Genomic DNA, 57,304 nt, shown 5'->3' with positions numbered 1-57,304 from the left:
GCGGCAGGCGTTCGTCGTACTGTCCGTGGTCGCTCGCGCGGCGCCAACCGCCGAGAACGAACGAGCCCCCGACGCGCCAACGCCGGAGGCGCGCAACTCCCCTGTACGCCAGGAACGATCAATCGAGGTGGGGTAGGCCGGCCAGCCTGCATCCACCGGTCGAGGAGCTACACATGCAGCCTATGACAGACGCTGTCCGGGACGCATCCCCTGCGGCGTCCTGGCCGCCGGTCACCGTACCCGGTCAGCCGGACCGCACGACGCGGCAGCCGCTCGTGGAACTGACCGCCGAGCCGAAGCCGTCCGCCGCCCGGTCGGCTGTGGTGACCGGGCCTCTTCCGGTCACTGACCGGCTGACCGGAACAGCCGGTCGCCTGACCGCGGTTACTGACCGGGAGCCGGTCACCGCGGTCGGTCAGCCGACGGGTCCGGTGGATCCACCGCAGCGGAGTGCGCTGTCGGAGGGCGCTGACCTGCTGACCGAGCTGCGGTCAGCGGTTGCCCGGTACGTGGTCATGCCGAGCGCTGAGGCTCTCGACGCGGTCACCTTGTGGATAGCGGCCACCCACCTCCAGCCCGCGTGGCAGCACGCACCGCGTCTGGCGGTGGTCGGCCCGGCGAAGCGATGCGGGAAATCCCGGCTGCTGGACGTGCTGCACGACACCGTCCACGACCCGTTCAGCACGGTGAACTCGACCCCGGCGGCCATCTTCCGGTCGATCACCGAGCAGCCCCCGACCCTGCTGGTGGACGAGGCCGACACCATCTTCGGCAGCGTGAAGGTCGCCGAGAAGAACGAGGAGATGCGCGGGCTCCTCAACTCCGGCCACCAGCGCAACCGCCCCACCACCCGGGTCGTCGGACCGGAGCACAAGCCCACCAAGTTCCGCACCTTCGCCATGGCGGCGCTGGCCGGGATCGGCGACCTGCCGGACACGATCATGGACCGTGCGGTCGTGGTCCGGATGCGCAGGCGCGCGCCAGGGGAGAAGGTACTGCCTTTCCGCTCCCGCCGTGACACCCCGCAACTCCACGATCTGCGGGACCGGTTGGCGGGATGGCTGGTGCCGCTGACCGACACGGCGGCGGCGATGGAGCCGGTGATGCCCGTGGAGGACCGGGCGGCGGACACCTGGGAGCCGCTGGTGGCAGTTGCCGACCTCGCCGGAAGCGGGTGGCCGCAGCGCGCCCGGCAGGCGTGCCGCCTGCTGACGGCTCACGAAGAAGGCAACGATCAGGAAGCGGCGTTGGCGATCCGCATCCTGGCCGACATTCGCGCGGTGTTCGCCGCGTGCGGCGACCCGGCGCTGCTGTCGACCGAGCAGCTGCTTGCAGCGCTGCACGCCAACAGCGAAGCTCCTTGGCGCGAGCACGGGTCTCACGGTCTGACCGCTCGGGGCCTGCAACTGCTGCTGAAGGACTTTGGAATCGGCGCCGCCAACCGCCGCTTCCCCGACCGCAGCCAGCGCCGAGGCTTCGCCCGCCACCAGTTCGCCGACGCCTGGGCTCGCTACTGCCCCCGGCTGGAGGCGGCCTCGGGTGGCGAGGGCTGACCCGCATCCACCCGCCCCACCCGTCCCCGTGCAGGTCAGCACGGGGACGGGTTGTTTCCCCGCAACGGGTCGACCCGCATCAAGATTCCACCCGTACCTCCGCTGACCAGGGACGCAACGGGTGGGACAGGTCGCATACCGTCTCCGGCGAGAAGGGACCAGGGGCGCGGATCGGATTACGAGAAGCGCCGGGCACGGCAGCGCTAGGCGATCTACGGCGCAGCAAGTTGTGGGGTAATGAGTCCTTACCCACGGCGCAGCAAGTTTGGGGTAATGAGTCCTTACCCACGACGCAGCAAGTTGTCGCATCGGACGGTCCTACCGCCCGTCTTGCGCACGTGTCCTCGCCGGGGGACGAGGACACGAGTACCCGAGCGAGGGCGCCTGGGTCTCGGGGAAGGAGGCGCGGCGCGGCCGTAGAGCAGCCGTTCGGCGTGCGATGCCGATGCTCCCCACTCCGGTACCGGGCTTTCGCCGCGGCCGTCCTCGGCTACGGGTTCGCGCTGAGGGCGCGTGCCAGCGTCGTCGCCCGCTCCGCCATCGCCCTCTTACACGGGGTGTGGTCCTGTTGATCTCCCGCCACAGGGACGCCGTCGCCGTGCCGAACGCCGCGAGTGCTTCGGGCGCTGCACCGCGCCAAGACGGGAAGCGGCCGGCGTATTCGATCGCGGACTTGACCGGGTGTCCGGCGTCCACGAGACGCAACGCCAGCGCGCCCGGGTCGATCCAGGCGGCGCCGCGCGTCGGCCATGCCCAGTCGATGAGCCGTGCCCGACCTTCGGCGATCAGGACGTTGTCCGGGGCGAAGTCCGTGTGCAGCAGCGCCTCACCGTCGAAGTGTTGCAACGTGCCAGGTGGCGCGTACTCCGCCCAACGGTCCACGGCCCGCTTGATGTCGACGTCGGCCGGTGCCGTGATCCCTTGCAGCTCGGCGAGCGCTGCTTCCACGAGCGGCAGGTCCGGGGAGCCGGGGGTGTAGTCGGCGTGGCGGCCGTCGATCACCTCGTAGCCGAGGAGGCTCCAGCCGCCGAGTTCCAGATGCCAGTACAGGCGCGGGCAGGATGAGGGCAGGTGCGCGGCTACCGCCGCCTCACGGCGCTGCGCACCCACCTGGGGATGGTCGGCCGGGATGCCCTTCACGAAGACCGGACCGCTGTCCGTGTCGAGCACGGAGGCGATGCCGGAGTTCATGCCGCCGGGCGCGGTCATCGCCTGGTGCACAGTGCCGGTCTTGTCGGCGACGGCCTGGCGGACCTCGGCGGGAAGCTGCTCGAAGGGGATACGGGACATGGACACGACGCGCGGTTCCTTGGCTGCTGGGGAATGGGGGGCCGCCCCGGCCAGAGTACGACCGGGGCGGCACTGAGTGCGCCCGCTGGAATCAGTACGGCTGGTCGTCGCCCGCCGAGTAGGAGCACTCAGCGGCCTCGGCCAGGTCGGTGATGATCTTGATGTCGATGATCGCGAGTCAACTGGCCTCGCCCCGTCGTCGTGCTATCGAGGCAGGGCGAGCGTGGTTTGGCCGGAGAGGAGGAGGGCCAACGGACCAGCGGGCAGGAGGAAGCGGCCCAGGGTCACGGCCTCAAGGGCTTCGCCCATCGGCCACCAGGCGAGTTTGAAGTCCTGTTCGGTGGGGGTGAGTTCCTGGGGTCCGCAGGTGAGGTCGCGGGCTTCGTAGAGGTGGACGCGGGCGGTTGAGGCGAGTGTGAGGGCGTACGAGCCGAGCGATCGCCACGTTGTCGCGGTGATGCCCGCTTCTTCGCGCAGCTCGCGGCGTGCGCACTCCTCGTCGGTTTCGCCGGGTTCTTTGCGGCCGCCGGGGAGAAAGAGGTAGTCGCCTCCGTGGTCGGGGAAGCAGGCGCTGAGGAGGGCTACGAGGCCGTCGGCGTCTCGGGCCACGACGACGGATGCGTCGCGGGTGGGACCGCGGTCGAGTGGGGCGTCGGTCATACCCCGCGAGGTTAGCGGGCGTCAGCGGATCATCGCGGCGTACGGCACGTTCATGACGACGGGGTGGGCGATTCCTCGGCCGTGGTAGCCGTCTTCGCCGTAGGCGTCGCCGTGGTCGGCGCACAGGATGATCAGCCAGCGGTGTTGGGTGGTGAGGGTGGTGATCAGGCGGGCGAGGTGGGTGTCGGCGTAGGCGAGGGCGGCCTGTTGGGAGGCGCGGCTGTCGTGGCTGTCACCGAGGTAGTGGCCGTGGGGGACGTGGGTGGCCGAGACGTTGACGAACAAGTACAGCGGCTTTCCGTCGTACTGATCGGCGATCTCCACTGCGCGGTCGACCTGGTGGCGGGTGGAGTCGGGTTCGGGGGAGCAGAACTCGGGGCTCCAGTGGTCCTCGTCGAAGAGGTCGGGCAGGACCGAGCCGAGTGGGGTCTCGCGGGAGAAGTAGGTGACGCCGCCGACACAGATGCTGCGGTAGCCGTGCTGGGCGAGTCCGGCCGGCAGGTTGGGTGCGTCGAAGACGAAGGTCTGGGGCGGGACGGTCTTGAACGCGGGCGGTCGGCATTCCCACAGCCGGGGCGGTTGATCGGGCTGCGGGAGCTTGGGCAGGAAACCGGAGAAGAAGGCCATGTGAGCGGGGAGAGTGAAGGTGCCGGGGGTCTGGCGTCGTTCCCAGCCTCCGTCTGGGAGGAGCGTGGCGAGGTGCGGGGTCAGTCCGGTGTCGTAGGCGGTGCGGGCGGTGTCGTAGCGCAGGGAGTCGAGCGTGACGAACAGGATGCTGGTCCGGCTGCGGATGATCTCGGCTGCGTCGATCACTGCGCCGCCTCCGCTGCGGTCGGGGAGTGGTGCGCGATGGCGCCTCGGGCGCTGTCACTGACAGGGATCGGTACGCGGTCCTCGGTGATCATGCGGCGGATGAGGCCGAGTCCGGTGTCCTCCTGGATGAGCAGGCCGTCTGTGCCGTAGAGCCGGATGCGGATGATGTCCGCCCCGTCGGGAGCCGGGGTGGTTGCCAGGTAGGCGCTGGCGAGTGGCTGGTGGCGCTGGGTGTGGGCGAGGAAGGCGCCTTCGTTGATGCCGTTGATGGCGGTGACCTGGCAGGCGTGGTGGTGGGCGTTGACGGCGCCGTTGCACAGGCGGCGGAAGAACTCGGCCGTGACCGGCCCGCCGTCACCGCCGACGGCCAGGCGCGTCGCGGAGGTGAGGGCGACGAAGCAGGCGCCGAGCCACCAGGCCACGCCCTCATGGATCTCGCCGGGGAAGCGGCCGACGGCGCCGCCGTCGCGGATAACGGCTTCGGTGTCGATGGGGTTAAGCACCGTGCGCCTCCAGGTGGGCGGTGATCCGGTCGGCCAGGTCGTCCGGGGACTTGTCGGTGGTGTCGAGGGCGACGGCCGTGGGGTCGGCGGCCTGGACTGCCCGGAAGTCGGCCAGCAGGCGCGCCAGCCGACCGGGTACGGCGAAGAGGTCGAGGTCGTCCTGCTTGACGTCGTTCTTGACGGCGAGGCGTTCTCGCAGAGCCGCCTCGGAACAGCCCAGGTAGAAGGTGCGGGTGGGTGTCTCCAGGTAGGGCCGGAAGGGCTGGAGGAGCTGGGCGACTTCCTCGACGGCGATCTTGTGGACGGCGGCGTGGCAGGCGACCACGGAGGAGGCGTAGCGGTCGGCGACGACGGGACCGACCATGCGGGCCAGGCGTATCGAGTCGGCGGCGTGCAGCAGCCCGGACAGGTAGAAGGCGAACTGCGGAAGCGCGTGAAGCCTCCTGTTCACCAGGGTGGCCCAGTCGGTGTGGGGGGCGGGGAGGGTGTGCAGCGAGGTGGCGCCCAGCCGCCTGGTGAGGGCCTGGGCAAGCGTGGACTTCCCTATGCCGGAGACGCCTTCGAGCACGATGAACGGATGCGGTGGCCCGTCGAAGGAGACCGGACGGTACGGGGCGGGCAGACTCACAGGGTTCCCTCCGTGAAGGCCGCCACGCGGCCGGCGACTGCCTGGGCGAGCCGGGCCGGCTCGGCGATCAGGTCCCGCACGTCGAGCCGCAGGTCGTCGCGGAGCAGACAGGGCTGCACACCGCCGCCGTGGTCGATCCGCAGCGCCCAGAAACCCTCGACGCACTTCGCGCGCACAGGGCAGGTGCCGCACTGCCCGACGTGGTGACGGCCGAGGTCACGGTGAATGACGTCGATCTCCACACCGTCGACCCGGAAGACCCGGCGGCCCTGGCCGACGCCGGTGACCTCGATGCGCTCGTCATCTGTGAGGGTCCGCAGGTGCGCGATGATGGCGTCGGCCGGCACGGCGGAAGCGGCGCGGCTCTCGTTGAAGTCCGTGCCGACCAGTTCGATGAACTGCACCGGCAGCCGCCGCTCCAGCGCGTAGTCCAGGATCTGCCGGACCTCATGGGCGTTCTCCCTCTGGAGGAGGGTGTTCAGCTCGACCCGTTCGAAGATCTCCCGGGCGGTCTCGATGCCGTCCAGGACCGTGCCGATCCCGATACGTGTTCCGGCGATGGCCCGCAGGGACTCGTCGGAGAAGTAGTGCAGGGAGACTTTCACCTTGTCCAGGTGCGTCCGGGCCAGCCACAAGCGGTGTGTACGGAGCCGGGTCCCGTTCGTGATCAGCGTGTACGAGGCGTCCGGTCCGGGCTCGGGCAGACCTTCCAGGACCGGCCGGGCGATCGGCGAGGTCAGCGGCTCGCCGCCGGTGAAGTACACCCGCTTCAGGCCGGCGTCCATCAGAGCTTGCATGAGCGCGAGGTAGGCGTCGGCGTTGAGCTGTGCGGGGCGCGGCTGCTGGGAGCGGTCCTGTCGGGTCAGGGGCGGCGGGACATCGCCCTCGTTGTGGCAGAACCAGCAGGCGATGTTGCAGCGCGGGGTGAAGGAGACGCGGAGCTGGCCACGCAACGCGGCGAAGTTGTGCAGCGCGGTCCAGTCGACTTTGTCTGCTGCTAAAGGCGGTTGGGGTTGCATTCCTGCCTCCATGGCGAGAGCGGACGTGGGGGACTTGGTGCGGCGGCCCAATCTGGATGGGCTCACGTCGAGCGGGATGCGCGTATACGGCGGATCAGTGCGGCAGGGCGATGTCAGCGGACAGCAATGCGCTCTGCAGGACGAGCACCCCAGTACCCGTCCACAACCAGCGGTCGTACGGGGTCCAGTCGTCTGCCCTACACGCCGGGACTTCGCCGGGCAGCGGCAGCCTGCCGATGGCCGCACCGGCAGCCAGGAAAGCGCACCCTGCGACCGCTCCGGCCACGGCGCCCGCCATCTGCGCCAGGCCGGGAGAGGCGAAGGTCAAGGTCGCCCAGACCAGGGCGGTGGGAACCAGGGCGGCGAGCGTCCCTACGAGAAGACCGAGTTCGGGGCTCGCGCGGACCGTGCGAATCACACGGTGTTCCTCGTCTCGCACCGGACGCTGTTCGTACGGAGCGCACGTCAGACAGCGGGAATCAACGCCGCACAGCAGACACAGCACCAGAACATCGCCGCAGTCCTCGCACACATCGCCCACGTCCTGCGACACCCTCACCCGGCGACGCACCCAGGAGACTGCCGTTCCAGGCTTCATCGCAGCCCCGCAGAATCGACAGACCATGGGTCGATCAGGTCGAAGGTGTGCATGCCCTGGTGCTCGGTGAACTCACAGCACGCCTCGCCCGTCCGCGCGTCGGCGGCGTTGCAATCCCCGAGAATCATCACATCGGCAGGTCGATGCCCGCGTACCCAACTGGTCCACAGCGAGCCCGTATCGGCGCCGTCTAGCTCCCGCACGAAAGCGAAGTGATCGCCGGTGGTGTGGGCTTCGAGGGAGCACCGTAACTCGCGCTCCACGTCTCCGGATTCGGTATCCGCGCTGTCCTCGTATGACAAGGCCGCTGCGGCGAGTTCGGCCGGCAAGCCCACCCGCTCACCGCAGATCCGGCCTTGACGGTCGGCGAGAACGGCGGGCAGCGAAGTAGGCATCGTCATGCTGGTCTTTCCATGGATGAGGATTCGGTTCGGCCAGGCCTCGTGCACTCGTTGCCACGTGATGCGGTGACTGTCCGATGGGCCGTGCACATGCCGGATGATCGTGTTCATACGCCCGCCACCGCTCGCCGGGCGAAGGCCCTGATGCGAGCCGACTGTGCCGGCCGCTGAGGCGTCGGCTGTGAGTACGACCGTTCGCCTTCGGTGGGTTCTGGCGCCGACTCATCCGTGGCATCCCGGGTGATGAACATCGCCCAGACCGCCTTGCCGACAACGCCATTCGGGTATGCGTAGCCCCACTCCGCGCTCAGTTCGTCAATGAGACGCAGGCCGCGACCGCTTTCCGCGTTCTCGGACGGCTCCCGGAGGACAGGAGGTCGTCGATCCTGGTCGTAAACGAAAATGAGCAGGTGGTCGGGCATGCGCTGCAAGGTGAGCGTGCAACTGCTCGTGCGGGGAAGGCATTCCGAAGGCGCGGTCGTGGATGATGTGCCGGCATGCCGGATGGCGTTGGTGACCAGTTCGGAGACGACGAGCAGCGCGTCATCGGCGATGACGCTGGGAACCGTCCACTCTCGGAAGACATCTCGCGCGTGGAGACGGGCCCAGCGCACGGCAGATGGGCCCGAGGTCAGATCCAATCTGCTGTGCAACGGGTAAGGTCCGACGGCCATGGTCACATCTCCTGTACTTGAGATCCGTCGGCTACGTTCCGGAATCATCGGACGTGCTTTCAACGGTGAGTGACCAGAATGACGCGCTCCGTGAGGTGCTTGGAATGTCGTCCTGCTGCGGTGACCCTGAAGTTTCACCGCAGTTCGGGACTGACCGGACCCCTATGGACCTGGCGGTCGCGGCGACCGGTGCCATGCTGATCGCATGGCCGAACTCAACGGACGTCCCGTGACTCCGGACGAACTCCAGACCCTGGCTCTCACCAACTACGGCTCTTTCACCAGCCTGCGCGTGGACGAAGGCCGTGTGCGGGGTCTATCGCTGCATATGGAGAGGCTCGTTCGGGACAGCCGTGTGCTCTTCGGCGTCGATCTCGACCCGGAGTACATTCGGGGGCTCATCCGCCGGGTCGCGCCGACGTCCGGGTCGACCACGATCCGCGTCACCGTCTTTGATCCGGCGACCGACCTCGGCCACCCCGACCGGGCCGATGACCCGCAGGTCCTCGTCACTCAGCGGCCGGCCGGGGCTCTGCCCCTGCCTCCGTTGGCCGTCCGATCCACCGTGTACCGGCGGGACTTGCCCGAGGTGAAGAGCGTGGCCCTCTTCGGCTCGCTCCGCCACCGCAGAGCGGCGCAGCTCAAGGGTTACGACGACGCCCTCTTCGTGGACGGCCAGGGCGTCATCAGTGAGGGCGGCACCTGGAACATCGGCTTCTTCGACGGTGACCAGGTGATCTGGCCCGACGCCGAGGCGTTGCCCGGGGTCACCATGCTTCTGCTCCAAGACATCCATGAACACCGCGTCGGCAGGGTCACGCTCGCCGACCTGGACGCGATGCAAGCCGCTTTCGCCACCAACGCCGCCATCGGGGTCCGTGCCATCGCGCGCATCGACGGCACCCCATTCGCCGTGGAGCATCAAGTCCTCGATGTCCTGCGCAAGGAGTACACGGCTGTAGCGGGCGAGCCGATCTGAACTGGAAGCCCGCCACGCCACTCGTGGCCAGGGTTGAATGTGACAAGGGCCGGAGGGGACACGTGGCTACCGTAGAGCGCTGGACAGGCAGGGAAGCCAAGGCATTACGCACCGCCAAACGTATGAGCCTGGAAGCGTTTGCCGGTCATCTCGGCATCAGCGAACGCACCCTGTCCACCTGGGAGAGCCGCGGTGAGGACATCACCATCCGCGCGGTCAACCAAGCAGCCCTGGACACCTCCCTGCGTGCATCCGGCCCCGACGTCCACGACCGGTTCGTCCGGCTGACCGACGCCTTTGAGACGGTTCTCCGCGGTCCGGACCGCGCAGCCCCGTACGAGCCTCCTGCCCAACGGCACGCCCGCCACCCGCACGACGGCAAGCAGATGGCACTCGTTGACGCCGGCGTCTTTCTCGGCGGCCCGCACAACAAGCCCACCTGGGTTCCCGCCTTCTACATCGACATCTTCCCGGTCACGAACTCCGACTACGTCCGCTTCGTCGCCGCCACGGGTCACCAGCCCCCCGAGCACTGGCCGAAGAGCAAATGTCCTGACGCTCTCTTCGACCACCCCGTCACTTTCGTCACCTGGCACGACGCAGCGTCGTACGCCTCCTGGGCGGGCAAGGAACTCCCCACCGCCCAGCAGTGGGAGAAGGCGGCTCGCGGAGTCCGAGGAGACGTCTATCCCTGGGGCAACCAGCCCACCCCGGCCAAGTGCAACTCCCGCGAGAGCGGCATCGGCTCCACCAGCCCGGTCGGCCGCTACCACAGCGGTGTCAGCCCCTACGGCGTCTACGACCTGTGCGGCAACACCTGGGAATGGACCAGCACCCGCTCCACCCCAGGCCGCTACGAACTGAAGGCCGGCGCCTTCACCAGCCCCTTCGCCCGCGCTACACCCTCGTCGTTCAACGACGCGGCCTCGACAATGCTCGACGACGACACGGGCTTCCGCTGCTGTACACCAGAGACCTCAATGCCAGAACTCCCCAAGCTCAGCCGGGTCGTTGACACTGGTCAATGACGGTACTCCTGGAGATCACGTCGTCGTCCGATCGGTTGGCGGCCCGTTCAGACCCGAGGTTGAGTGGGCCGTTTGCGTGAGCGATGCGTGAGCGGACGTGCTGGCATCCCGCGTCTCCGGCCGGACCCGGTGGCAACCCGCTGCCTTCTGACCTGCGGGTTCCGGACGGCCGCCTACCGCTCACCACCCCCCGGCACGCCCTGGCCAGGACTTTTAATCCATTGGTTGTGGGTTCGAGTCCCACACGGCCTACGGGGTCGATCCCTCTCCGGGGTCACTGGCCTGCGGGTTCCGGTGCCCCGGTCGCTTTCGAGCGGCCGGGGCACAGCCGTGCGAGGGCTCTGCCTGAGCGGATACGCGAAGACCCGGCCGATACGCCCGCGCCGGCTGCGGCGTTAGGAAGCCAGCGCCCCCGTACGAACGGCGAACTCGCGTAGCCCCTGGACGCGCGTTGGTCCGTACAGCAGGTCCGACGTCAAGGCCCGTAGGGCCGGACGGCGCACCTCCTGTGGCGCCTCATGCTCTACGCGGCGCAGCGCCACGAATGTCTGCGGTGCGTCACCGACGGCGTGCCACATTCGGGCGGTGTCCGTCCAGGCCCGAGCGCGGCGTTCCGCTGTCGGCATATGGTGGATTTGCAGGCTGGCGGATACCGTGACGCCCTCGTCCGGAGTGCCGAGCGCGTTGAAGACGCCGATGCGGTAGATGTCCACCTGAGCCCGGCTGGTGTCGACGGTGAAGAGGCCTGGCACTTCAGGCAGACGCTCGGCGCAGACGTCGGCTTCGTCCAGGAGCCTCAGGGCCGTGGTGCGGTCCCCGCCGGTGGCGGCCGAGTACGCGGCGGTTAGGAGCAGTGTGGTTCGTACTGCGCCGGTGCGGTCCTGCTCGGCGTCCAACTCGGCCGCCTCCTCTGTGAGGAGTTGGACTGCGGAGGAGCAACGGCCCGAGCGCCGCATCGTGATCGCCAGGACTCGAGTCGCCTCCCCGATCGGTACTGGCATGCCGCTCGCCCGGGCGGCGGCAAGCGCCCGGTCGGCGGCGACCCATGCGGCGTCGGAGTGGAACTTCGATCCGAGTTCGGCAGCCAGGACGTAGCCCCGAGCCAAGATTGCGCTTGCCTGCTCCCTGGCCCGCCCGGCTGCGGCGTCCCGCGTCGCCTCCGCGGCGGCGAGTAACCCCGGCAGGGCGCGACTGAGGTCGGTGTAGTGAGCGGCGCGGAAGCTTTGCCGGGCGGCTGCCGCCTGCTCGGCGAGGCGGGTCAGTGGCTGAGGCTCGGCGGTCGGCAGGCGGAAAAGGGTTTCCTCCAGTACAGCAGCCGGGTCTTCCGGCGTTGAGGCCCGCGCCTGCTCTGTGCCCACGACGGTCGCCGCACTGGCTGCGAGTGCCCCGGTCAGCAGTTCTCTACGACGCACCGCATCCTCCTCTTCGGACGGCGAACTGATCGTCACCGTAGCGACCGCCGGCACGTTCGGCACAGCCCGACCGCTCAGCCGCTCGGGTGATATGCCGAGTACGGTCGCGATGCGCAGTACCGCGGCGTGCCCCGGCTGCAGCTTGTTCGACTCAATCCGCCCGCCCCCGTGAAGATCACCGCGTCGGCGCGCTGGGGCCCGCAGTTCGGCCCAAACGGCTGCCAGGGTGTTGACCATCTGCGGCCAGCCGATCGCCTCGCCGGAGTTCGCACTGATCGGATAGGTCCAGCCCGAGTCCGAGGCAGGCAGCACGGGCAGTACGACGAGAGCGGTGACCACAGCCGTGACGGCGGTCGCCGTCAGCAGGCGGAGCCACCGGGCGGGCGGCAGCTCAAGGAGAACGGCGATCAGCACGCCGGCGGCGAACCAGGGGTTGGTGATCGTGCGGCGCGCGCGGCTGCGGTTTCGGGTGCCCCCGCCGCTTGCACGCGGCGGGGGCACCGGCCGGCCTTCTGGGGTGGCGGGTTCGCGCTGACTACTACTCTCGCCAGGTGAGCTTCAACCTCATCGCGAGGAAGGTCCGGGACACGGGGCTGCCCCACGGTCTTCGCGTGTCGCAGCTGCGATCCTGCGTGCAGTTGTACCGTCCGATCGGCTTCCACGCGACGCTGAGCTTTCTCAAGGCCAAGGCGGGCCACTACAGCGTGGACGAGGATGCCTTGCTGCGCGCGCTCGAGGTGCTGGAAGCCAGTCGGGCCGCGTGGCATACAGAGCTGCGGGTGTTTGACGAGGTCCGGAGACGCGCGAAGCATCAGGGGGCCCGCCAGCCACGCCAGGCGGAGCGGAATCCGTATCGGGAGATGTGGTGGTCCGGAGCACCTCGGGAGGGGGCGCTGCACGCCCTGTCCTTCCTGCTGGAGAGGCGACGGATCCCGGTGGCCACCGGTGACGCAGTTGCCGCGGACCTGGAACGCTGCGTTGTCGCCTGTCTTGCATCAGGCGGGGCATTGGGGTCCGAGCAGCACCTCCTGCTGGCGGATTGCGTCCGTAGTCTCCGGGCGCGACAGATCCCTGCTGGCTGGGAGAACGACAGGGCAGGCTACTTCCGGACTCGCGATCTGCTTCGGGCAGCCCGGCACGTCGAGATCGCGGCGGCAGGATGCGTGAGCGATGCGTGAGCGCACGTGCTGCGTTGTCTGGCCTGCGCACGGCCGCCCACCGCTCACCATCGTCTGGCACCCGTCCTGACCGGGACCTTTAATTCGAGTCCCGCACCGGCCGCTGGCCGCTGCTGGGCCGTGAATTCGGGGGCACCGCCGTGTGCCGGGGGGCCGGGGGGCCAGGTGGGCGGAGGCGGCGGCGTCTTGTCACCGCCCCGGAGGGGACCAACCCCCAGTAGGCCCGGGCGGAGGGAGTCCGGACCGCCTGGCCGGAGGTGGGGGCGGGCCCCGGTGGCGGGCGGATGGGCCGTCCGGCGCCGGGGCCCGGTGCGAGCCGCGGGTTCAGCCGGCGTAGGTCGCGAACAGCTTGGAGAACTGGTACGGGGTCTGCGGGATGTTCGTGCAGTCGTTCAGGCTGCCGTTGCAGGCGTTGCCGTCGCGGGTGACGTCCCAGAAGCCCAGCTCGCCCAGGTGGTTCTGCTGGGCGAAGCTGAGGACCTGCTGCGCGTCGGCGATGGTGAACACCTCGCTGGTGGTGTCGTTCTGGCCGAGCATCGGGGTGAGGCCGAGCATCGCCCAGGTCTGGGCGGTGGTGAGGTTCGGCCACACCGTGGCGATCTGGGCGCGGGTCGAGGTCGCGGCCTGGATGGCGTAGGCGCCCATCTTCCCGGACGGGTTGGGGGCGGTGCTGTCGCCGTAGTCCATGGCCATCAGGTTGACCGTGTCCACGTTCAGGCCGTGCGACTTGGCGGAGTTGAGGATGTAAAGACCGTCCGCGGTCAGGCCGCTGGGCAGTACCGGGAGGGTGAGCGTGACCTTGAGGTCGCGGCCCTTGGCGCGCTGTGCGGCCTGGACGGCGGCGACGGCCGTCGAACGCCGGTCGATCGAGGCGTGGTCGGCCGCCGCGGCGCCCTCGATGTCGAAGTCGACGCGGTCCAGGGCGTAGGCGTCCACGACCTTCTGGTACTGCGCCTGGAGCGCGGTGGTGTTGGTGCAGGCGAGAGCGAGTTCGGTGCCCGCCTCACCGCCGAAGGACGGCCGGACGTCGCCACCCATCGCCCGCAGCGAGTCGAAGTCCGCCCGGTCCCAAGCCGTGCCCGGGTCGAAGGAGTTGAACCAGCTCGCGGCGCAGCCGGTCGACCCGGCGGTGATGAAGCCGAGCGAGAACTGCCGCAGGCCGGTGGTCATGGCGATCTGGGTGAGGTTCGGTGTCGGGTAGGCACCGAGGTCGATGAAGGGGGCTGCCACGCCGGGTGTGGTGCCCGTGCCCGCCGTCGCGGTGAGCGTCGCGGAGTGCGCCGACTGGTTGTTGGAGTCATCGAGCGCGGTCACCGAGAAGCTGTGGCTGCTGCCGGGGAGCAGGCCGGTCACGGTGGCGGTGGTGCCGGTGCCGGAGGTCGTGGCGATGACGCTGCTGCCCTCGTAGACCTGGTAACCGACCACGCCGACGTTGTCGGTCGAGGCGTTCCAGCCCAGCGTGACGCTGCCGGGGCCGGTGGCCCGGACGGCGAGGCCGGAGGGGGCCGAGGGCGCGACGGTGTCGGCGGGGACGCCGGCACAGGGGCCGTTGTTGATCAGACAGCCGGCCGGCTGGACGACCGAGCCGCTGTAGCTGAAGTCGAGGCCGACGACGGGCGCGGAGTCACCGGGCGCGAGGGGTGTCTCCCAGCTGGGGGAGGTGATGGTGTACTGCGTTCCGCTGTGGGTGACCGTGCCGTTCCACGAGCTGGTGACGGCCTCGCCGGCCGGCAGGGTGAAGGCGATGGTCCACGAACTCACCGTATGGATCGACTTGTTGGTGACGGTGTAGCCGCCCTCGAAGCCGGTGCCCCAGGTGGAGGTGATACCGAACGAGGCGATCAGACCGGTGTTGTCGGCCGCGTGAGAGGCCGGGGCGGCGATGGTGACCATGCCGCCGACCACCAGGGCGGCGGTCATTGCGGCGCGCAGTGACGCACGACTCATGCGGGTGCTCCTCTGTGGGGAGAGGCCGCGCACGGCGCTGGGCCGGTACGCGGATTGCGGAGTGCGGGATGCGGAATGTTGTGCTGTGTACGGCCGTCGCACGGTGCGGAGCTGCGGGTGGGGGGAGCGGCGCGACGCGATCAGTGCGGAGAAGTGCGGGGGAGTGCGGATACGTACGGAGAAGCGCGCGGGGTTCGGGGAACCGAGGGCCGGGCGCGTCGTGAACTCAATCGGAAACTTTCCTTACCGCTTGCCTGCGTAGGGAAGCGTGGCTGGCCGCGCCGGGCGGCGTCAAGAGATCCGGGAAAGAATCGTCTAGACCAATTCCGGGCCCCGGGGGCGCGGTCGATACGGCGGCCCCGGTCCGCCACCGGAGGGCTGGATGAGGACGAGCAGATGTTCGCCGAGAGCCGGCACCGGGCTGTCGCCGAGACGCTGAATCTCCGGCCGGCCCCCTGACCAGGGCCTTCCGTCATGCGGACGTGTCCGACCACCCCGGGGCCGTACTGGTCGACTTCCCGTCAGACAGCGCGGCGGCCAGCTCGATGCCGCGGTAGGCGGCCCGGGTCGCCCTGGATCCTCGGGCCGGAGGCATGGCGGGTGAGGCGCTGGGGCCCGGTTCTGTCGCCGGCGTCCCCGACCGTCGCCGGGGTAAGCGGGCGGTATGAAACGGTGGGCGAAGAACGTGGGTCTGATGGCGGTGGTGTACGCGGTGGCGGTGTTGTCCGCGCATTGGCCGCGACACAGCCATCACGGGGCGTCGTGGCCCGCGTCGTTCGTGATCGGCGCGGTGGTCCTTCCGGTGGTGCTGGCCTTCCAGTGGTGGCGAGAGCGGCCCCCGCGGGTGTGAATCGGGATCAGGGCAGACTCATCCGGAGCCGCGGCGGGATCGGGCAGGGGCAAGTGCCGCCGATGCGTGCGCCGCACGCCGCGTGCCGGTCAGCCGGTCAGTCAGCCGGTCAGTCAGTCTGTCGGTCAGTCGGTCACAGGAAGTCCGCGGGGTCGACGTCCGCGAAGTCCATGGTGCCGACGCGGATGGTCGGTCGTCTTCACAGCCGACCGGGTCACCATGGAGGATGATCGCCATGAACTGCTGGCGGCGAACACCGACCGGGGGGACGACTGCCGCGGTGTGACAACGCCGGTTCCGTCAGCCCTTGAGCAGGCAGAACGGATGGCCGGCCGGGTCCGCGAAGACCCGCCAGCCGCCGGGATCGATGTGGAGCAGCGTGGCGCCGAGGGCGAGGACCTCGGTCTGGGCACGGTCGAGGTCAGGGACGTCGAGGTCCAGGTGGAACTGCTGCGGGTGGGCGCTGTCCGGCCACTGCGGGGCGCGGTAGTCCCGTACACGCTGGAAGGCGAGGACGAGGCCGCTGGCGGTGTGCAGGGTCGAGAAGTCCTGGTCGACCGACCACCGCGGATCGGGCTGGTTGACGGCCCCGCCGAGGAGCGAGTGGTAGAAGTGCGCGAGTTCGATGACGTCCGGGCAGTCCAGGACCACGCATTGCAGCTTCCCGATCACCGAGAGTCCTTCCGCGGAGGGGGCGGCCGGTTCCGGCGAGCCGCTCGGCAACCTTAGCCACGGCTTCGCGGTCCCGGCGGTCCGCTCGCGGCCAGCTGCCCGGCAGCCGGAGTAGCGTGGTAAGGGAGGGGCGCGGGGGACAGAAGTGACTCGCGCCCGAGCACTTCGGAGGTGGAGGGACACCAGGTGGATGCGGAGCGAGTCGGCCGTCTGGTCTCGGAACTGCAGGGCCGCCGGGTCATGGCGCACGTGGAGCGGACCGGCGTGTACGAATGCGGGATCCGTGTGGTCCTCGACAAGGATGTGGAGGCCGTCTGGGATCTTGCCGGGGCCGGTCTCGACGCGGAGATCGTCAGCGACGGCGTCCTGATCGGCTTTGTGCCGCACGTCGAGGGGTCGGAGGACTTCACCGACGCGCAAATCGTGGAGTGCATCGCGACCACCCGCTACTCGCTGGAGGGGCTGCATCCGTCGACCGACGGTGGCGGCGGCGACGGATCCGACGGGGGCGTCGCCCGCGCCCAGCCGGTTTCGCCGCCCCCGGGCGCCCGGCACGGTCACTGGACGGACCGTTTTCGGCCCGCCAGGGGTCGGCACGAATAAAAGCGGTTGAAGGCGCAAGGACGGGACTGAGGCGAGAGGAGCGGTCGCGCCCGTCGGATCGGCGGCGCCGTGCGGTGCGGCGGACGGCCGCAGAGGGGGCCCGTGCAACATCCCCGCCACCCGGCACGATACGAATCATGGGTATCGGCTTCAAGACCTCATGGCTCGCCGTTCAGGGCGCTACGCCCCCAGAGGTCGCCGACGCCCTCGGTCTCCGGGAGCGGCGGACGATGGACTGGGCCGGTGGCACGAAGGCGGCGTACCGCCAGGGCGTGTTCGTGGCGAGGCCCGTGGCGGACTGGACCGTCGCGCACGGGCGGATCCACCTGCCCCCCGGGATCGAAGCCGGTGATCCGGGGTTCACCGCCTGGCTCGGTGCGCTGAGTACGGCACTCGGTGATCTGCAATTCTTCGCCACCGATCGCATCGGCGAATATCACGCCTGGGCCAAAGTCGAGTCCGGCGAACTGACCCGCGCCTACTGCTTCAACGGCACGCGCGGGGATGTCCCGCTCCACCTGGGCGAACTCACCGACATCGAGAGGGAACTCGGGGTCGGACTGCGCTGGCTCGAAGAAGGATGGCAGGAATGGCAGGAGCCCGAATGGGACGCCTGGCACGCCGTCATGCCCGATGAGGCGGACGTCATGCGCATCGCCGAGCGCTGGAGCTTCTGCCCGCTCGACGTCCGGGACGAATCCGTTGACTCCGCCGGGATTTACGGTCTCCCGCCGGGCGCCGACTGGCGAGAACCGCCGCCCGCTGCCTGAGCCGGCGGGGCTGGGCGGTGACCCGGTGAGAAACCGGGCCGGCGGTTGCCGGAAACGACCCCGAGGCGGCCTCGGACGCGCGGACCCGCGCCCGTGCGCGTACGGCCCGGGCTGGGCGGCCCAGCCCTGTCGTGTACCGCCGTCCAGCGCCCGGACGGCGCCCCGCCGCATACGCTCCGAGCTGGGCTTTCCTGCGGAACCGTCCTACGGTTTCCCCCAGTTGGGAAGGGGACCCCATGGATCGGAACATCCGCACAATCGACGACGTGCTGAAGCTTCTGGACGGGCTGTTCGCGCCCGAGGCGGACCGCTGGACGGTGGACGCGGGGAACTGGTGGGACGGGTTCTACGCGGATCGGGACAGGGCGGTGCCGTTCTTCGTGGCGAAGCCGGACGAGAGTCTGGTCTCGTACCTCGATCGCGGGCTCATCGCGCCGGGGCGGGCGCTCGACCTGGGGTGCGGGCCGGGGCGGAACGCGCTCGAACTGGCGTCACGGGGCTGGACGGTGGACGCTGTCGACCTCTCCCCGGCGGCCATCGCCTGGGCCGAGGAGCGGGCCCGCGAGGCCGGCGCCGACATCACGTTCCACCGCGGCGACGCGTTCGACAGCGCGGCAGTCGAGTTGAGCGGACCGTACGACCTGATCTACGACTCCGGCTGTTTCCACCACCTGCCACCGCACCGCCGGATCAGCTACCTCGCCCTTGTCGATCGGCTCCTCGCCGTCGGTGGCCATCTCGCGCTCAACTGCTTCGCGGCCGGGGAAATGGGCTCCGAACTCTCGGATGCCGACTACTACCGCCAGTCCGCGCTGCACGGCGGACTGGCCTACACCGCCGAGTCGTTGCGGTGGATCTTCGCCGCGCTCACGGAAGTCGAGCTGCGCCGGATGCACGACGAACCGCCCGAGTCCCCGTACTTCGGGGAGCCGTTCCTGTGGTCGGCCCTGTTCGCGCGCGACGTCCGAACCCCCTCGCGAGAGGAGCCCGAAAAGTAGGAGCAGCCCGAGGTGCCCGGGAAGCCCGCGCAGCACAGGGAACACAGGGCGCTGTAGCCGCCAACCGTCCAGCTCAGCGGCCCGGTTGACCCAGATGCCCCAGCACCGTTCGGACCGCCCGCCGCCCGCCGCCCGCCCCGCCCGCCCCGCCCGCCGCGCGCAGGGTCCGGTCCAGGAACAGACGCGACAGGCCGGTGGCCATGCGGGCCTCCTCATCGGGGAGGTCATGTTCGCGGGGCCCGCGGCAGCCGAACCAAGGCAGACGCGCCCCACCGTTCAACGCCACGGCCGGGGGCGGCGGGCCGCATCTCCGGCGGGCCGGGCCGGCCGGGCCGAGGGCGGCCGGGGGGCGGCCTGGGGGCGATATGGCCGGAGGCGGGCCCGCCTCCCGGGAGCAGGCCCGCCCTCCCGGAGCGGGCCCGACTCCCCGGAGCGGCGTCAGGCGGTACGAGCGGCCTTGGCTCGGGTGGGAGCGGTGACCGCTGCGGCAGGGACCTTGGCGGTCACCTGCGTACGGGTCCACATGGCGACGATGGCGGACGCGAGGCTGAGCACCGTGGCCTGCTGCTCGGGCGACCAGTGCAGTCCGAAGCCGACCGCCAGCGACAGGCCCGCCTGGACGAGGCCGATGACGGCCGCGCCTATGCCGTCGTGGACGCTGACCGCGACGATCACGCCGGTGAGCGCGGCGGCGACCGCGTTGATGACGGCCTGCTGGTCATTGGTCAGGTTCAGACCGAACGCCGTGCTGAGCTTGACGATGATCGCGACAAGGGCGACCCACAGGGCGGGCTCTCTGCCGAAGATCTTCATGTGATTCCGTTTCTGTCGAGGGGACTTCAGGCAGAGTGCCCCGAGGAGCGCTTCCTAGGCCAGGACTTGGCAGGCTGTGGCCGTACCGAGGCCGATCCGACAGGTTCGGCCCAGGATCGCCGACGCCCCAGTGCCCCGACGCCGTGCGCCGGGCCACTGGGGCGTGGCGGCGTGAAGACCCCAGCGCCCGCGAAGACGCCTAGACCGCGCCCGCCGACAGTTCGGTGATCCGCTGCGCGCCCGCCGCCGTGTCGGGGGCCGCGCTGGTCATGTCGAGCCGTACGGCGGCGGTGTGGACGCCGGAGAAGGTGATGACCGTCGGGGTCCCGGTCGTGGTCGCCCAGGTGATGACGGGCCGGCGGACCGGGATCCAGCGGTCGCCGTCCAGGTAGGACACCGTGATGGTGGCCGGCAGCGAGTGGGTGGCGTCGATGGTGAAGGTGACCGAGAGGGTGGTGATGGTCTGGGCGGTGGCCCAGGTGACCGAGACCCAGTCGGCGGGGCGCGCGCCGCTGAAGGCCGGCAGCAGGGCGGTGGCGCTCTTCTTGAAGGCGTTGGACCAGCCGGTGGCGGGGTTGCCGTCGAGCATGGCGGCCGGCACCGAGGTGGTGGCGCCGGAGTAACTGGCGTCGGCCAGCGGGTAGACGGGCGCGCCGGGGCCCGGGTCGGGCGCGAAGCGGGCCGGAGGCGTGCTGGCCACCGCGCCGGACGCGCGGGTGGTACGGACCGAGGTCGAGCCCGGGTGCAGGCCGGGTGCGGTGGCCGACACGGTGAGGTGGCCGGCGTCGGTGCCGGACCGGACGATGGCCAGTGCCTTGCCGTGGAAGGCGGTTCGGGTGGTGGCCTGGTAGCGCTCGGCGCTCTCCTGCTGGCCGTTGTCGAGTCCGGCGAGGGAGCCGCCGGCGGCCTTGAAGGTGATCAGGTGATCGGCGCCGGGGACCACGACGCCGCGTGCGTCGATCACCTCGGCGGTCACGTAGACGAGCGAAGTGCCGTCGGCCACCAGGGAATTGCGGTCCGGTGTCAGGCGGACGGTGTGCGGGTCGCCGGCCGTGCGCAGGATGTCGGTGGCGACGGTCCGCCCGTGCCGCCGCGCCACCGCCTTCAACTCACCTGCGGCGAAGGGGACGTTCCAGGTCAGGTGCAGCTTGCCCGCGCTGCCGTTCGGGCTGGTGTAACTGCCGGGGAACGGACCGTCGGTGACCGTCTTGTCGTCGAAGGTGGCCTCGGTGGTCTCCAGATAGGTACGCCCGTCGAGGGTCTTCTTGACGTCGAAGTTCCGCACGCCCAGCGAGCGGCCGTTGAGGAACAGCTCCACGGTCTCCACGTTGGAGTAGGCCCACACCTCCACGACGTCGCCCGGCTTGTGGTCGGTCCAGTCCATGGGCAGCAGGTGGACCATCGGCTCGCTCGTCCACTGGCTGCGGAAGAGGTGGTACATGTCCTTGGGGAAGCCGGCCGTGTCGACCGCGCCGAAGAAGGACGCCTTCACCGGGAACACGCCGTACGGGGTCGGCTCGCCGATGTAGTCGGTGCCGGACCACAGGAACTCCCCGGCGAAGAAGGCACGGTCGCGGTCCTTCTTCAGGCCGTACTCGCCGCTCATCGTCCAGGACGCGAGGTTGTTGTCGTAGCTGGAGGCCGCCCGCTTGCCCGGGGTGTAGTTCTCACCGGTGTTGAGGTGATCGGGCTCCTGGTAGGTGCCGCGGCTGGAGGTCTCGGACGAGGACTCGGACTCGAAGAGGAACAGGTGCGGGTAGCGGGCGTGCAGCGCGTCCACCGAGGCCGCGGTGTTGTAGTTCAGTCCCAGGCCGTCGAGTTTGGCCAGCATCAGGTCGGCGGCGGAGCCGACCGCGGGCAGGCCGCGGTACTTGTCGGAGCCGATGACGATGGGCCGGCTGGTGTCGAGCGCGCGGATCGCGGTGATCAGGCCGTCCGCCATGGCCAGCCCCGCCGTACTGGTCGAGTCGGGGATCTCGTTGCCGATCGACCACATCATCACCGCAGGCGAGTTGCGGGCCGCGCCGACCATCTCGGCGATGTCGGAGGCGCTGTTGGCGTCGAAGAAGCGGCCGTAGTCGTAGGTGTTCTTGCCGTTGTGCCAGCAGTCGAACGCCTCGACCATCATGACGATGCCGAGGTCCTCGCAGACCCGGATCATCTGCGGCGACGGCGGGTTGTGCGAGGTCCGGAAGGCGTTGACGCCCATGGACTTCATGATGGTCATCTGGCGCAGCACCGCGTCGGCGTTGATCGCCGAGCCGAGGGCGCCCTGGTCGTGGTGCAGGTCCACGCCCTGGATCTTGGCGTGCTCGCCGTTGACGAACAGCCCCTGGTCGGGGTCGAGGGTGATGTAGCGCATGCCGAAGTCGGTGCTGTACGTGTCCACCGTCCGGCCGTGCACCTGGACTTCGGTGTCCAGGCGGTAGCGGTTCTCCGGGGTGTCGAACGACCACAGGGCCGGCCGGTCGACCCGCATTTCGACGGTGACCTCCTGAGCGGTGGCGCCGGCCGGCAGGTCGAGTTGCGAACGGGCCTGCGCCACCTGGCGGTTGTCGTGATCGCGGACCGTGTTGAGCACGGTCACCGAGGTCGCGGCCGCCGACTCGTTGACCAGCCCGATCTGGGCGCGGACGGTCGCGTAACCGTGGTCGTCCCGCCCGCCGCCGCGGGCGTTGCCCGCGTTGCCGGCCTTGCCTCCGTCACCCGCCTGCACCGTGTCGGCGAGGCCGGGCGTGGTCACGTAGGTTCCCCAGCGCGCCACGTGCACCGGGTCGGTGATGACCAGGCGAGCGTTGCGGTAGATGCCGCTGCCCGAGTACCAGCGGCTGCTGGGCAGTTGGTTGCGGACCTCGACGGCGATGACGTTGGGCGTACGGCCGTCGGTGTGCAGCAGATCGGTCAGGTCGAAGGCGAACCCGGTGTAGCCGTAGGGGTGGTTACCGACCAGCGTGCCGTTGCAGTAGATGTACGAGTCCATGTAGACGCCGTCGAACTCGACCGAGACGCGGCGGCCGGCCACGGTCGGCGGCAGCGTGAAGGCCTTGCGATACCAGCCCAGGCCACCGGGCAGGTAGCCGGTCCCGCCGGAGGTGCCGTTGTCGGTGCCCGGGGTCTGCTCGATGCTCCAGTCGTGCGGGACCCGGACGGCCCGCCAGCGGGAGTCGTCGAAGTCGGGGTCGGCGGCGTTGGCGTAGGCGCCGGTCGGGTCGGTGATGCCCGCCGGGTTGACGAGCACGAAGCGCCACCCGTCGGCCAGGTCGACGGTTCTGGGGATGGGAGTTTTTGTTGGGGCGGACGAGGTAGGCGACGAGGACGACGGCGGCGCGGAGTGGGCGCTCGCGACTCCGGTGAGACCGGGGAGCGCGGGGGCGGCGGCAGCTCCGGCGGCTCCTGCGATCAAGATCGACCTGCGGTTGACCGGCATGTGGGATCCCTCCTCGTTGAGGCATGCACCAGCTGGCGCCCGGTGCAGGACGCCATAAGTGACCAGCAATGAACAGAATCAACCAATGGCACACGGATTCTTGCAGTGCCGCACCGGCGGGGGTCAAGGGTCGCGTCGTAGGTTTCGCACCCGCCAGCAGGGCGTTTCCAGCACCTAACCCACCGGGGACCCGCCGCCCGCCCCGACACGCCCGGCCACCCCTCGAACGCGCCCCCACGCGCCCCCACGCGCCCGGACGCGCCCCGGGCGCCCGGCAGCGGAGCATCCGCCCGCCCCGGCTCGTGGCATCCGCCGGCCCGGACCCGTGTCGTCCGGACGACCCGACGGTCGTCCGGACGATCCGACGACCGGACGAGTGCCATCCGGAAGACCGGCAAAACGGGGCGAATGGGGCAGTCGGATATGGGCACCCGTACCAGAGGAACCGGTCTCGCACCTTCCCGTACGAGAGGCAGCTCATCATGGACGCGCCCATCCTGGTCACCGGCGGCACGGGTCTGCTCGGCCGGCTGGTCGTGCCGCGGCTGCGGGTTGCGAACCGCCAGGTACGGGTCCTCAGCCGGCGCCCGCACCAGGACGAGGACGGCGTCCAGTACATCCTCGGAGACCTGGGCTCGGGCGGCTCCCGGGTCAGCCAGGCGGTGGAGGGCGTGTCCGTCATCCTGCACCTGGCCAGCGGGAACAAGGGCGACCAGGACACGACCCGCAATCTCGTCCGGGCCGCGGCGCGCCTGACCGTGGCCGACGACGAGGACGACCCGGCGCTGGGCGGATCAGGTCCGGGCGCGCCGGGTACGGGTGGCGGCGCGCCGCACCTCGTCTTCGTCTCGGTGGTCGGGGCCGACGCCGTGCCCCAGAGCTACATGCGCTCCAAGTACGAGGCGGAGCAGGTGATCGCCGACTCCGCCCTGCCGTGGACCATCCTGCGGGTCACCCAGTTCTACGACCTGCTGCTGGACAGTCTGCGGAAAGGCGCGCGGTCGCCGGTGCTGCCGGTGCCGGGCGGTGTCCCGGTCCAGCCGGTGGACGCCGACGAGACGGCCGCCCGGCTGGTGGAACTGGCCCTGGCCGAGCCGGCCGGCCGCGTGCCGGACCTGGCGGGACCGCACCTGATGGACTCGGGCACGCTCACCCGTACGTATCTGCGGGCGGCGGGGCGCCGCCGCCTGATGCTGCCGGTGCCGCTGCCCGGCGTGCTGCCGGGAGCGCGGGCGCTCAAGCGCGGGGCGCTGGCCCCGGAGCCGGGCAGCACGTTTACCGCGGGGACGCGGACCTGGGAGGAGTTCCTGGGCACGGCGGATCTGTGAGCCCCGGAAGACCGGAAGGCCGCAAAGACCAGAAGACCGTGAAGACCGGAAGGCCGTAAAGACCAGAAGACCGTGAAGACCAGAAGACCGGAAACGAGGTCTCCCATGAGCGTGCGAACCCGAGCCGTGCGGGTGTCCGAGCCCGGCGGCGAACTGACCCTCGCCGACATCGACACCCCCGACCCCGGACCTGGCCAGGTGCGGGTCACCGTCGAAGCCTGCGGGATCTGCCACTCTGATGTGCCGATCATCAACGGCTACCTCCCGGGGACTCCCTTCCCGATGACTCCCGGCCATGAGATCGCCGGCCGGGTGGACGCGGTCGGTCCCTGCGTGACCGAGTGGGCGGTCGGCCAGCGGGTCGCCGCCGGATACATCGCCGGTACCTGCGGGCACTGCGACGCCTGCCGGGCCGGGGACGGGATCAACTGCCCCGAGGCCCAGATCCCCGGGGTGTCCTACCCGGGCGGTTTCGCCGACCAGGTGGTCGTCCCGGCCAACGGACTGAGCCGGATCCCGGACGAACTCCGCGCCGCCGACGCGGCGGCCCTGGCCTGCGCCGGCCTCACCGCCTTCAACGCGATCCGCAACAGCTCCGCCCGCCCCGGTGAGCTCGTCGCCGTCATGGGCCTGGGCGGTGTCGGGCATCTGGGGGTCCAGATCGCCGACATGATGGGCTTCGTCAGCGTCGCGGTCGCCCGCGGGCCCGAGAAGGGCGAACTCGCCCGCGACCTGGGCGCGGACCACGTCATCGACAGTACGCGGGAGGACGTCCCGGAGGCGTTGCAGGGCCTCGGCGGGGCCAAGCTCATCCTGGCCGCGATCCCCGACGCGGCGGCCATCTCCGCCGCCGTCGACGGCCTCGGCCGCCGCGGTGAACTCGTGGTCATCGGGCTGCCGCAGGAGGAGTTGTCGATCGGCGCGCTGCAACTGATCGTCGGCACCAAGAAGGTCTACGGGGCGATCTCCGGCACCCCGCTCGACCGGGAGGAGTCGTTCCGGTTCGCGGTTCAGCAGGGACTGCGGCCGATGATCGAGGAGGCACCGCTGGAGGACGCGGCCGCGGCGTACGCGCGGATGCTGTCGGGCGAGGCGCGCTTCCGGATGGTGCTGACCACGGGGAACTGAGAGTCGTCGGCCGGGCGGCCGGCCCCGGATGGCGCTTGCCCGCCAGCCGTCGACCGTTGACCGCACGCCACCGACCGGCCGCCGCCCGGCCGGAAAACCGGGGGTGCTTTGTCTCAGTCCCCTGGCATAGTCGGCCACTATGGAGACCGATCCCTTCTGGACGCTCATCGCGAACTGCAGACGCCAGGGGCTCAGCGGTGACCAGCGGGACGCCTGGCTGCGTGACGCGCTCCGCCGGCTCCCGCCGCAGGAGCTCATACGCTTCCAGGCGTGCCTCGACCACCTCACCGGCGAGGCCTTCACCTGGAACCTGTGGGCCGCCGCCGACCGCATCTTCGGCGGCTGGTGCTCCGACGACGCGTTCTGCTACTTCCAGCGCTGGATGGTGAGCCTCGGCCGCCCGGTCTTCGAGGCCGCCCTCACCGACGCGGACGTCCTCGCGTACGCGCCCGAGGTGCTGCGCCTGTCCGGCCGTCCGCGCGCCGCCTGGTCCGACGACGACTGGCCGCAGTGGGAGTCGCTCGCCTATCTCGCCCGGGAGGCGTACGAACAACTGGCCGTCGGCCCCGGGGACTCCGGCGATTCCGGCGGTCCCGGCGACCCAGCCGCTCCCGGCACGCCAGCCGCCGCCGGCACGTCCCGCGCCCCCGCCACCCCCGTCGGCCGCGACGACCGGGGCAGCGCCTTCGACGCGGCCACCCGCGCCCTGCTCGACTCCGCCAGCCGCAACCGCCCGGGCCTGACCCCCGCGGGCCGTCGCTGGTCGGTCCTGGACGAAGCCGAGTCCGCGCGCCGCCTGCCGCGGCTCACCGAGATGTTCCCGCTGGGCGACCCGAGCCCCGCGGATCAGACGCCGTTGACCAGGCGGAGGTAGCGGACCCAGTCCCAGTTGGGTCCGGGGTCGGTGTGGTCGGTGCCGGGGACCTGGTAGTGGCCGATGATGTGATTGCGGTCCTTGGGGATGCCGTATTTGGTGCAGACCGCGGCGGTGAGAGCGGCGGAGGCCCGGTAGAGGGCGTTGGTGAAGTAGGCGGGCTGGTCCACCCAGCCCTCGTGCTCGATGCCGATGCTGCGGGTGTTGTAGTCCCAGTTCCCGGCGTGCCAGGCGATGTCGTGTTCCCGCACGCACTGGTCGACGGCGCCGTCGGCGGAACGGACGACGTAATGGGCGGCGGCCGCGTGGGCGGGATCCTGGAACAGGCTGATGGTGTCGGCGAAGGTCTCCTGGGTCACGTGGATCACCACGAGGTCGACCGGATAGGTCGTGGGACGGCTGGCGGCGGTGTAGTTGGCGCTGCTGGCCGGCGCCCAGGTGGCGGTGGGGTAGTCGACGGTCACGGCGTCGGCGGCGCCGGCACCGCTCCACAGCTCACTGCCGAGGACCGCGCCGGCGGTGGCTCCGAGGGCGAGGCCGCCACGCAGCAGCGAGCGGCGGGTGGGCGTCGGGTCGAGGTGCGCCGGCCGGGCGGACAGGCCCCGGTCGTCGGCGGGTCGGGGACGGCTCGGACGTACCATGGCGGGCTCCCGGAGGTGTCGTGGGGCGGACGACTGCTTGGACGGGTCCATGACAAGAACGGTGGGGCGTGCCCATCGTGGGGCCGGTGCGCCGGGACTGCCAAGCGGTTCGCGCACCTGCAGAGGTCCAGACCTCTGGTGCTGTCCGTGGAAACCCGGCTTGCCCGGCGCGCGGGAGCCCGGGGTGCTCGGCTGCCGGGGCCCGGTCCGGGCCGCCGCCACCCTTTCGGTCGTACGGCCACGGTCCGCGCCCTCCGGTGCATCGCCCCGCTGTATCGTTTCGTTGACGCCTGCTCACCGAACGTAGCCGACCGGTCCCGTTCGCATAACAACTGACACACGCTCACATCACCTCATGAACACATTGGCTGACCGCTTTGCCCCTGCTCGGGGAGCTATGACCGATTGCCGATCATCGCCAACTCTCCGATTCGGCTTGGAAAACCTGCCTGGCTCTATTAACGTTTGATAACGCAGCGCGGTCGTCACCACCGCCGTAAGAGGCGGCACCGTGCGCTTGCCGAATCCCGTCCGCGGGAACCGGGGACCCAACACCTGGGGTGAATCGGGCAGCCGTCAGGCCCGTAGGAGACCTTCCTGCTCCGAACCCGTCAGCTAACCCGGTAGGCGAGAGGGAAGGAAAGGAGTGCGCCCCCAGTGGCGTCGAACCAACCTGCCTACGCACCTGCCCGGCCGGAGTCCGAACCGGCCCGGGAGTGGGACGAGTTCCCCGCCGGCGAAACGGCCGCTCCGGACCCCCACCGCCTGCCGCAACCCCTCCCGCTGCCCCTCCCCGCCGCCGTTCCGGTGCCGCGCCAGCGGACCCTGGCCCGTGGCTCCGCGGTGCTCGGCATGGCGGCCATGGCCGCTGTCGGCGCCTCCGGGGTGGCTACGGCCGCCGCGGCGCCCGGCGTCGCCACCGGGCCCGCGCCCGTACCCGTGTCCGCGCCGGATCTGCCGCCGGGCGCGCCCGGCGGTACGTCACCGAGCGCACTGCCCGGGCTGACGGAGCTGCCGGCCGCCGTGCCCGTCGAGGCCGCACGGCCCGCGGTGGACGAGACCCGGGGCCGTACCGCCCCGGTGCCCGACCCCGGTGAGGCGCTGCGGGCCCGGATCGTCACCCAGGCCACCCAGGCCCGCGAAGCCGTCGCCCGCGCCGAACGCGAAGCCGCCGAACGGGCTGCCGCCACCCAGGCCGCCCGCGCCGCCGCCGCGCAGAAGGTCCGCGAGCAGGCCGCCGCCACGAAGGCCGCCGCCGAGGCGCAGGCCAAGACCGAGGCCGAGGCCGCCGCCCGCGCCGAGGCCGACCGGGTCGCCCAGCTGGCCGCCTCCTACATCAAGCCGATCGCCTCCTACACCCTCACCGCCGGCTACGGCGAGGCCGACCTGTGGGGCAACTCCCCACGCCGGCCAGGACTTCGACGCCCCCACCGGCACCCCTGTCCATGCCGTCCACGGCGGCACGGTCACCTCGGCCGGCTGGGCGGGCGCCTACGGCTACCGGGTCGTGGTCGCGCTCGATGACGGCACCGAGCTGTGGTACTGCCACCTCTCCACCATGGTCGTCAACTCCGGCCCGGTCACCACGGGCGACACGATCGGCCGCGTCGGCGCCACCGGCAACGTCCCGGCACCCCACCTCCACCTGGAGGTCCGCCCCGGCGGCGGCGACGCCGTGGACCCGGTGGGATGGCTGGCCGCGCGCCATGTCGAGGTCTGAGATGACCGCCGACTCCGACCGCCGCCGCCCCGACCGGTCCTGACACCGCACCACCTCCGCGGTAACCCCGCCCCCATACGCCGGCGGCCCTGGCAACTCCCCCCCCAGCCAGGGCCGCCGGTCTTTTTGTGCCCGGGGGCGGGGGTCGGGCGGGCAGGGTCAGGGCCGGACGCGGCGGATTCACGCCGATGGCGGCGGCGAGGTCAAGCGGATGTACGTCGTCCCGGACGCGCGGCGTCGAGGGGTTGTCCCGGCTGATCCTGGCTGCCCAGGAGGACGGGACGATGCCCGGCTGAGGGCCGCCGCCGGACGGTCCTGGAGACGCAGCGGGCGATCACGCCGGCGGTTACGAACCGTGCGCCGGCTTCGGCCACTGCCGCTGTGACCGCTGTGACGCCGTGGCCGCCGTGGCCGCTTGGATCGCCCGGACCGCTCCACCGCCTCGGCCGCTTTGGCGCCCTCAGCCGCTGCTCCGCCGAGCCGTTGGGCCCCGCCGAGGATCCTCGGGCGATGGCGCCGGCGCCGAGACCACCGCCGCGCGGATCGGCTGACCCGGCGAGGGTGCTTTTCGCGGGGTGCGGCTGGCCCCGCGCTCTCAGCGGTCCGCTCCGGCGCGCAGTCCGTCGATGACGATGGCGAGCATGTGTCCGGTCCGTTCCTGCCAGTCGGGCCCGTTGTCCGCCTTCCACAGGAATGACACGAGCAGGAGGACCTCGTCGGCGTCGGCGTCGGTCCGCAGCTGCCCGGCGGTCTTGCAGGCGGCGAGCAGCTGGTCCAGGGCGGTGATGACCGGCCCGTAGTACTGGCTGCCCAGGTCCGCGCGGGTGGCGGCCTCGATGGCCAGGGACGCGCCGTGCTTGATGCGCCCGTAAGCGGCGAGCCGGCCGAACCACCGGCGCAGTGCCTCCAGGGGCTCGTGTTCCGCCAGCAGGCGCGGGGCGGCGTCGATGAGAGCCTCGACGTCCTGCCGGTAGACGGCGAGCAGCAAGGCCTCGCGGTTCGGGAAGTGCCGGTACATCGTCCCCTGGCCGACACCGGCCGCCTTCGCGATGGACTGCAGCGTCGTGTCGGGGTCGCTCGTGAAGGTCGTGCGCGCGATCTCGATGATGCGGGCGCGGTTGTCCTGGGCGTCCGAGCGTGTCGCACGTTGGCGCGGCTGCGTCATCCGGGGCCTCCGATCGGGGCCGTGAGCAGCCCGTTTGCTTATCCGGACGCGTGTCCGTTACCGTTCTTTCATACCGGACACACGTCCGCTTGTGTGATTCTAGAAGAACGGCGGTACGGCATGTCGAGCAGCGGAGGCGTAGAGGGCAACGAGAGCGTCGAGGGCGTTCAGGGCGGTCAGGGCGTTCAAAGGGTTCAGGATGGCGCGGGCTGGGAGGGCGGCGCGGGCGCGGGCGTCGAAGGCAAGGTCGTCGCGATCACGGGCGCGAGCAGCGGCATCGGCGCCGCCACCGCTCGTCTGCTGGCACGGAGCGGGGCGAAGCTGGTGCTCGGCGCCCGCCGCGAAGAACGGCTCGCCGCCCTGGCCGGTGAACTCCGGGACGCCGGCGTCGCCATCGCGTTCACCGCTGTCGACGTCCGCCGCCGCGAGGGCCCGGCCGCCCTGGTGGCTCTCGCCCAGGAGCGGTTCGGCCGGCTCGATGTCCTCGTCGGCAACGCCGGCATCGGCCCGGTCTCGCCGCTCGACGACCTGCGGGTGGACGACTGGGACGCGATGATCGACGTCAACGTGAAGGGTCTTCTGTACGGCGTCGCCGCGGCTCTGCCCGTCTTCCGGCAGCAGGGGTACGGCCAGTTCGTGCACACCGTCTCGACCGCCGCGTACAAGACGGTCCCCGGGCAGGCGGTCTATTCGGCGTCCAAAGCCGCCGCCCGCACCCTCACCGAGGGTCTGCGGCAGGAAGCCGGTGCGTCGATCCGGGTCTCCATGGTCTCGCCGGGCTTCGTGACCACCGACTTCATCGCCTCGGTGCCGGACCCCGAGCTGCGCGCGCGCATGAACGCGTCCAAGGACGAGATCGCCATTCCGGCGGAGGCGGTGGCCCGGGCGATCCGGTTCGCCATCGAGCAGCCCGCCGATGTCGACGTCAACGAGATCGTCGTCCGGCCGACCGCACAGGGCTGAGCGCGGGCTGCTACGTCGGGCCCGTGGCGTGGTCGGGTGTCGTGATCCGGTGGAGTGGTCCGGCGGGGTGGTCCGTTGGAGCGGTCCGCTGCCGTGGTCCGGCGCTTCTGGTCCGGGGCGATGCCTGCGAGCCCACCCGGGGCTGTCGACGGCGCCCGTCGCCGTACCTCCGTCGCGCTACTCCCCGCCGCGCCCCGCGACCGCCCAGGACACCACGGCCACCCCGCCCGCCACGGCGAACACCGCCGGCCACGCTCCGACCTTCTTCGCCAGCGGGTGCGATCCCGCGAACGCGGCCAGATAAGCCCCGGTCAGCCCGGCCGCGGCCCCGACACCGGCCCGCTGCTTCCACTGCCGGGCGGCCACCGCACCGGCCGCCGCCAGAGCGACACCCCCGAGCTCACGCCGTTTCGTCCAGCGGGCGATCCCGTACCCTCCGATCAGCCCACCGGCGGCCACCGCACTCGCCGAAACCCCGGCCATCCCGTCCTCCTCCACGTCTGGTGAATCCTCCCGAGGCTAACCCGGGGAGCCGGGGGGCGAGCTGGGCGGGGAGGTTCGGTGCGCCGGGGGCGGTGCGCGGACGGTCCCTCGCCGGCAGGACGCACGGATGAACGGACGGACCGACGGATGAACGGACGGATGGACGGACCGGTCGGTGGACCGGTCGGTGGACCGAAGGCGTACGCGATACCGCCCGTGGTGCCGCCCGGCCGGATGCGTGGGAGCCGGCAACCGGTCCTTGCGCTCCCGCGCGGCATGCGGCTGCGCCCTTGGCAGGACAACGACGCTCCTGTTCTGGCCGCGTCCGGTCTCGACGCCGACATCCAGCACTGGAACCGTCCCGGCCGGCTGACGCTCGACGGCGCCCGGGAGAAGATCGCGCACTGGCAGCGGCGCTGGGCGAGTGAAGCGGCCGCGATCTGGGCCGTCGCGCCTGCGGAGACCGACGGGGGCGGCTTGGCGGCGGTGGGGCTGATCGGCCTGGCCGATCTCGACCTGCGGGGCGGCAGCGGCGAGATCCTCTACTGGCTGCTGCCGGCCGGCCGTGGCGGTGGCGTCATGACCGAAGCCGTTCGTACGGTGAGCCGTTGGGCCTTCGAGGAACTCGGTCTCCACCGCCTGCGCATCACCCACTCGGTGGCGAACACGGCATCGTGCGCCGTCGCCACCAGGGCGGGCTTCCTCCTGGAGGGGACGATGCGCAGCGCGCTCCTGCACGCCGACGGCTGGCACGACGAGCACCTCCACGCCCGTATCCAGGATGACCGTTCGACCGCGTAACCCGACGAATCCGCCCGGAAAGCCGCCGCTGTTCCCGCCGAATCGCGGACTTTGCGGTGCTGTCGGCCGATATCGGCGCCGCGTTCGGAGAAAGTGGTCAGCAGCGGCCGGCAGGCGGCCTTGTACCCAGAGCCCCCGAGAAATCGAGCTGGAGTCGGCATGAGTGACGGGAACGACGGATCGCCCCCCGGCCCACCGCCCGAGGGCGAACCCCGGAAAACGCCGTCTTCTTCGGGATATCGGCCGTCCAAGGGATTCCAGCAGGAGCTGAAGGACGCGGTACGGCCCCGCGCCGCATTGATGCTTCTGGGTGTCCTGATTCTGGAATTGGGGTTCGTCGTCTCCTACGTCGGGGCTTTCCACGCACCCAAACCCGACCGCATCCCGCTGGCCGTGGTCGCCCCCGCGCAAGCGCGGGCGGCGCTGATCGGCAAGCTGAACGCCCTGCCCGGCAGGCCGCTGTCCGCCCGCCCGGCGGACAGCGCGAGCCAGGCCCGCGCCCGCGTGCTCGACCACTCGGTGGACGCGGCGCTGCTGGTCAGTCCCGGCCGGGGGAGGAATCGGCTGCTGGTGGCGTCCGCCGGCGGACCATCAGGGGTCCAGGCGCTCCAAGCGGTCTTCCGCACGGTGGAACGCGCCCACGGCTTCACCATCACCGACCTGAGGCCGCCGAATTCCGAGGACGGGCGCGGGCTGGGCAGCTTCTATCTCGTGGTGGGCGTCATCATCGGCGGGTATCTGGCGTCTGCCGCGCTCTCCGCGTCGTACGGCGCGCGGCCGGCCAATCCGCACCGCATGTACATCCGCCTGGGGACGCTGGCCGGGTTGTCGATCCTCTCCGGACTCGGCGGCGCGATCATCGTCGACTCGGTATTCGCGGCCCTGCCCGGGCATTTCGCGACCCTCTGGGCGATCGCGGTCCTGATCACCTTCGCCGCGGCGGCGGCCGGTACGGCTTTCCAGGTGCTTCTCGGCCCGGCCGGAATTGCCCTTTCGGTACTGATCTTCGTCGTTCTCGGCAATCCCAGCGCTGGCGGCGTCATTCCCTCGGCGCTCCTGCCCCCGTTCTGGCGCGCCATCGGGCCGGCCTTCCCGAACGGCGCCGGAGTAACGCTCGTGCGCAATTACGCCTACTTCGGCGGCCACCACACGAGCACGGCCTGGTGGGTCCTGTCCGGCTGGGCCGCGGGCGGCGTGCTGCTCAGCGCCGCGGTCTCCTACCGCCGCCAGTCCAAATTCGCCCCGGGCGCCCCCAAGAACCCAACCGCCGACCCACCCCCAACCACCACCTGACCCCGGGTCCCCCGCCGCCGGCCCGGCCCGGGTGCCTTCCGCCGAATGACTCCGCGGACGGGCCAATCAGAAGAATCCCGGCACCAGGCCGTCCGGAGTACCGACGAGGGCTGCCCGGTCGAGCAGGATGTTGTTGTTCTCGCAACTCGTCTCGGGCAGCAGGAGACAGGCGTGGCACGCGGCCAAGTTGAGGCTGTCGGCCCCGCTCGCCTCGGACTCCATGCACAGAGGGTCGTTCGAGCACCAACTTGCTCGGCGCAGGGCTGCGCGGAGAGTGCCGTCGAGGCGGGTCGGTTCGCCTTGGGCGACGATACCGCCGAGGCTGCCTGCGGAGTCGCTGGTGGCTGTGTAGATGAGCACGCCCGCCATTTCGTCGTCCGCATAGAGGCGTTCGCGCAGCGCTGCGGCAGGGTAACCGCCGTCCAGGCTCCACTCGTTGATCAGCACGTGGGCGAGAGCGTGGAGCAGCAGATAGCGGGGGGTGGCCGGAGAGTCGGGCACCGGATTGCCCGAGGTACCGACTCGCTCGCGGAGGAGTTTCTCGTGGTTGTCGCGGATACGGCGAGCACGAGCAACCGGTCCCGGATGTTGCTCCCACGCCCGGAGCCGATCGCCGTCGAAGCGTAGGAACACACCCTCGCCGCTTACTTCGATCGCCGGAAGCCAGTCCAGCTTCTGCAGGCTGATCGGGGCCTGGCGCACCGATGTATCGGCCGGGCTCGGCTCCTCCACGCGTGTGAAGGTTTCCAGCGCCCGCACCTCGCGGAGTCGTTTGATCAGCATCACCTGCTCGACTCCGTGCGCCACGGTGAGCGGCTGCACGGATGCGTCGGGGAATTCGCAGACGAAGTCCTGGTCGTGTCCGTCCTCGTGCTCCGTGTGCGGGGCGCACAGGCTGCTGTACTCGTCCCGATAGAGCCGGGTGCGGGAACTCTCCGATGCTGGCGGGGGGACCGGTCCCTGCTCCGGATTCTCCTGTTCCCGCAGCTGCTGGACCATGCTGATGACTTGGTCAGGGCTGTAGGCGGGATGGTGCCGGAGCGTCCCGTCCACATCGAGGAAGACGCGGATCTCGTCGGGGGTGCGGTCCTTCAACTTGTCGTAGAGCGGTACGACCAGCTTCGCGAGGCCTCCGCTCCACGGAGGGATCGACAGTGCCGAGTGCATCACGGGAAACCAGACCGAGGAGGAGCCTCGTTGCAGAGTTCGTGGCGCTTCCTGGCAGTGCTCGACCGGCGCGTCCTTCAGCCAAGGGCGGCGGCCCGCGCACCCGATGCCGAGGTCTTTGAGTGCCTGGCGCCTGAACGAGCCCTCCATGGAGACCTCCTCCGCCCCACAGCTGCAGCTGATCAGCACGGCGCGCAGCGATGCGGTGGAGCCGTCCGCCCTGAACCGCAACTCGCCTCCGCATGCGCCGCTCCCGGTTGGCCGCGTCCCGCGATGCACCCACTTCCAGTAAGGGAAGTCCTCGAGGTGGCCGTGTGCGCAGGCCATGACGAACCGGGACGGTACGAGGTCCTCCTCGCAGATCGAGCACTCGGCTTTTCCGGCCGGCGAGTTGAACTTGCGGAACGGCTGCAGCGACCTGCATCGGGGGCAGGAATACATCGTCGGAAAGCGCGTCGCCCGCACCCCGTCGGTGGCTCGGTCCGGGTCCGGTGCCGGGGGGAGACGAAAGCCCTTCACCCGCAGTTGACGGGCCAGGCGCGGTTCCAGCACGAAGGGTGCCTCGCTGATGTCCCACGAGTCGATGCCGCGCACGAGGAATGATTCGTTCTCCACGGCGATCATCGCACCTACCCCGTAGGTGGTGATGAGCTGCGCGCGTCGGATCTCTCCGAGGCGTCGGGCCTTGTGGGACAAGACGGAATTGCGGGTGCGACCACGGGTGCGTGGTGGTTGGGGCGGCATGGGTCAGCGCTCCTCGAAGAAGGTGGACGAGGCATCGACGTCGCGCAGGCTCCAGAGGGTGGGCAGCCCGGGCGGCGCATTCTCCGCCTCCTCGGCGAAGCCGCTCAGCAGGGCAGCGGCCCGGGTACCGCGAGCGGCTTCGTAGACCAACTTGGGATGGGTCTCTGCCTCGACCCGCCACCATTCGACGAAATCGTCGAAGTCGCGTGTGGTCGGTCCCAGTTCGGAACTCTCGACTCGTGCGACCCGGTCGAGAAGGGCGCTGCGGACGGTTTTGTTCAGGTCGGGGAGAAAGTCCTCGATACGTGCGGCCGCCTGATTCGATCGTGCGGCAGGCAGCATCAATCGGGTCAGTGCGACGATCACCGCGTGCAGCCCTCGGTCGCGGGCCCGGGCCGAGAAGGGGGTCACGCTGGTGGACTCCACTTCCCGGTACAGGGCGGAGTGGAAATGATGGAAGTCCTCGTAATGGGACCGGTCGCGGGAGCGGGTGGAGTTGAGCATCACCGCGACCAGCCCCGGATGCCGGCGACCGACGCGACTGGTCGCCTGAATGTATTCGGCGGTGGTCTGCGGTTGGCCCATGACCGCCATCAGTCCCAGCCGGTCCACGTCCACGCCGACGGAGATCATATTGGTGGCGAGCAGCACGTCCAGGACGTCGGACATGGGTAGTTGACGCTCGAGTTCCTTCAACCGCCGGGAGATGTCGCTGGCGTTCGCCCGACTGCTGAGCTCGGTGAGCCCGTCGATACGACGCCCCTTGACCCCGTCGCGGACGGCCAGGTAGTCGAGACGGTCCTGGACGTCGTCGAGGACCTGCAACTCCGCAGCCGACAGCAGCCGAAGACTGTTGAAGTACCCCACCAAAGTCCAATACGCGTCTTTGATTTCCGGGGGCGCGTCGTATGTCGAGGCCCGGTGGAGCAATGCCGCGTACACCCGAATCAACAAGGTGGACTGACTGGTACTCGAAGTCAGCAGGCCCAGGTACCGGCGCGTGGCCTTTCGTTCCTTCGGAGTCTCCACGGCGAACCAGGAGTCGCGCGAGTCCAGTCCCGCAGGCGGGAACTGTTCCACTTTTCGTGCGAACAGCCGCGAGCCCTGCTCGTCCGCTCGCCGAATGGTCGCTGTCGAGGCGATGATCTTCGGGCGTCGCGCGAGGGCGTCGACTGCTGTCTCGTACAGGCCGGTCAGTGTGCCGAGAGGGCCGGAGATCAGGTGGAGTTCGTCCTGGACGACGAGTTCGGGTGGCCTGGTGCCGTCCACCCGGTCCCGGTTGAACAGGGCGGCGGACTCGGGTCGCCACGGCATGGACGCGAATTTGTCCACCGTGGCTATCACCAAGGTGGGGTGGGCTCGATAGACAGCCTCGTCGACAAGATGCACCGGCAGGCCGGCATTGAAGTCGCAACCGGCGCCGGGGCACGAGATGGTCATCCGTACGTCGGCCGTGTCGACGGCGTAGTCGTTCGGCGACAGCGGCTCCCCGCACCAGGGGCAGGCGCGCAGTTGGACCGGGTTCTCCGTCTGGATGGGCTTCAGCGGATTGGAACGAAGTTCACGCAGCTTTTCGGCCGCGACGGCGAGTTTGTTGGGTGTGGCCGAGCGTCCCACCCACATGCCGATGGATATCTCCTCGTGCCCCAGGGCCGACGGATCGCCTGCCCGCAGGATCTCCATGGCGCAGATCAGTACCGCGGCACGCTCGAACTGTTGGAGTGTCAGGAGTCTCAAGGTGTAGCGCATGAGCACCGTGACGCCCCCGCCGGTGCCGCCGCCGCGCAGCCGCCGGAGGAATGTGGTGAACGCGATCAGCCCGAGGTATGCCTCCGTCTTGCCGCCACCGGTGGGGAACCAGAGCAGATCGGCTACGTTTCTGTCCTCGTGCTCGGCATCGACGATGCCGGCCAGACACAAGAGCATGAAAGAGACCTGGAACGGGCGCCACTTGCCCTCCGCGGTTTCGGGAAGGCCCGATTTGCCTTTCCGGATCCACGAGGTACGGGCGCGCTGATCCGCCATGGCGAGATTTGCCAGTCGGAAGGCCCGTAGGATCTCGGGGCGTTTTTCGTCGGCGAGCAGATCCACACCTGTGTGCATACGTCGCAATGCCCTGAGGCAACGCTCGATCTGTTCTGCCGCCACCGCCTCGTGTTCGGTGCCCGCGAGCAGGCGGCTCTGCGCCGTGCGGTCCCTGATCCAGGTCTCGTAGCCGGTCAGTAGGGCACGCAGAGCCCCGACGATGTCAGCGGTCGGCGCCGTACCCAGGCCGTGCATGGTGAGCGCGCTGTCGTCGATCTCCGGGTTGGAATCGGTCAGCAGCACCTCGTGGGACGGAACGAAATCGGTGCGCACTGCGGAGACGGCCGCGCGGCGCGTATCGGTGGCGTCGACAGAAGGTGGTGTCCACTTCCAGTGCGCGGCGCAGCCGTGGCCGGTGGCAAAGCTCGGGGCGTGGCGGTGCAGCATTCGGCTCAGCGCCTGCTCGGGATCGACCGCGCCCGACGCCGCAGGCCGTTCCACGAACGCCGCCGTTTCGCCGTCCTCCGCCGTTACCGTCAGGACCGGCTGGTAGAAGCAGTGCGCGTCGCGCAGATCGTAAGGTCCCACTTCGAGACTGTTGACCACGGTCGCGGTGACCGTCACAGTGCCGTCCGGTCCCGACGCGGGGCGTACCAGCACGCGCAGTTCGAGTCCCGGGTGGCGCGGGAAGAGCGGGAACGGCTCGAGCACACGCGCCGTGGTGATGTCCACGACGAGCGGGTCCGTTCGCAAGGCGATGCGACGCCAGTACTCCTGCTGGGACTTGGTGCTGCGGGCTTCCGTCCGCTTGGCAGAGACGGGATTTCCGTCGGGATCCTCCGGTGTGTAGACGGCGGCCTCGATCGAGAAACGGATGCGCGGGGCGATCTCCGGAGCGACCGCGAAGGTCAGACCGATCGACGACGGCATACGGACATTGGCCAGGGAGACGCCCAGGTCGGCCGCGGGTTCCTCGCTGTTGATCCGGACAGCCGTGGGCGTCTCGTCCACCCCGTCCCGCTCGGCCTCCAACTCTGCTGGTCCGTCGGGTGTGTCCGTCGGCCGCGGACGGGGAAACAGCACGCCGACCGCGTACATGGTGATCGGGGCGTCGTCCTTGAGTACCTCGTCGACTTCGCCGGCGGGACCGAGGAGGTCCTTGCGCACGGCATCGAGGAGCGAGTCCCGGACGTCGTAGTGTGCCTTGTGCTCCGACACGCTCACTGCTGCTCCTCCCGCGGCGGACGGGTGGCCTCGGATTGACCCTCGTACCACCGGAAGCGCCCCAGGCCGCAGACGCGGGGAGCCAGCCAAACCCCCTGTGACCCGAGGCCCGCACGTTCGGTTGTCGCCGTACCGCCCGCCACGCTCTCGACACAGTCGATCCGCAGGCCGGTGATCAGGGGCGGCCAGGTTGTCACCTCCGTGCGGATGTTCCGGCGCAGCATCCTGGACAGATCCGTGCGGAAGCGCTCGGACACGACGCCCACCTGACGACCCGCCACGACCACTGCGTACGGCGGCGACTGGTCGGCGGCAATGGGTATGCCGTGCAGAAGCACCAACTCCACCGGATCGCCGGGCAGGACGCCCTTGCGCAAATGGATCAACAGCTCTGCGGCGTTCTCCTGGATGTCCTCCGCGCCCGGCGGCTGCTCGTGCGACACGTCATCGCCGAGCAACTCGACGCCGTTCCGGGCCCAACTGCTTCTGCCGCCGAGATACCAGCGATCCAGGCGACTGTCCTTGCGGATCTGCCACGTGACGGGAGCGTCGAGAACATAGAGGTCGTCGCGCGCCCGTGTCATGGCGACGTAGAGCAGACGTGCCTCGGCCGCCGGGTCGTAGTCGTACTTCTTCTTCTCCACCTGGCGCGGCTCCTTGAGCGGTCGGGGTTCGACGACCAGCACCCGGTCGAACTCGAGTCCCTTGGCCCTGTGCACGGTCGAGACGACAAGTGGCAACGGCGGCGTCGCAGTGAGCTCGTCCGGAAGCCGCCGTTCGGCGAGAGCTCGGTGCAGCGCCGATACGTCCACCGTGCCCCGCGCGCCCCTGGCGACCTTGCGCACCGAACGCCACAAGGATTCCTCCGTGCTTCCGGGAGGCAGGTCAATGCCGACCAACAGCTCCGCGAAGTGCTCCTCGTTGAGTGTCGAGGCAGCGGTTGCGGACAGGAGTTCCTCGATCCAGGCCGGCGTCGAGCGATCGCGTGCGGAGCGCTGCAACGTATGCGGCACCTGTGCATCGGCGAGTTGCCCGGAAATGGTCAGTGCCTGGCCGTTGTCCCGGCACAGAACAGCGGTGCTGCCGGGGTAGTCGCACAGGGCGCCCCGGACGAATTCCGAATCGAGGCGCCCGAAGTTCGGCGTTGCCCGCAGGAGCGCGCGCAGATCGGCGTGGATCCGTTCCGCTTTTGCCGCGGCATCCGCCGGATCGCGGGGGAGGCGTTGCAAGTCGGCGCCGAACGGCAGGGCGACCCGGACTGCCTCGGTCCGCGCACGGAAGTTGTCCCCCAGGTGCAGCTCGATCAGGTCTTCTCCGAAACTGGCGCGGATCCAGTCCAGGAAACGACCCGTTTCCTGCGCGCGCTTCTCGGCGTCGGCAACCTGGAATCCATACACGGCCTGCGCCGAGTCGCCGACGACGGTGAAGCCGGAGTTGTCCTGGAATCGGTCGAGCAGCGCCTCGACCATCTCTCGACGTACCCCGACGAGATCCTGCACCTCGTCTATGACGACGTGACCGGGGGCGCCCTGCTCGCCGATCTCGACCGCGCCCTGATCGATCGCGTCGGTGGCAGCCACGATGCGTTGGTCGAACGAGCGTGTGCCCCACTCCGTGTCCGGGTACGCGCGGGCCAACAGCGCCGCCGCCCAGGCATCGAATGTCTGGGCTCTGACGCGTCGGGCCGCAGACGCGCGTCGAGCTGTCCGTTCCGTCAGTTCCCGCACCGCGGCTCGGGAGAAACTGAGCACCAGGATCTCGCCCGCCTCCAGTTCTCCGCTCTCCACGAGTGCGTCCAGCCGCCTCACCAGCGTGTGCGTCTTGCCGGCCCCGGCGCCGGCGGTGACCAATACGCGGGCGTCCCAGGGCTGATTCACTACGGCCTGCTGTTCGACGGTGAGCGGATGATCCTCCAGGACCGGCGACAACGTCACTTCTGTTCCCCCCACAGGTACTCGAACTCGGTGAACGCCAATTTTTCACCGTAGTTGGTGATGTTGTCCCGCACATTGAGAATCAGGCAGGTCTCCTCGCCGCCGTTCTTGGGACCGCGAAGGCCACGCCCGATCATCTGCTGGTAGATGTTCGGGCTGTAGGTCGGGCGCGCCACCACGACGGCTCGGGTCGCCGGAGCATCAAAACCCTGTGAGAGCACGTTGTAGTTGGTGATCACCTGGATTTTTTCTTCCGGAAGGCGTCTATACGATGACGCCGTTCCGCGATGGGGGTGTTCGCATCGATCGCCGCCGCACTGATACCGCGGTCGCCCAGTTTCGCGGCAAGGAATTTGGCGTGTGCGACAGAGGTGGCGAAGACCAGGACCGGCCACTCCGAGGGCATCGCGGCGATCTCGTCGACAATGCGCTGGTTGCGGTCGTGGTCGTCGGCCAGGCGTTGTTCCGCTCCCTTGGGCAGGGTGGTGAACATCTCCGACCTCTTGAGTTCGTCGGCGTTCAAGGAGATGGTGCCGCCCGCTAGTTCCCGGTGCTTGACCTGGGCCAGGACACCGAGTTGCTGAAGCTGCTTGATGGCGTCGGCGAGGTCGCCGTCGAACACACCGGTGTCCAACCGCTTGCCGAACCGTTGCACCAAGCGGCGCGTCAGGTCTTCGTTGTTGCGGTACGGCGTCGCCGTCAGGCCGATCAGGTGGCGACTCGTGCGTTGATGAGTGAGATCGAGAAGGTCGAGCAGCCGCGTGTAACGAGACGAGATCGCCGTATGAGCCTCGTCGACCACCACAAGCGCCGTACTGTCCCTCAGCCAGGAGTAGTCCTCGGTGTCCAGGCACTCGTCCAGCTTCGCGTCGGTGGCAACGACCAGGTGCGCGCGCCCGTCCACAGGCGTCGCCGAGTTCCCGGACCACAGTCGACTGATGACGAGCGGAAGTTCGGGACCGACCTTCGACCAGACGAACTTCCAGCTCTGAACGGCCTGTTCGCACAGCTCTTCGGTCTGGGCGATCCACAGGACAGGGCCCGGCGTCTGACGGCGATCGCGAATCCAGCGGATGACGCCCTCCGCCGTCACCCGAGTCTTCCCACCGCCCGTCGGCAGACTCAGCATGCCTCGCTGCGGCGCCGGGCTGTCGAGCAGCGCGAAGATCGCCTGGGCCAACTGCTCCTGGTAGGCGTGCAAGGACGGGAATTCCGACGGGCCGTCCACCTCCAACCTGGCATCGGGTGCGGGGACGCGCGACCCGGCGAAGGAGTCGGGGAATCCCAGATCGGTGACGAACCGCAGCGCTTTCTCGTTGCCGTTGAAGGAACTGGGGGCGAGACCGGGGAATTCCAGGGCGAGATCACGACTGTGTTCGCGGAGTATTCCGTCGTCGTGGGCGTTGAAGGCCATCTCGGCGATCCGGTGCGCGTCCGGCTCGCCCTGCCCCATTTCTTCCCGCTCGTTCAGCTCGCTCTCCATGAGTCCGGGCGGGAGGCCGCGACGGAGCGCCTCGGCGCCGATGAGGAAGGCGATCTTGTCGATGACGCTCTCGCTCTCCCGCACCGCGCGCAGCCGGGACTGAACCTGCTGACTCTGCTCCTGGCGTTCCTGCAGTTCGAGCGCCTGACGACAGCCGGCAGGCCCGAAGTTCCACTTGAACTCCAGGTCAGCGGCTCCGAGCACCTGCGGACGGTCCAGAGTGTCCAGGACGTACAGCGTGTTTCCCTTGCGGGCGAACTTCAATGGCTCTGTCGTCGTGCCCATGGGGGTTCGGACGACCTTTTCCAGTTCCGAGCAGCGCTGGATCCGCATATTGTTCGCGGCGTTGCCGACGCGAGCACGGACGGTGGTGAACTCGTCGAGCAGGGGGACAGGGGGTCCGCTTTTTACCGGACGGATTTCCTTGCTGATCACGTCGCCGATCCGGAGCATGCCCCACTCCTCCACCATGGCCTTCGCCGTGACGGCGTCCGCCCTGTCGGCGACAAGGAGTGCGGGGAGTTGTTCCCGGTTCAACTCTTTGTAGTCGGTCTCGTTCGTCGCGACCGCTATCTCGGCATCGGGTCGGGAGCTCCACAACGCCCCCACCCGGCAACGGGTGCCCACGCCGTCGGGGAACTCGAACCCGACCCGTAGCAGCAGTGCGTAGGCCCGACCGACGAAGGCGTCGTCCTCACTGGTGAGGATCCGGTCGAGCAACTTGCTCCAACGCCCGGCGGGGACCTCGTCGGGCGTCGTCGGAAGTTTCAGTCGACGTGCTGCGTCCGGCCCGATGTCGGCAACCGGCAGCACGGCGGCGTACTCCTTCAGCTGAGGGCCGACGGCTTCCTGCACCCTCGTGATGCCGAGGGACGTCCGTATCAGGCCGTACCTGCGGACCATCCAGCGCAGCGGGGAGACGATTGCCTGCCGAGTGCCGGCCTGTGCCCCGTACTGAAAGTTCCAGTTCTGCACGATGCCGTCCTCCGGGAGCGCCGAAACAAATGCCGCGCGCCCCTCCTCGGACAGTGCCTTGAGCAGGTGCAACGGTCCGGCGGTGGGGGCCCCCTCCAATACCAGGCGCCCGATGTTCGGTCGCGGTGCGTTGGCCGGCAGGCCCCGCAGATACGTGTCGTGCACCGCCTCCCGGTACTCCTCGAACCACGACTCGGCACCCGGGCGATGCCCCGACGTCGGACGCGCGTGGAGACCGAGATCGCGGAATATCGGTTGGTCGCTGCTGTGGAAGTCGAGGTCGACGGCGATCGATGCGTCGCGACTGCCGTCGCCGGGAACGACCGGACCGGGAAGGAGACAATCGCGCATTGGGCGGAAGCGCCCGCTGAGAGTGCGGACTCGGATTGCCTCGAGAGGGCTTTGAACCTTTTGCCGGATCCGTTCCACCTGGGCGTTGCCGCCGGCGCTGCGCAGCAGAACCCAGAAGTTCGTCCACGCCTGGCTGTCGTAGTGGTCGAAGCCCTGGTCGAGCACACCCTCGAAGCGGCCCTGCGCGTCGGCCACCCGGATGCCGATGGTGTGCAGATGACGTGCCATCTCGGAGCGCTCGGAAATACGTTGATCGACGTACACCATGTCGTCCCGGAGGGTGTCCGCCGATGTCCGGTGGAAGATCTCACCGGCGACCGGTGCCACCATCCCGTGGTCTTCGGTGAGGACGATTTTGGCCCTGCGTGCCTCGGCCGTCATCGGGGAGTCGTCCCGACGACGATCGGCCACGTCCTTCAACACCATTGAGGAGAGGATCTCGATGGCGTGGCAGGATGCCTCGGGCGTGCCGTCGGAGACCAGGGCTTCCAACCAGGTGCGAACGCTCTCCGGCTTCTTGCCGGCGGCGTCGAGGATGTGGTTCATCTTGCCTCTGCGCAGCGCGCTGTCGGCGCCGTCGACCGATGAGTGGACCCAGTTGTCCGGTCGGCCCGGATACTCGGACCAGAGGCGCAGCCAATCCTTCTCGAGGTTGGCCGGGGTGACGAGGAGATCGTCCGGGATCCGAAGGGTGCCGTTCTGGTCCGGCAGCGAGGGGCGCTGCGCGGCCATGGCCCAGACCTGACGCAGCAGATAGTCGTCCGCCCAGTTGAGCATCTCTTTCGAGCGGCCGGGGAGCAGGGGCAGGTAGGCAGCGGGATCGTCGGCGGGTACGAGCTGAGGCAGGGTGTCGACGATCAGTCGAGCCGCGGCGCGCAGCAGGTCCAGATTGAACGCGTTGCCGTCGAGGAGATGTTGCCGGTCCTCGTTGGTCTTCCACGGCGCATTGAGGATGCCGCTCAGCGACACTTCGTACTTGGTGGGGAAGAAGGCCCAGAACTCCCCCCTGCCGACCGGCACCGTGTGAAGGCCGTCGTTGCGCACCGTGTACTCCGGGACTGCCCAGGAGATCTCAAGAACGGGTCGTGCGTGGAGTTCGCCGGCACTCTCGCGACCTTCGACGGTGGGAGTGTGCTGGACGGAGTAGACCTTCCATTCCTCGACGGTCGGCTTCGCCCCGCGTGTCACCTCTCGGAGGGTGCGATGCACACCTTTGCTGTCGATGGCGATGTCACGGCGGACCGGCGGCATCGTCCGGTGGTCGAGCAGCAGCACTTGACCGACGTGTTTCGAGAAGAGTTGGAAGCGGGACGGGAAGGCGTCGGTCCTCCTCCCGTCACGGTGCCTGTGACCGCTGATGTCATGCCCGAGACGCTCGGCCGCACCCGGCAGAAGCGGCAGCCGTACGACCGTGACGGCCCAGCGCAGGAGGCTGTCGAGAACCGAGTCGTCGGCTCGCTCCTGCTCCACGTCGAGGGGTCGGGCCATCCGAAGGACCGGAGTGTCCATGTCGAGGTCGCCGTCCACGCCGAGGGCTCGCACGATCTCGGCGTACGCCCAGTGGCGGTCGAAGCCGAAGCTGCCGCTGCGGCTGAAGAACTGCGGGGCGTCGCTCACGGAGAGCACGGACTTCACGCCGACACCGAAGCGGCCGATCTGACCACCTCTTTTGCGCGAGACGCTCATGCGCAGAATCGTCTCGGCGCCCTCGGAGGTGACGGGGGAGCCCTGATTCGCACAGTAGAGGAAGTCGTCGGTCAGGACGACGTGCAGTTTCCCTCCCGGCGCCGCCGCGATTTCGTCCGCCGCATTCTGCACGAGCTCGAACAACTGGCGGTCGCCGTAGCCACCCTGGGTAATGCGGCGCTCACCGTTCGCATGCTCCTGGACCAGCCCGGGATCCACTCGATACGTCTCCAGAACGATGGCCGACTGCCGCAGCACGGTGGCGATGACGGAGGAAGCGGCGGCGTCGGCGAACTGCTGGTCGCTCATGAAGAACCTTTTTCTGGGCGAAAATCCACGACTGGCGACGGGAGAACGAGAAGAGGGGGCCGTCGCCGGCCCATGCGCTCAGGGGCGGCGACGGCACGACCAAATGGCAGGCAAAGGGGTTCCCGGTCCGGCGTGTGCCCGAACGTCACTCCACCCGGATGACGATGATGACGATGGACCGCGTCCGCTTCGTCCGCGCCTTGGCGACACCCGGAGTGTGCGGCGGACGCACGGTCGCCGCACGGCGGCGGGGCTGGCTCGGTCCCACCGTCCGGCCGGTGGGACCGGGGGCGGCGGGACGTGGCGGCGACAGCGGCTCGGACGGCCGAGCCGCAGCGGCCTTCTTCTCGGCCACCTTATTGCGCCAGTAGCGCAACTCCGTGGGCGTCCAGCCCACGGCGTCCAGGAAGGCGGCGCGCAACTCGGCTCCCTCCAGGCGGTCGTGCTGCGCGACGACCTCGGCCGCGCTCTCTTCCGTCTCGATCCGCTTCAAGTCGGCTTCCCCTGTCTGCTCTGCGGTGAATGGTCCGAACCGCTCTGTTGGAGCGGCGACCCTCGCCGAACCCCCATCTCCGAGCGTGATGTGTGCTTTGCGCACGGCTGGCGCGGGGGTGCAGACATGGTGGTGCCTTTGCCCGGAAAATGCCGCCTGAACAGGAAGAACGCCGATGGGCGCTGCCCCGCTTGGAGGAAGACGCTATCTCCAACTCATATGATTTTCAAGGCCGTTGGGACAGCCTGGGCGGGGGCAAGGTGGCACCAAGTGGACAGCTCAAGTGTTTCGACCGGGTTTGCTGGCGCTCTTCCTCGTGGGGCATGTCAATCAACGTTTGACAGCGCACCATGTGTCAAGCAACCCTGGCGGCACGAGCGTTGGGGAGGGGCCAATGGTGTTCGAGGCAGGCGGAGCTCAGATGGAAGACGGCGAGGAGTTCGGGCCGTGGTTGGCACGACAGTTGCGGCGGCAGGGCGTGAGCCAGGCCGACTTCGCCGTGCGTCTCGGTCTGACGCGAGCTGCCGTGTCGGCCTGGATCACCGGTCGGGCCAACCCGAGGGCGGAACTTTTTCCCAAAATAGCCGAGGAACTCGGCGTGGACGTCGGGACCCTTCATCACCGGGGCACCGATACGCTTCCCGTCCTCCCGATCCACTGGTATCACCGCCTTGCCCACACCGACGGCGGGCGGGAATACGGCAATGCCGCGGCCTTTGCCTTCGACGCAAACCTCGCGGTGCTCGCGCGTGAGGCCACTCAGAACAGCCTGGACGAAAGGTTGGGCGGCAGCCCTGTCCGCGTTCGATTCATGCTGCACGAACTGTCCGGGGAGCATCTCAGGTCGTTTCTCCGGGCATTGAGGTGGGCCGAGCTCGAGCCGCACTACGAGGCAGCGGCGCGAGATCAGCACAAGGCCGGCCGGGTGCTGGCCGAAGGTCTCCGGGCACTACGCGACGATCAGCCCCTGTTGTTGCTTCGAGTCGACGACTACAACGCCTCGGGCCTCACCGGCCCGGAGTACGAGGACGGACGCTTCGCCGCTGTGGTCCGTCGCCAGCTCGACAGTCACAAGACCAGCGACCGCGCCGGCGGTTCCTACGGACTCGGGAAGGCCACGCTCTGGGCAGCGAGTCGCCTCGGTTTGGTATTGATGAACAGCACTCTGTCCGAAAGCCACGAGGGTCGTACCGCTCGCCGTGTCATAGGCCGACTCGATCTTCCCTGGAGAACCGTCGACGGGATTGAATATGCCGGGCCCGCCTGGCTCGGCGAACCCGAGACGGAGAGGGAACACGAAGGTGTTTCACGTTCGTGGTGGGCCGACGACGAGACGGTCAGGGGATTGTGTCTCGAGCGTGAGAACGATGAGCCCGGTACCTCGTTCCTCGTTGTCGGAGCGCATGACGCAGCCGACAGCAACGCCACGTTGAGGGAGATGCACGAAACTCTCCTGGCTGCGCTCGCCGACAACTTCTGGGCGGCAATGACCGGGAGCCGATCCACCCGGGCGCTCCTCGAAGCCTCCGTGTGCACCCTGCAGAACGGCGAGTTGCTGATACCCGACCAGCGCGTCGACCCGTACGACCGCCACCCGGCGCTCGTCAGGGCGTTGCGGGCACACCTCGACGGGCAAACCGTCGATGAGCTCACAGCCATCGACCAGGTCGCCGCCGTCGAGGTGACCCTTGATGTCCCCCCGCTCCGGTCCGCCGGAAGTCGAGCCAAGACCGCCGCCCATCGCGCCGTGCTGCTCGTCACTCCAGCCGCGGACGACGATGCCGAGCACAGCCGCATCGTGTGCATGCGCGGCACCAGGATGACTGTCATGGCCCGACGACCGCGCAATCTGGGCCTGGGCACCGACCCGTTCCAAGCTGTCCTGCTCGCCGGCTTCGCCACGGGCAACGACGACCGGACAGTTCACTCCGCCGAAGAGTTTCTTCGGGCGGCCGAACCGCCTGAGCACGATCGTTGGGGTGCCACGGAAGAACTCACCACGAGTTACCCCAACGCCCCGCGGCGGCTGGCGGACTTCAACTCCGCCATGGACGCGGCCCTGCGTGGCATTGTCGGGCGCCGGGTTGTCCAGGACGACACGACCGGCCCGGAGGTACTCCGCAATCTCCTCCGCCTCGAACTGCCCGCAAGCGGGGGAGGACGACGGACGGAAGGGCACCCGGCTGTGGAGCGGACCAAAGGGCGGATCGATTCCTCGGGGGCTTGGATCCTGGAGGTCACGTTGAGAGTCCCGCAAAGGGAACAGCCGTGGGAGGTGATCCCGGTGGCAAAATTCGACGTCCGCTCCGGAGGACGCCCGACCCTTCGATGGGCGGAACTGTCGGCCGGGGAGAACTGTCGTGTCGACGACGGCGTGATCATTGTTTCGCCGGAGGTCGCCTCCGCAAGGTTCAGTGGCGTCACGGCGGTGGCCAGCCACCCGGTCGCCGGTGCCATGGCGGGTGTGATCGTCGACATTCAGCAGGCCCGGGAGGTCTCCGCGTGAGTACGGTCTACCCCTACCCGACGCTTGTGGGACAGATCGATCTCCGTGTTCTGCGAGCCAGCATCGACGGCAGGGCACTCCAACTTCCCTTGATCTCCCAGCAGGAGCGTGTTGTCGCCCTCCACGAGGTCGAGCGGGACGACTGGAACGAGGGCATTCTGGAGATCGAGGTAACCCTTCCACTGGCGGAACTCGCCGACGGGCCCTGGGCGTCGGTGGCCTGCGTCGCAGTGCTGACCGAAGGCGCCACGAACGTCCGTGTCGTCACGCGGCTGGAACGCGGCCGAGACGAAAAGGTCTGGCGAGGCGAGGTGCGGGTCCAACGCTGCATGCATCTCGCGCGAGCCACCCTCGACGTGAGCGTTGTCGGGAGTCACAGTGGCGTCGACGGACGCACCATCGGTGTCGGCGAGAAGCCCTGGTTCATCGAGTTCCTTTCCCCCACTCCGGTGCGGCAGCGCGAGATCGAGATAATCGAAGAGGATTTCCGAGACGGCGGCCAGGAGTGGCTTCGCCCGTTCAAGGAGGCTCCCTGGCTTGTCGAGACGGCCGGAGACACGCCCACGGTGCTCCTCAATACGTCCTTCGAGGGACTCGCCGACCTGCTCAAGCGGCCTCGCGGGCCGTTGGAGAAGGCGGCGGCCGGCATGGTGGCGGCGCAGATCGCCGCCGATGCGTGGACGGCGATGTTCCACTCGGCGCTCGGGGAGCTCGAGTTCGACGAGGACGGCACTCCACGACTGCCGGGCGGCTGGCGGGAGTCCGTCCTGCGGGCCATGCTCCCGGACGTCTTCCCCGGACGCCCGCTCACCGACGCCCTGCTGGAGGCCCGCAACCGTCGGAGCGAGGGTCGGACGTGGGCAGAACTCCAGCCCCAGATTCAGTTCGCCGCATCGCGACGCGCCCTCGTCCCGAAGAACCTCACCGCTGCGATCCGCGCGGTCGCGCGCTCCCAGGAAGGTGCCACCCGTTGAACCGGTCCGGGACGGAAGCGATCGAGCGCCTTGCGCTGCTTCCCACTGCCATCGCGTCCAAGTATCTGACGAGCGGCATACGAGCGGGCCAGGAGCGTCTGCCGGAGGTGGCGATCCTCCGGGCCAGTGCATCGATTGAGGAGCGATCGGCCCGCTGGGATGTCGTACCCGTGCGGGAGATCCTCACCGAGGCGGTGCAACGGTTCGGCGCGTCGCGGACCGGCGCGGATGCCTGGCTGGCACCTCGACTTCACGCGACGCTGCGCATGACACGCGGCGAAGCAGCACGCCCGGAACTCTGGAACTTCCTGGCCCTGGCCGTGGCCCCGGACTACGTGCTCTGGCGCCATCTCGGCCCGGGTGCGAGAACGGACGGGGAGCCCGGAAAGGTTGCCTCCGCCCGCTTTGTCGGACCGCACTACAGCCAGGCCTTCTCCCGGCTCTGGTGGGCCGCCGAGATCTTCCGCGACGGCGCCGACTACCGTCCGGCAGAGATCGCGTGCGGGAACCAGGACATGCTCAACACCGCGCTGCGGTTGGACGCCGTCGACCACAAACCCACTGCCATCGCGATGACGCGCGTTCTGCTCGGGCTGGCGCAGTCGGGTGCGTCCCGGCTGGGTGACCGGGTCAACGCACTCTGCACAGCGGTCAACGTTGCGGGCAGCACGCTCATGTACGACGTCCTTGCACCGCATGACCTGCCCGATCAGGACGCTCTGCGCCAATGGATCCTTGAGGCGGAAACGGCTCCGTCTGTTCCGTGGGACCGTCTGCCCGACGGACCTGACGACGGAACCGCCCGTCCGTCCTCAGTGGAGCGGCTTACGCAGATGTTCGAGAGGTTCAGCTCGGAGGCCCCGTTGCGCCAGCGGAAGCAGGGCGTGAACGAGGCCGATGACAGTGACGCCTGATCCGTTGGATCGGCGAACCCGACGGCTCGTGGCCCCTCAGGCCGGCGCGGATCCCGTGGGGTGCGGAGCCGGCAAAGGAGGAGCCCAGGTCTTCAGTCGCTGCAGAGCTGCCGTGACCTCCCCTGCGCCGAGGCCGAGGGCCGCCGCGAGAATATGGATTCCGAGGCGCGGGGGGATCGCGTTTCCTATTTGCTGGGCCACTGCCCGGCCGGACCAGGGGTACCGTTCCGGGAATGTCTGGAGCACGCCCGCCTCGTAGTTCTCGAACCGCGTGCCGTCGCCACTACCGAATGCCTTGATGCCGGGGCCGAACACTCGATTGCGGGATATTTTTCCCGTCACGGTGAATGCGGGCTCGTCGTGCGCCCGTCGACCTCGGGCCCGAGGGTCGCCCCCGGTGCCGTAATTGGACACGACCTCGAACGGCTGGTGGCGTTTCTTCAGTACGTCGCCCATCGTCACGCAGCGGGTCCGCTTGCCCTGGCCGGTCGGGGTGGTGTCGTTCTTGCGAAAACGCTGATGCGTCGGCTCGGGGAGGGCAACTTCGTCCGTGAGCGTCTCGTTGTTCCTGAGTCGACCGATGAGAACCGCGCGTCGACGTGTCTGCGGCACGCCGAATTCCTCGGTGTGCAGCACTCCGCAGACAACGGAATAGTCGTGCTCCTGCAGTATCGCCTCGAAGGCTTTCCAGACCGGCAACACGGCCGGGACCTGTTCGAGAACAACGGTCTCGTACGGACGATTCAGACCTATTGCCTCGAGCGCCCAGCGGAGGGGTTCGAGCACCAGACCGGTGCGCTCGTCGTCGAGTTTGTCGAGTTCCGGCCTGATGTCCTCACCGTCGGCCATGCGTCGGGCAAATTCCAGAACCTGCTCCAGGGCTCGGCGCCCGCTCCCGCTTCCCGCCACGGTGAAGGTCTGGCACGGCGGACCTCCGGCAAGGACGCGGGCATTGGGGTAGTCCGCGGGCCCTCGTTCCCGTACGTCGCACGAGACGGTCGCAAGTCCCGCCATGCGCCGAGTGGCACATGCGTCGTCGTCGAACTCGATGCCGGTCACGGGAAGGCGCAACGCGTGCGCGGCCATGTCCAACCCACCCGGTCCGGCGAAGAGGTCGATGATCTCGGGCGGAACGGTGTCGTCGGGCGAGTGCATGCGGAGATCCTAACGGGGCAGGGCGTCGGCGATCGCGCGGCCTACAACGCCGGCCAGCGGAGGCGGCATGGCGTGGCCGACCTGGCGATACGCGGCGGTCTTGCGTCCGTGAATACTCCAATCCTCCGGGATGCACTGGATCATCGCGGCCTGGCGGACCGTGAGTTTGGGGAGCGCGTCCGCCGGGAAATCGGCGGACGGAACATCGTCGGCGAGGCTGTTGCCGTTGACGCCCAGCGACTCCCACGCCTTCTTGCTGCCCGTCGGCCCGAGATCTCCGCCGCCCCGACGGTCGGAGCCACCGACCAGAGCCGGACCGGGCCGATCAGCGTGCTTGGCCCAACGCTCCGCGCCGGGCCAGCCGTGGGCGCTCATGGACGCTCCGAGCGTCTCGCCGACGGTGGGGGCCGGTCGACCGTCGCCCTGGGGCCAGGAGAATCGGGCGTCGAGCGTATCGGCGAAGGCGATCAGAAAACCGCATCTGCGGTTCTGGGGGACTCCGAAGTCAGCGGCATTCAGAACCTTCCAGTGGCATGAATAGCCCGCGTGCGCGAGCTCGTCCGTGATCCAGGAGCGATCCCCCGCAAAGGCGTCCTTCTCGATCAGGTCGGGGACGTTCTCCAGCAGAAGCGCCTTCGGGTGCACGGCAGTCAGGAGCAATACGGCGGCCCGCAAAAGGCCTCGCTCGGCCTCGTCCTCGGCACGTCGGACGGCGGCTGCGGACTTGACCCGAGGCAGACCGCCGCTGAGCAGGTCCACATCGTAGGTCTCGGGGTGCTCGGCCGGATCGAAGTCGATGAGGTCCAGGCGGCGTACATCCCAGTGCGGCCTGTTCCGGCTGATCGTTGTGCAGGCGGCGTCGTTGGTGTCGATCAACATCACCGGGTCGAAACCGGCACGCTCCAAGCCGAGCGCCTGTGCCCCCATGCCGGAGCAGATCTCCAGCGACGAGAATCTACCCGCTGCCATGCCCAACCCCCCCTGGGCGGTCGGGCTCCGCGTCGCACCCGCTCGGCGTCAACCCGTGCCGCTCGGGCCAAGGTTAGCCTCGAACTGGCCGTCAGGACCCACCGGTTGCTCCGGGCGGACGGTGTGGCCCACTCTCCGTGCCACATCCTCCGGCGTCTCGTGCTCCCAGAACCGCAACACCGTTATCCCCAGTGCGGCCAAATGCGCGGTCGTTTCCAGGTCCCGAGCCATGTTTCGGTCCAGCTTGCTCCGCCACCATTCCGCGTTGGCCTTCGGGCTGGTCGCGTGCGTGGGGCAACCGTGCCAGAAGCAACCGTCCAGGAAGACTGCGATCTTCGGGCCGCGGAAGAGTATGTCTATGGTCCGTCTCGGTATCCCAGGCACGGGGGCGTTGACCCGATAGCGGAATCCCCGGCTGTGCAGAATGCGTCGCACCGCTACTTCCTGGGCGGTGTCGCGCGAGGACTGGCGACTCATACGCGCGGCGACAGCGGGCGAGGACGCGGTGGGCGACATAAGACCTCAGTATCCTCCGCGGCGATGGGCGGTGCCGATCGAGGTGGAGGATCCGGAGCGGGTGGCGGACCGCAGGGGGCAGCAGCCAGCGACCTTCACATCGCGGGCCTCGGTTCGGCCGCCTACCCCGGCTTACGCGACACGCCGCCCGTCGCCGATTGGCCCCCCTCGCCGCGACCGACCGCCTCGCTCCCGGGACCGCCGGCGCCGCTGTCGGCGCCGAGTTCCTCAGCCGGGGAACTTCGGCGGCTGGTGATGCCGATCGGTCGGCCGGATCGTCGCGCCCAGATGTCGTCGATGCGCGGACTCAGCGGCGCCCAGCTCAGCCGGAGTTGCGTCTCCTCCAGGGGGAGACGCCACAGTGGGGGCATGGATGGCGAAGCGCTCCACTCGATCGGCGAACTGGCCCGGCGTACCGGTCTCACGGTCAAGACCATCCGGTCCTGGTCCGATCGCGGCATCGTGACGCCGACGGACCGCAGCCCGGCCGGCTACCGGCTCTACGGCAGCGATGCCGTCGCGCGCGTCGACCTCGTGCGGACTCTGCGGGAGTTGGGAATCGACCTTCCGTCGATCCAGCGGGTCCTGGACCAGGAGGTCTCGCTGCCCGACGTCGCCGCGGTGCACGCCGAAGCGCTGGTGGTGCAGATCCGCGTCCTGCGGCTGCGGCACGCGGTGTTGACGGTGGTGGCCGAGCGCGGGCTCTCTTCCGAGGAGACGGATCGTATGCACAAGCTGGCCCAGCTGTCCGAGGCCGAACGCCGGAGCCTGGTCGACGATTTCCTCCAGGCCGTCTTCGGCGGTTTCGGCGCCGACCCCTCTTTCGCCGGCGTCATCCGCACGATGACTCCCGAATTGCCCGACAGCCCTGACGCGGAGCAGGCCCGGGCATGGGTGGAGTGGGCCGAACTGTCGCTGGACGCCGATTTCCGTGCCGGCCTGCGGCGCGTGGCCGTGGACCACGCCGCCGAACGGGCCCACATCGACAGCACGAGTCCGCACCGCGACTTCGCCGCAATCGTCCGCGACGAGGTCGCCCCGGCGTTGGCGATGGCCGTGCACCCGGCCTCACGCGCCGCCGAACCGGTCGTCGGGGCACTCACCGCCCACTATGCGCGCATCCTTGGCCGCCCCGACGACGTAGAGCTCCGCCGCAGCCTGCTGCACCGGCTGGAGCGGTTGAACGATCCGCGCCGGGACCGGTACGTCCGACTGCTCGCGGTGATCAACGGCTGGCCCGTTCAGCAGGGTCTGGCACCGGTGCTCGACTGGTCCGTGCAGGCGGTTCGCGCCCAGCAGCGAGACGGGTGAGCCGGGCGGGACGCGCGGTCGTCCGCGCCGCCCTGGGCGGGCGGTCGGAAGCGGTCGGGAGGCCCCGTCGCCGTACGGGACGGGGTCAGTGCCGAGGGTGCGGGTGTCGCGGTGGGCGGCGGCCTTCGTCATGCCCCCGGAAGGGCGATCGGCATGTCCATCAGCACGCTGTGCCGGGCGATCTTCCACTCGCCGTCCACCCGGCGCAGATCCGTGTCGTAGTAGCCGGACTCGATCGGCTGGACGGTGCCCTGGGCGCCGGAGACCCCGGCCGGCCAACCTTCGGCCGGGCGCGCGGCGGCCTGTACGCGGAAGACGATGAACTGGGCGTTCAGGTGAGCGTGGTCGCCGTCGATTCCGATGATGTGGTCGTGCGTGGTGTGGTGGCTGGAGCCGCCCGGGGGGTGATCCTCTCCTTCGCCCGCGCCGTGCAGCGCGTCGCCGCAGATCGCGAGGGGACTCGGCTGCTCGCCGAGGCGGCCGGCAACATCGCGGCGGCGCCGGTCGCCATGTCCTCGGCGATGGCGTCATCGGGCCGGGAAAACCACGCGAACGGATGATGCCCGGCGGCGAAGGGCAACCTCACGCTGCGGAACGCCGATGTCCACCCCGCCCTTGGCGATCTGCCCGGCCGGGCAAGGACGCGCCGTCGTACACCGCCCGCCGGCGGGCTGCCGCATCGGCGGTCAGGCGTCCCCGGACTGGTCGTCGTCCTCGGGTTCGAGTTCGAAGGTGAAATAGACGCTCAGCATGTTGGGCAGGTCTTCGTCCCACAGGAAATTCCACGAGACGTCGATGACCTTGACGTTGTGTTCCCCGACCCACTCGGAGGCGTCCCTGAACGCTTCTGCGGCAGTTCTGGCGGAGAACAGCCGTCTGGCGATGGGGTGTACCTGCGCCTCGGCGTCCGAGTCGTCGAAACCCTCCGGAACGTTCAGGTAGAGGCCGGGGTCGAACTCCATGGCAGCGTCCTTTCCCGTCGGTGTCGGCAGGCGGCGGCCGAGGCTGCTCCCTCGGCACGACACCCGGTAGGACCGCCGCCCGCCCGCAGCGGTTGCCTTGCCCCTTAGGGTGCCCGGCTTCACAGCGGCTGGGAATGGGCTGAGTTCACCCGATGGTGTGACTGTCAGTTGACCAGAAGGGCGAGTTACGCTCAGCTTCTTCCTGATCACATACTGGTGACCCCGGCGGTGCTACCAACACCCCGGGGTCCGACAGCGAAGAGAGTCATCTTCGATGCGCATCAACCTTAGCGCGCGCACGCGCGCGTTCACGGTGCTCGGCAACGACGTGCTACGGGACCGGCGGCTCAGCTTCACCGCGCGCGGCATCCTCGCGTACCTCCTGTCCCTGCCCGACGGCGCCCGCGAGGACGTACGGACGCTCGCCGACAACAATCCGGGGCTCGGCCGCCGAGGGGTGGCCAAGGCCGTCGACGAGCTGGTCGCGCTCGGGTACTACGTACGGCGGACGGTGAGGGATCCGGAGAGCGGGCAAGTGCGGACCGAGACCTACGTGTTCGACACTCCGCAACCGCCGGGGACGCCGCTTCCCCCGCGCGCGGGAACCGGTGCAGGAGCCGTCGGGAAGGCAGGAGCGTTCCCCCCAGGGAATAAGAACCCGGAAGAAGAACCCACCCACCCCCGAGGCCCGTTGCCGCCAACGCCAACGCCAACGCCAACGCCAACGCCGACACCTACGCCAGTGCCAGCGCCACCGGCGTCGAGCGGCGCACCCGATGCCGACCACGTCCTACCGGAAGCCCCGCCCGAAACCCTCGCCCGCGCCGCCGCCTTGCTGTCCCGTCTGGTCGGCGCCGAACCCCAACTCGCCCTGAGCGCCGCCGAATCGCTCGCCCTCGCGCCGCTCGCCGCGCCGTGGATCGAGAGCGGGGTGTCCGAGGTGGAGGCGCGCTTCCTGCTGGCCGGCGGGCTGCCGCCCGTCGTGCACAGCGCCCGGGCCCTGCTCGCGAACCGGCTGGTCCGCAAACTTCCCGCCCCCCGCGCCCGCCGAGACCCCGCCGCGCCCGCCGCTGGTCTCGCCGAATGCGGCACCTGCCGCGACCCGTTGCCCCGAGACCAGCTCACCGGCATCTGCGCCGCCTGCTCCGGTGTCGCCCCAACTCCGCGACCGCCAGCCCTTTCTCCGGAGGCCGTCGCCCAACGTGCCGCAGCAGTACGGGCTCTCGTCCGCCCCCGCCGCCCCGGCCCGCGATCGCTTCTTCAGCCAGACGGCGGATAGGGCCGCGGGGCGCCCGTCTTCCTACGGGTGCTTGCCCTCGCGCGGTGCCCCGGCCCAGGGGTAGACGGCCGGACGCGGGGCCGGGGATGCGGCCGGGCCCCACTGGCCCGGGCGGGGCGAGGGCGGGAGGTAGGGGGAGCGGGTCGGGCGGGACGCGGAGAGGAGGGCGGGTTGGGCCCAGGACTTGCGGGACCAGAGGTGGTGGAGGAGTTCGGCCTCGCGGGCGGCGAAATCAGCGGTGGGGGCACCGCGGGTGGCGGCCGCACGGAGGAAGGCGAGGTGGGTGGCGAAACCGATGTAGTCGCGGACGGCACGGGCCGCGGCCTCACCGTAGAAGCGGCGCGTCTCACGGCGCGCGGTGGCGCGCACCGACATCGAGCCGAGGGCGGAAGGCTCGGGCAGGGCGAGCCAGCCGGCGGCGGCGTAGACGGTCAGATGGGTGCGGATGGTGCGCAACTCGTTGGAGCGGGCCCAGATCGCCAGCCACACCACCAGGCCGCAGGCGGGCAGCATCACCGCCAGGTAGATGGTCAGGAAGGTGCCCGGAGAGGTCAGTGAGAAGCCGTTCCAGCTGCCGTGCAGCACCATCGCCAGCAGCCAGCCGACCAGCGGCGGCACCCAGCGCCAGCGCCACTTGCGGCCCGGGCGGGCGGTCGCCGCGATGGCGAAGCCGATGCCCGTCATCGAGGTGAAGAGCGGGTGTGCGAACGGTGTCATCAGCACCCGGACGAAGAAGGTCGCCAGGGTCGTCGAGCCCAGCACGGACGATCCCAGATCCCGGTCCTCGCCGACGGCCGTACCCAGGTAGAGGATGTTCTCGGTGAACGCGAAGCCTGTGGCCGCCAGCCCGCTGAGCACGATCCCGTCCACGATCGACTCGAAGCAGCGCCGCCGGAAGACGAACAGCAGCAGCACCGCGGTGCCCTTCGCGGTCTCCTCCACCAGCGGCGCCACGAACATCGCACCCCAGTGGTCGGACTGCGAGGGCGTACCGGAGAACGCCGACGAGACCAGTTTCTGCCCGTACTCGTTGGCGAAGATCGCCACCAGCGTCGCCGCGCACGCGCCCCACGCGATGGCGAACACCACGTTCCGCCACGGACCCGGCGCCACGT

The 57,304-nt window shown here is 69.5% G+C and carries 48 protein-coding genes, 1 pseudogene and 1 riboswitch (1 of these 50 running past the window's edge); of the genes and pseudogenes, 20 read left to right on the top strand and 29 right to left on the bottom strand.

Annotation, left to right across the window (positions count from 1 at the left end; translation table 11 throughout):
• The first annotated feature begins 173 nt into the window (after window positions 1-173).
• Complete coding sequence (locus GA0115240_RS22035; protein WP_370673361.1) at window positions 174-1,553, top strand: DUF3631 domain-containing protein; 1,380 nt, start codon at window positions 174-176, stop codon at window positions 1,551-1,553.
• A gap of 318 nt (window positions 1,554-1,871) precedes the next feature.
• On the opposite strand, the gene GA0115240_RS22030 is transcribed toward GA0115240_RS22035, so the two are convergent.
• From GA0115240_RS22030 to GA0115240_RS21990, 9 genes are all read right to left on the bottom strand, one after another.
• The gene (locus tag GA0115240_RS22030; protein WP_176725137.1) at window positions 1,872-2,849 is read right to left on the bottom strand and encodes an aminoglycoside phosphotransferase; all 978 of its coding nucleotides are present in this window, start codon (window positions 2,847-2,849) and stop codon (window positions 1,872-1,874) included.
• A 198-nt stretch (window positions 2,850-3,047) separates the two neighbouring features.
• Window positions 3,048-3,503 (bottom strand): NUDIX hydrolase, encoded by a 456-nt coding sequence (locus GA0115240_RS22025; protein ID WP_093738827.1) that lies wholly within the window; start codon window positions 3,501-3,503, stop codon window positions 3,048-3,050.
• A gap of 21 nt (window positions 3,504-3,524) precedes the next feature.
• Entirely contained in the window at window positions 3,525-4,316 is a 792-nt protein-coding gene (locus GA0115240_RS22020) for an STM4013/SEN3800 family hydrolase (protein WP_093738825.1), read from the bottom strand.
• Window positions 4,313-4,819 carry a hypothetical protein gene (locus GA0115240_RS22015; RefSeq protein ID WP_093738823.1) on the bottom strand — a complete coding sequence of 169 codons (507 nt, stop codon included), beginning with the start codon at window positions 4,817-4,819 and terminating at the stop codon, window positions 4,313-4,315. Before GA0115240_RS22015 ends, GA0115240_RS22020 begins: the two co-directional genes overlap by 4 nt.
• Window positions 4,812-5,447 (bottom strand): AAA family ATPase, encoded by a 636-nt coding sequence (locus tag GA0115240_RS22010; RefSeq protein ID WP_256069926.1) that lies wholly within the window; start codon window positions 5,445-5,447, stop codon window positions 4,812-4,814. The genes GA0115240_RS22015 and GA0115240_RS22010 overlap by 8 nt, the downstream gene beginning before the upstream one ends.
• Window positions 5,444-6,466: a radical SAM protein gene (locus tag GA0115240_RS22005; RefSeq protein ID WP_093738821.1), complete on the bottom strand. Its 1,023-nt coding sequence runs from the start codon at window positions 6,464-6,466 to the stop codon at window positions 5,444-5,446. The genes GA0115240_RS22010 and GA0115240_RS22005 overlap by 4 nt, the downstream gene beginning before the upstream one ends.
• A gap of 94 nt (window positions 6,467-6,560) precedes the next feature.
• Window positions 6,561-6,884 (bottom strand): hypothetical protein, encoded by a 324-nt coding sequence (locus GA0115240_RS22000; RefSeq protein WP_141708928.1) that lies wholly within the window; start codon window positions 6,882-6,884, stop codon window positions 6,561-6,563.
• A 176-nt stretch (window positions 6,885-7,060) separates the two neighbouring features.
• Complete coding sequence (locus tag GA0115240_RS21995; protein ID WP_141708927.1) at window positions 7,061-7,576, bottom strand: hypothetical protein; 516 nt, start codon at window positions 7,574-7,576, stop codon at window positions 7,061-7,063.
• A complete protein-coding gene (locus GA0115240_RS21990) occupies window positions 7,573-8,139 on the bottom strand; it encodes an ATP-binding protein (protein ID WP_161302365.1) in 567 nt (188 codons plus the stop codon). The genes GA0115240_RS21995 and GA0115240_RS21990 overlap by 4 nt, the downstream gene beginning before the upstream one ends.
• 205 nt (window positions 8,140-8,344) lie before the next feature.
• Here GA0115240_RS21990 and GA0115240_RS21985 point away from each other — a divergent pair, with 205 nt between their 5' ends.
• Both GA0115240_RS21985 and GA0115240_RS21980 read left to right on the top strand, forming a co-directional pair.
• Window positions 8,345-9,118, top strand: a complete 774-nt coding sequence (locus GA0115240_RS21985; RefSeq protein WP_093738813.1) for an aminotransferase class IV family protein — start codon at window positions 8,345-8,347, stop codon at window positions 9,116-9,118.
• A 122-nt stretch (window positions 9,119-9,240) separates the two neighbouring features.
• Entirely contained in the window at window positions 9,241-10,146 is a 906-nt protein-coding gene (locus GA0115240_RS21980) for an SUMF1/EgtB/PvdO family nonheme iron enzyme (RefSeq protein WP_093738811.1), read from the top strand.
• Window positions 10,147-10,541: 395 nt separating this feature from the next.
• Here the strand turns inward: GA0115240_RS21980 and GA0115240_RS21975 are convergent, their stop codons facing one another.
• On the bottom strand, window positions 10,542-12,059 hold the full coding sequence (locus tag GA0115240_RS21975; protein WP_256069925.1) for an XRE family transcriptional regulator: 1,518 nt from the start codon (window positions 12,057-12,059) through the stop codon (window positions 10,542-10,544).
• Window positions 12,060-12,109: 50 nt separating this feature from the next.
• On the opposite strand from GA0115240_RS21975, the gene GA0115240_RS21970 reads away from it, so the two are divergent.
• Window positions 12,110-12,736 (top strand): hypothetical protein, encoded by a 627-nt coding sequence (locus tag GA0115240_RS21970; protein WP_093738809.1) that lies wholly within the window; start codon window positions 12,110-12,112, stop codon window positions 12,734-12,736.
• A gap of 324 nt (window positions 12,737-13,060) precedes the next feature.
• On the opposite strand, the gene GA0115240_RS21965 is transcribed toward GA0115240_RS21970, so the two are convergent.
• Window positions 13,061-14,683 carry a cellulose binding domain-containing protein gene (locus GA0115240_RS21965; protein ID WP_093738807.1) on the bottom strand — a complete coding sequence of 541 codons (1,623 nt, stop codon included), beginning with the start codon at window positions 14,681-14,683 and terminating at the stop codon, window positions 13,061-13,063.
• A gap of 664 nt (window positions 14,684-15,347) precedes the next feature.
• On the opposite strand from GA0115240_RS21965, the gene GA0115240_RS21960 reads away from it, so the two are divergent.
• Window positions 15,348-15,533, top strand: coding sequence for a hypothetical protein (locus GA0115240_RS21960; RefSeq protein WP_093738805.1), 186 nt, complete (start codon window positions 15,348-15,350; stop codon window positions 15,531-15,533).
• Between the two features lie 300 nt (window positions 15,534-15,833).
• On the opposite strand, the gene GA0115240_RS21955 is transcribed toward GA0115240_RS21960, so the two are convergent.
• Window positions 15,834-16,205: a VOC family protein gene (locus GA0115240_RS21955; protein ID WP_093738803.1), complete on the bottom strand. Its 372-nt coding sequence runs from the start codon at window positions 16,203-16,205 to the stop codon at window positions 15,834-15,836.
• 171 nt (window positions 16,206-16,376) lie between these two features.
• On the opposite strand from GA0115240_RS21955, the gene GA0115240_RS21950 reads away from it, so the two are divergent.
• The 3 genes from GA0115240_RS21950 to GA0115240_RS21940 all read left to right on the top strand — a co-directional run bounded on the left by GA0115240_RS21950 (window position 16,377) and on the right by GA0115240_RS21940 (window position 18,576).
• Window positions 16,377-16,808 carry a hypothetical protein gene (locus GA0115240_RS21950; protein ID WP_256069924.1) on the top strand — a complete coding sequence of 144 codons (432 nt, stop codon included), beginning with the start codon at window positions 16,377-16,379 and terminating at the stop codon, window positions 16,806-16,808.
• Window positions 16,809-16,945: 137 nt separating this feature from the next.
• Complete coding sequence (locus tag GA0115240_RS21945) at window positions 16,946-17,578, top strand: hypothetical protein (RefSeq protein WP_093738801.1); 633 nt, start codon at window positions 16,946-16,948, stop codon at window positions 17,576-17,578.
• Between the two features lie 236 nt (window positions 17,579-17,814).
• On the top strand, window positions 17,815-18,576 hold the full coding sequence (locus tag GA0115240_RS21940) for a class I SAM-dependent methyltransferase (RefSeq protein WP_093738799.1): 762 nt from the start codon (window positions 17,815-17,817) through the stop codon (window positions 18,574-18,576).
• A gap of 73 nt (window positions 18,577-18,649) precedes the next feature.
• Here the strand turns inward: GA0115240_RS21940 and GA0115240_RS38475 are convergent, their stop codons facing one another.
• The 3 genes from GA0115240_RS38475 to GA0115240_RS21930 form a co-directional block, all read right to left on the bottom strand.
• Window positions 18,650-18,778, bottom strand: coding sequence for a hypothetical protein (locus GA0115240_RS38475; RefSeq protein WP_256069923.1), 129 nt, complete (start codon window positions 18,776-18,778; stop codon window positions 18,650-18,652).
• 236 nt (window positions 18,779-19,014) lie between these two features.
• Window positions 19,015-19,389 (bottom strand): hypothetical protein, encoded by a 375-nt coding sequence (locus GA0115240_RS21935; RefSeq protein WP_093738797.1) that lies wholly within the window; start codon window positions 19,387-19,389, stop codon window positions 19,015-19,017.
• Window positions 19,390-19,588: 199 nt separating this feature from the next.
• A complete protein-coding gene (locus GA0115240_RS21930; protein WP_093738795.1) occupies window positions 19,589-22,816 on the bottom strand; it encodes a glycoside hydrolase family 2 TIM barrel-domain containing protein in 3,228 nt (1,075 codons plus the stop codon).
• Between the two features lie 482 nt (window positions 22,817-23,298).
• On the opposite strand from GA0115240_RS21930, the gene GA0115240_RS21925 reads away from it, so the two are divergent.
• The 3 genes from GA0115240_RS21925 (at window position 23,299) to GA0115240_RS21915 (ending at window position 26,146) form a co-directional block, all read left to right on the top strand.
• Window positions 23,299-24,144, top strand: coding sequence for an SDR family oxidoreductase (locus GA0115240_RS21925; protein ID WP_093738793.1), 846 nt, complete (start codon window positions 23,299-23,301; stop codon window positions 24,142-24,144).
• A gap of 105 nt (window positions 24,145-24,249) precedes the next feature.
• Window positions 24,250-25,272, top strand: a complete 1,023-nt coding sequence (locus GA0115240_RS21920) for an alcohol dehydrogenase catalytic domain-containing protein (RefSeq protein WP_093738791.1) — start codon at window positions 24,250-24,252, stop codon at window positions 25,270-25,272.
• Window positions 25,273-25,411: 139 nt separating this feature from the next.
• Window positions 25,412-26,146, top strand: coding sequence for a DUF4240 domain-containing protein (locus GA0115240_RS21915; RefSeq protein ID WP_093738789.1), 735 nt, complete (start codon window positions 25,412-25,414; stop codon window positions 26,144-26,146).
• Here the strand turns inward: GA0115240_RS21915 and GA0115240_RS21910 are convergent.
• Window positions 26,119-26,787 carry an N-acetylmuramoyl-L-alanine amidase gene (locus GA0115240_RS21910; RefSeq protein ID WP_093738787.1) on the bottom strand — a complete coding sequence of 223 codons (669 nt, stop codon included), beginning with the start codon at window positions 26,785-26,787 and terminating at the stop codon, window positions 26,119-26,121. The genes GA0115240_RS21915 and GA0115240_RS21910 overlap by 28 nt on opposite strands.
• A gap of 508 nt (window positions 26,788-27,295) precedes the next feature.
• Window positions 27,296-27,432, top strand: a riboswitch (cyclic di-AMP (ydaO/yuaA leader).
• A 448-nt stretch (window positions 27,433-27,880) separates the two neighbouring features.
• On the opposite strand from GA0115240_RS21910, the gene GA0115240_RS38470 reads away from it, so the two are divergent.
• Window positions 27,881-28,507: a M23 family metallopeptidase gene (locus GA0115240_RS38470; protein WP_256069922.1), complete on the top strand. Its 627-nt coding sequence runs from the start codon at window positions 27,881-27,883 to the stop codon at window positions 28,505-28,507.
• A gap of 595 nt (window positions 28,508-29,102) precedes the next feature.
• Here the strand turns inward: GA0115240_RS38470 and GA0115240_RS21900 are convergent.
• On the bottom strand, window positions 29,103-29,672 hold the full coding sequence (locus GA0115240_RS21900) for a TetR/AcrR family transcriptional regulator (RefSeq protein WP_093738785.1): 570 nt from the start codon (window positions 29,670-29,672) through the stop codon (window positions 29,103-29,105).
• Window positions 29,673-29,792: 120 nt separating this feature from the next.
• Between GA0115240_RS21900 and GA0115240_RS21895 the strand changes: the two genes are divergently transcribed.
• On the top strand, window positions 29,793-30,635 hold the full coding sequence (locus tag GA0115240_RS21895; protein ID WP_093738783.1) for an SDR family oxidoreductase: 843 nt from the start codon (window positions 29,793-29,795) through the stop codon (window positions 30,633-30,635).
• A 177-nt stretch (window positions 30,636-30,812) separates the two neighbouring features.
• Here GA0115240_RS21895 and GA0115240_RS21890 read toward each other — a convergent pair whose 3' ends face one another.
• Window positions 30,813-31,118, bottom strand: a complete 306-nt coding sequence (locus GA0115240_RS21890; protein ID WP_093738872.1) for a hypothetical protein — start codon at window positions 31,116-31,118, stop codon at window positions 30,813-30,815.
• 276 nt (window positions 31,119-31,394) lie between these two features.
• On the opposite strand from GA0115240_RS21890, the gene GA0115240_RS21885 reads away from it, so the two are divergent.
• Both GA0115240_RS21885 and GA0115240_RS21880 read left to right on the top strand, forming a co-directional pair.
• A complete protein-coding gene (locus GA0115240_RS21885) occupies window positions 31,395-31,919 on the top strand; it encodes a GNAT family N-acetyltransferase (RefSeq protein WP_237555096.1) in 525 nt (174 codons plus the stop codon).
• Between the two features lie 159 nt (window positions 31,920-32,078).
• Window positions 32,079-33,212 (top strand): DUF3533 domain-containing protein, encoded by a 1,134-nt coding sequence (locus GA0115240_RS21880; RefSeq protein WP_107407189.1) that lies wholly within the window; start codon window positions 32,079-32,081, stop codon window positions 33,210-33,212.
• Window positions 33,213-33,278: 66 nt separating this feature from the next.
• On the opposite strand, the gene drmB is transcribed toward GA0115240_RS21880, so the two are convergent.
• From drmB to GA0115240_RS21855, 5 genes and pseudogenes are all read right to left on the bottom strand, one after another.
• The gene (gene drmB / locus GA0115240_RS21875; protein WP_093738781.1) at window positions 33,279-35,123 is read right to left on the bottom strand and encodes a DUF1998 domain-containing protein; all 1,845 of its coding nucleotides are present in this window, start codon (window positions 35,121-35,123) and stop codon (window positions 33,279-33,281) included.
• 3 nt (window positions 35,124-35,126) lie between these two features.
• A complete protein-coding gene (locus GA0115240_RS21870; protein ID WP_093738779.1) occupies window positions 35,127-38,372 on the bottom strand; it encodes a helicase-related protein in 3,246 nt (1,081 codons plus the stop codon).
• On the bottom strand, window positions 38,369-40,306 hold the full coding sequence (locus tag GA0115240_RS21865) for a UvrD-helicase domain-containing protein (RefSeq protein ID WP_093738777.1): 1,938 nt from the start codon (window positions 40,304-40,306) through the stop codon (window positions 38,369-38,371). Before GA0115240_RS21865 ends, GA0115240_RS21870 begins: the two co-directional genes overlap by 4 nt.
• Window positions 40,303-45,110, bottom strand: a pseudogene (locus GA0115240_RS21860) (DEAD/DEAH box helicase). The gene GA0115240_RS21865 and the pseudogene GA0115240_RS21860 overlap by 4 nt, the downstream one beginning before the upstream one ends.
• Window positions 45,111-45,255: 145 nt before the next feature.
• Window positions 45,256-45,603: a hypothetical protein gene (locus GA0115240_RS21855; protein ID WP_093738775.1), complete on the bottom strand. Its 348-nt coding sequence runs from the start codon at window positions 45,601-45,603 to the stop codon at window positions 45,256-45,258.
• A 394-nt stretch (window positions 45,604-45,997) separates the two neighbouring features.
• On the opposite strand from GA0115240_RS21855, the gene GA0115240_RS21850 reads away from it, so the two are divergent.
• The 3 genes from GA0115240_RS21850 to GA0115240_RS21840 are packed head-to-tail and all read left to right on the top strand — an operon-like array spanning window position 45,998 to window position 49,997.
• Complete coding sequence (locus GA0115240_RS21850) at window positions 45,998-48,109, top strand: helix-turn-helix domain-containing protein (protein ID WP_237555094.1); 2,112 nt, start codon at window positions 45,998-46,000, stop codon at window positions 48,107-48,109.
• Window positions 48,106-49,083 (top strand): hypothetical protein, encoded by a 978-nt coding sequence (locus tag GA0115240_RS21845; RefSeq protein WP_093738773.1) that lies wholly within the window; start codon window positions 48,106-48,108, stop codon window positions 49,081-49,083. The genes GA0115240_RS21850 and GA0115240_RS21845 overlap by 4 nt, the downstream gene beginning before the upstream one ends.
• Window positions 49,080-49,997, top strand: coding sequence for a DUF6339 family protein (locus tag GA0115240_RS21840; protein ID WP_093738771.1), 918 nt, complete (start codon window positions 49,080-49,082; stop codon window positions 49,995-49,997). Before GA0115240_RS21845 ends, GA0115240_RS21840 begins: the two co-directional genes overlap by 4 nt.
• A 36-nt stretch (window positions 49,998-50,033) precedes the next feature.
• Here the strand turns inward: GA0115240_RS21840 and GA0115240_RS21835 are convergent, their stop codons facing one another.
• From GA0115240_RS21835 to GA0115240_RS21825, 3 genes are read right to left on the bottom strand one after another with little or no spacing between them, the layout of a single operon-like run.
• Complete coding sequence (locus GA0115240_RS21835) at window positions 50,034-51,152, bottom strand: DNA cytosine methyltransferase (RefSeq protein ID WP_093738769.1); 1,119 nt, start codon at window positions 51,150-51,152, stop codon at window positions 50,034-50,036.
• 9 nt (window positions 51,153-51,161) lie between these two features.
• Window positions 51,162-52,121 (bottom strand): DNA cytosine methyltransferase, encoded by a 960-nt coding sequence (locus GA0115240_RS21830; protein WP_093738767.1) that lies wholly within the window; start codon window positions 52,119-52,121, stop codon window positions 51,162-51,164.
• A 48-nt stretch (window positions 52,122-52,169) separates the two neighbouring features.
• Window positions 52,170-52,637 carry a very short patch repair endonuclease gene (locus GA0115240_RS21825; protein ID WP_237555093.1) on the bottom strand — a complete coding sequence of 156 codons (468 nt, stop codon included), beginning with the start codon at window positions 52,635-52,637 and terminating at the stop codon, window positions 52,170-52,172.
• A gap of 369 nt (window positions 52,638-53,006) precedes the next feature.
• On the opposite strand from GA0115240_RS21825, the gene GA0115240_RS21820 reads away from it, so the two are divergent.
• Complete coding sequence (locus GA0115240_RS21820; protein ID WP_093738765.1) at window positions 53,007-53,948, top strand: MerR family transcriptional regulator; 942 nt, start codon at window positions 53,007-53,009, stop codon at window positions 53,946-53,948.
• 128 nt (window positions 53,949-54,076) lie between these two features.
• Here GA0115240_RS21820 and GA0115240_RS39370 read toward each other — a convergent pair whose 3' ends face one another.
• Together GA0115240_RS39370 and GA0115240_RS21810 are read right to left on the bottom strand one after the other, a co-directional pair.
• Window positions 54,077-54,304: a nuclear transport factor 2 family protein gene (locus GA0115240_RS39370; protein WP_370673360.1), complete on the bottom strand. Its 228-nt coding sequence runs from the start codon at window positions 54,302-54,304 to the stop codon at window positions 54,077-54,079.
• Between the two features lie 330 nt (window positions 54,305-54,634).
• Window positions 54,635-54,910: a hypothetical protein gene (locus tag GA0115240_RS21810; protein WP_093738763.1), complete on the bottom strand. Its 276-nt coding sequence runs from the start codon at window positions 54,908-54,910 to the stop codon at window positions 54,635-54,637.
• A gap of 274 nt (window positions 54,911-55,184) precedes the next feature.
• On the opposite strand from GA0115240_RS21810, the gene GA0115240_RS36300 reads away from it, so the two are divergent.
• Window positions 55,185-56,189, top strand: coding sequence for a helix-turn-helix domain-containing protein (locus GA0115240_RS36300; protein ID WP_141708926.1), 1,005 nt, complete (start codon window positions 55,185-55,187; stop codon window positions 56,187-56,189).
• Window positions 56,190-56,210: 21 nt separating this feature from the next.
• Here the strand turns inward: GA0115240_RS36300 and GA0115240_RS21800 are convergent, their stop codons facing one another.
• Window positions 56,211-57,304, bottom strand: partial view of a PrsW family intramembrane metalloprotease gene (locus GA0115240_RS21800; RefSeq protein ID WP_093738759.1) — the 3' portion only. Its footprint extends 388 nt past the window's final position; only the last 1,094 of its 1,482 coding nucleotides appear in the window; the start codon falls outside the window, past its right edge; it ends in the stop codon at window positions 56,211-56,213.

Source organism: Streptomyces sp. DvalAA-14, from assembly GCF_900091855.1.
Lineage (GTDB): Bacteria > Actinomycetota > Actinomycetes > Streptomycetales > Streptomycetaceae > Actinacidiphila.
This window is presented reverse-complemented; position numbering and strand designations above follow the sequence as displayed.

Coding starts and splice junctions, on each gene's coding strand:
- GA0115240_RS22035 (WP_370673361.1), top strand. CDS start 174: ATGCAGCCTATGACAGACGCTGTCCGGGACGCATCCCCTGCGGCGTCC.
- GA0115240_RS22025 (WP_093738827.1), bottom strand. CDS start 3,503: ATGACCGACGCCCCACTCGACCGCGGTCCCACCCGCGACGCATCCGTC.
- GA0115240_RS22005 (WP_093738821.1), bottom strand. CDS start 6,466: ATGCAACCCCAACCGCCTTTAGCAGCAGACAAAGTCGACTGGACCGCG.
- GA0115240_RS21995 (WP_141708927.1), bottom strand. CDS start 7,576: ATGAACACGATCATCCGGCATGTGCACGGCCCATCGGACAGTCACCGC.
- GA0115240_RS21990 (WP_161302365.1), bottom strand. CDS start 8,139: ATGGCCGTCGGACCTTACCCGTTGCACAGCAGATTGGATCTGACCTCG.
- GA0115240_RS21985 (WP_093738813.1), top strand. CDS start 8,345: ATGGCCGAACTCAACGGACGTCCCGTGACTCCGGACGAACTCCAGACC.
- GA0115240_RS21980 (WP_093738811.1), top strand. CDS start 9,241: ATGAGCCTGGAAGCGTTTGCCGGTCATCTCGGCATCAGCGAACGCACC.
- GA0115240_RS21965 (WP_093738807.1), bottom strand. CDS start 14,683: ATGAGTCGTGCGTCACTGCGCGCCGCAATGACCGCCGCCCTGGTGGTC.
- GA0115240_RS21960 (WP_093738805.1), top strand. CDS start 15,348: ATGAAACGGTGGGCGAAGAACGTGGGTCTGATGGCGGTGGTGTACGCG.
- GA0115240_RS21945 (WP_093738801.1), top strand. CDS start 16,946: ATGGGTATCGGCTTCAAGACCTCATGGCTCGCCGTTCAGGGCGCTACG.
- GA0115240_RS21940 (WP_093738799.1), top strand. CDS start 17,815: ATGGATCGGAACATCCGCACAATCGACGACGTGCTGAAGCTTCTGGAC.
- GA0115240_RS38475 (WP_256069923.1), bottom strand. CDS start 18,778: ATGGCCACCGGCCTGTCGCGTCTGTTCCTGGACCGGACCCTGCGCGCG.
- GA0115240_RS21935 (WP_093738797.1), bottom strand. CDS start 19,389: ATGAAGATCTTCGGCAGAGAGCCCGCCCTGTGGGTCGCCCTTGTCGCG.
- GA0115240_RS21930 (WP_093738795.1), bottom strand. CDS start 22,816: ATGCCGGTCAACCGCAGGTCGATCTTGATCGCAGGAGCCGCCGGAGCT.
- GA0115240_RS21925 (WP_093738793.1), top strand. CDS start 23,299: ATGGACGCGCCCATCCTGGTCACCGGCGGCACGGGTCTGCTCGGCCGG.
- GA0115240_RS21920 (WP_093738791.1), top strand. CDS start 24,250: ATGAGCGTGCGAACCCGAGCCGTGCGGGTGTCCGAGCCCGGCGGCGAA.
- GA0115240_RS21915 (WP_093738789.1), top strand. CDS start 25,412: ATGGAGACCGATCCCTTCTGGACGCTCATCGCGAACTGCAGACGCCAG.
- GA0115240_RS21910 (WP_093738787.1), bottom strand. CDS start 26,787: ATGGTACGTCCGAGCCGTCCCCGACCCGCCGACGACCGGGGCCTGTCC.
- GA0115240_RS21900 (WP_093738785.1), bottom strand. CDS start 29,672: ATGACGCAGCCGCGCCAACGTGCGACACGCTCGGACGCCCAGGACAAC.
- GA0115240_RS21895 (WP_093738783.1), top strand. CDS start 29,793: ATGTCGAGCAGCGGAGGCGTAGAGGGCAACGAGAGCGTCGAGGGCGTT.
- GA0115240_RS21890 (WP_093738872.1), bottom strand. CDS start 31,118: ATGGCCGGGGTTTCGGCGAGTGCGGTGGCCGCCGGTGGGCTGATCGGA.
- GA0115240_RS21885 (WP_237555096.1), top strand. CDS start 31,395: ATGCGGCTGCGCCCTTGGCAGGACAACGACGCTCCTGTTCTGGCCGCG.
- GA0115240_RS21880 (WP_107407189.1), top strand. CDS start 32,079: ATGAGTGACGGGAACGACGGATCGCCCCCCGGCCCACCGCCCGAGGGC.
- drmB (WP_093738781.1), bottom strand. CDS start 35,123: ATGCCGCCCCAACCACCACGCACCCGTGGTCGCACCCGCAATTCCGTC.
- GA0115240_RS21850 (WP_237555094.1), top strand. CDS start 45,998: ATGGTGTTCGAGGCAGGCGGAGCTCAGATGGAAGACGGCGAGGAGTTC.
- GA0115240_RS21835 (WP_093738769.1), bottom strand. CDS start 51,152: ATGCACTCGCCCGACGACACCGTTCCGCCCGAGATCATCGACCTCTTC.
- GA0115240_RS21830 (WP_093738767.1), bottom strand. CDS start 52,121: ATGGCAGCGGGTAGATTCTCGTCGCTGGAGATCTGCTCCGGCATGGGG.
- GA0115240_RS21825 (WP_237555093.1), bottom strand. CDS start 52,637: ATGTCGCCCACCGCGTCCTCGCCCGCTGTCGCCGCGCGTATGAGTCGC.
- GA0115240_RS21820 (WP_093738765.1), top strand. CDS start 53,007: ATGGATGGCGAAGCGCTCCACTCGATCGGCGAACTGGCCCGGCGTACC.
- GA0115240_RS21810 (WP_093738763.1), bottom strand. CDS start 54,910: ATGGAGTTCGACCCCGGCCTCTACCTGAACGTTCCGGAGGGTTTCGAC.
- GA0115240_RS36300 (WP_141708926.1), top strand. CDS start 55,185: ATGCGCATCAACCTTAGCGCGCGCACGCGCGCGTTCACGGTGCTCGGC.